This window comes from uncultured Lacinutrix sp., from assembly GCF_947500325.1.
In the GTDB taxonomy this organism is placed as follows: Bacteria; Bacteroidota; Bacteroidia; order Flavobacteriales; family Flavobacteriaceae; genus Lacinutrix.
The window spans coordinates 1-57,671 of record NZ_CANMRQ010000007.1 but is presented as its reverse complement, the minus strand read 5'-3'; the positions used below and the strand labels follow the sequence as shown (position 1 = coordinate 57,671).

Sequence of the window (57,671 nt, the reverse complement as noted above, 5' to 3'; positions counted from 1 at the left end):
AGAAACATTTAGCAAAAGTAAACTTTAGATTTAGTTTTGCATAGCTTTTTAATAAATTACACTTATACTAAATATATGTAATAAACATCCAACGTTTTTTTTAATATAGAAATGGATCGAGTAGGTTATATAAAGTTCTTTTTTTTACTGCAGGTTAAGTTTTATAATTTGAATAATATCTTTTTCTCCAGCTTTTATTTCACTTAAATCAGTTACTCTTATTACTCCAGAAGACATTGTAAATATTACCAAGTTTGAAATACTGTATTCTCCAGTATGGTATTCTATACCATATTCTACAATATCCTCCCAAAAAATAGTTTTATCTTTTATAAGAAGTCCATTTTCTAAAACAGTTATTTCAGGTTTATATTTATGATAAAAAGCTTTTTTATATGAATAAAAGAAAACTATTAAAAAAAAAACACTAACTATTGTTACTGTAGAATCATAACTTAAATCAAATCCTTTATCATAATTAAACATTAGAAAAACTAAGTACATAGTAAATACAGCAATTGCTGTAAGGTAATCATCAAAATTATCTTTTTTAAAGATTAAACCAAGCGTCTCTTCTTTGTACTTGTACTGACTTCTTTTAAACTTTGATGAATCTGAATATTTGGGTTTATTATTGGATAAAAGCTTCTCAATTTCGTTTAAAGAATAAAGTGCTTCTTTTTTCTTTTTTATTCTCTCTTTAATTTTAGAAACCTCAACTTCATTCTTATTAAAATTTTCACAATTATCATTAAAATCAGCTATTTTATTAGTCAAACTACAATAAGTCCCTCTTTTTAAATCTATAGCTTTGTTTGTACAAATTTTACAGTATATTAAATGATAATCCCTATTCATTTTTTAATGAATTAAAAACTAACTACTCTTTTTTTTGCTTCTTCAAACTCGGTAATCATTTCCTCTACAATCTTAGTTACTGGCTTTACATCATGTATTAATCCTGCAATTTGCCCTATTTCTAATTCCCCATCTTCTAAATCACCTTCAAACATGCCTCGTTTTGCTCTAGCTCTACCTAATAACTCTTTAAGTTGTTCTGGTGTTGGTGCAGTTTTATACAACTCTTGTAATTCATTATAGAACTTATTTTTAACTAAACGTACAGGCGCTAATTCTTTAAGTGTTAATTGCGTATCACCTTCTTTAGCATCTACTACAACTTGTTTAAAATCATCATGAGCAGATGATTCTTCACTAGCAACAAAACGACTTCCTACTTGAACTCCATCTGCACCTAAAACCATACACGCAAGCATAGCCTTACCAGTTGCAATACCTCCAGCAGCAATTAATGGTATTTGTAATTGCTCTTTTACCATTGGTATTAGAGTAAGTGTTGTAGTTTCGTCTCTACCATTATGACCTCCAGCCTCAAAACCTTCAGCTACAATAGCATCTACTCCAGCATTTTGTGCTTTTAAAGCAAACTTCACACTACTTACAACATGTACAACTGTAATACCTTTATCCTGTAACCATTTGGTCCATGTTTTAGGGTTTCCTGCTGAAGTAAACACAATTTTAACGTCTTCTTCAACAATGATATCCATAATTTCTGTAATGTTAGGATATAACATTGGGACGTTTACACCAAAAGGTTTATTAGTTGCTTTTTTACATTTTTGAATGTGTTCTCTTAATACATCTGGATACATGCTTCCAGCTCCAATAAGACCCAAAATCCCTGAATTACTTGCAGCAGAAGCTAAACGCCAACCACTATTCCAAATCATTCCAGCTTGAATAATTGGGTATTCTATATTAAAAAGTTCTGTTATTTTGTTTTGCATATTTTCTATTTGTATGATGCATAGATAAGTCTAGCATGATATGAAAGATACTATATAATTTTATGAAATTACACCAGAGCCAACCAGTTCATCTTCCAAATACCAAGCAACAAATTGGCCTTCTGTAATTGCAGATTGCATGTTTTTAAACTCAACATATAATCCAGAATCCACTTTATATAATGTTGCTTTTTCTAAGGCTTGACGATAACGAATACGTGCTAATACTTCCAATGTTTCATCTGTATTTAATTTCAAATCTGGTCTTACCCAATGTAATTCATCATTAGAAACAAAAAGAGCTCTTTTATATAAACCAGGATGTGCTTTACCTTGACCTGTATAAATTACATTGTCTTTAACATCTGTATCAATCACAAAAAGAGGTTCTACTTTACCGCCAACCGATAAACCTTTTCGTTGTCCTTTAGTAAAATAATGAGCACCTTGGTGTTTACCTACTATCTCTCCATCTTCAATATTATATTCTGCTTTTTTAGACAAGTATTGTAATTCTTCGGTCTTATTATTAAAAGTTTTTACTGAAGAAGTTTCATAGTTAACATTAGATGCTGGTATTTCTACAATTACACCTTCTTTAGGTTTTAATTGCTGTTGTAGAAAATCTGGCAACCTCACTTTTCCTATAAAACATAAACCTTGAGAGTCTTTTTTATCTGCAGTAATTAAATCTGCTTTTGCTGCAATATCTCTAACTTCTGGTTTTTGGAGTTCTCCAATAGGAAATAATGCTTTAGATAATTGTTCTTGTGATAGTTGGCATAAAAAATAAGATTGATCCTTATTATTATCTTTTCCTGCTAAAAGCTGAAAGACTTCTTTTCCATCCTTTTCAATAGTTCCTTTTCTACAATAGTGACCAGTAGCAACATAATCTGCACCAAGATCTAATGCTATTTTCATAAAGACATCAAATTTAATTTCTCTATTACAAAGTACATCTGGATTTGGTGTCCTTCCTTTTTCGTATTCATTAAACATATAGTCTACTATACGTTCTTTATACTGCTCACTTAAATCTACAGTTTGAAATGGAATACCCAGTTTTTCTGCCACTAACATGGCATCATTACTGTCATCCAACCAAGGACACTCATCAGAAATTGTCACAGAATCATCGTGCCAATTCTTCATAAAAAGTCCTATAACTTCATAACCTTGCTCTTTAAGTAAATAAGCAGCAACGCTAGAATCTACACCTCCTGAAAGCCCAACTATTACTCTTTTTTTCATGTTATTTTTTATAGCCCACAAAGATACGAGAAATATATTTTTTTAAAGTTAAAAATCCATACACCATTTCAATCCGTATATTTTGTTGAACCTTTTAGTTAAAAAAATTAACAAAACATTAAATAATTTTGTTTAATCTTTTGTTAATTTCGTGAAACAAAAAGACGAACTTGTTTATATAATCAAAAAAAAATCAACAAACTAAAAAAGAAATCTATGAAAACATTAAAAAAATTATCTCTGTTAGTTCTAGTCGTATTTACATTTTCTGCATGCAGTAATGATGATGATGCATCTGGACCAATTCCAAATCCAACACCTACATTAAATATCGTTCAAACTGCTCAAGCTACTGCAGATTTAAGTCTTCTTGTTGACGCTGTAGTTCAAGCAGATTTAGCAACTACATTAAGTGGTACAGGACCATTTACTGTTTTAGCACCAACAAATGCTGCTTTTCAAGAATTATTAGATAGTAATACAGCATGGAATAGTATAGCAGATATTGATAATGCTACTTTAACTCAAATTTTATTAAATCATGTTATTTCTGGTACGGTAACGTCTTCAGATTTAACGACTGCTGGTTCTGGATACTCTAATACTATGGCAGATGCACCAGGAGGAAATAAAATGAGTATTTATTTTGATACTTCAAATGGGGTACAATTTAATGGTTTAGCCACAGTAAGCACTCCAGATGTAGCAGCAACTAATGGAATAGTACATATAGTTAATAAGGTAATCACTCTACCAACTATAGCTACTTTTGCTACAACAAACCCTAATTTATCTAATTTAGTAGCTACTTTACAATTAGCAGATACAGGAACTCCAACTGTACCATACATAGACACTGTATCTGATGCTACAGCTGGTCCATATACCGTATTTGCACCAACAAACGATGCCTTTGTTAGTTTATTAACAGAACTTAACTTAACAGCTTTAACAGATGTAGATGCTGCTACTGCCGATGCTATTTTATTATACCATATAGTAAATGCAAATGTGCAATCTACTGATTTACCAAATGGCCCTGTTACTACTCTAGGTGGAGATATTACAGCAGATAATACTGCTTTTACATTAACTGATGTAAATAATAGAGTTAGTGGTATTATTACTACTCTAGTAAATATTCAAGCGGTTAATGGTGTAGTGCATGCTATAGATAAAGTAATTTTACCATTACAAATGTAATTATCCCTTTTATATTATAACTAAAAGCGCCTCTATTACAGAGGCGTTTTTTATTTTTTCTTCTTATAAGGGTTCTTACTACGTCTAGTAAAATCTTTTTCTTTTTCTAATTTTCCATTTTTATAAAATTTCCAAATACCATGTCTTCTATCTTTTTGATAGACACCTTCCATTTTAATATTACCTTTAGTATCGTATATTTTTGCTGGGCCATGTAATTCACCTTGGTTATAATTAAACATGCTCATTAACTTATCTGTCTCAGAAAATGTTCTAGACTCACCATGTAATTTTCCAGATTTATATTTTGCTTTCTCAGCAATTTTCCCGCTTAAATAATATGTATTCTTCTCGCCGTCTAATTTTCCTTTATCATTATAAACCTCATCACTCATTATTACTTTAGACTTATTATGGTAATATATCCATTTACCAATATAAGTCTTACCTCTCATTTTGCCTTCACTAATTAGATTTTTAGTAGACGAATAAAACCTTACTTCTGCCAAATTACTATTAGACTTAAATGTTCTAGTTGCAGTTAATACAGACTTACCATCTATATTTTTATAAAATTTAAAAGTTCCTAATTCTTTTCCATGATTAAACTCTCCTTCATAACGCAACACTTTTGTGCCTTTAAAATTCTTTTTCCAAACGCCATGTCGTTTACCATTAGCATCCAACTGATTAATTTCTTGCGCAAAACTAAACGTTGAAATTAAAGCTAAAATGAAGATTATTAATTTATTCATATTTTTTATTTATAAGATAGATTTACTGCCGTAGCAGGAATGACAATAACGTATTATAGCCTATTCAAATTGTATAAAACAAAAAAGCTGCCAAACTTGAATTATCAAGTGGCAGCTTTAATTAAATAATATGTATTATTTCTTTTTACGCTGTTGTTCTTGCATTCTTTTTTGTTGTTCTGCCTGCTCCATCATCGCTTTCATTCTCTTTTGGAACTTATTTTCTTTCTTAGGTTTTGCTTTACTAGCTTCAATTCCTGCCAATATTTTCTCTTCATCTAAAATGAAATTTTTGATAGCTATTAAAATACCAATACTAATTAAGTTCGATATAAAATAATACAAACTCAATCCCGATGCATATTGATTAAAGAATACCATCATCATAATTGGTGCAAAATAAATCATGTATTTCATCATCTTCGCCATATCTGGCATACCTTCTTGCTGTGGAGCAGACATTTGTTGTTGTCCAGTTGTTAATTTCATGTAAAAGAAAATAGCAATAGCTGCTAATATTGGAAACAAGCTAATGTGATCTCCATATAAAGGAATACTAAATCCGTTTGGAAACTTATAAATAGAATCAAAAGAAGATAAATCATCTGCCCAAAGGAAACTTTTTTGTCTTAAAGCAAATGCTGTTGGGAAAAACATAAATAAAGCATAGAATACTGGCATTTGTATTAATGCTGGTAAACACCCAGCTAATGGACTAGCTCCAGCTTTATTTTGCAACGCCATAGTTTCTTGTTGCGCTTTCATTTTATTGTCTTTATGCTTTTCACGAATAGCATCTAATTCTGGCTTTAATATTTTCATCTTCATTTGCGACAAATATTGCTTGTATTGTACAAATGACATGGCTAATTTAATTAAGACTGTCATTACAATAATAGCAATACCATAAGGTAAAAATGAGCTTAAAAAACTAAATAATGGAATGAATAAAAATTTATTAATCCATCCAAAAATCCCCCAACCAAATGGAATACTTTCTTCTAAATTTTTATCGTAAGTTTTTAAAATTTTACTCTGTGTTGGTCCATAAAACAGCCCTAAATTTTCATTAATCTCATTACCATTTAAAGCTAAAGCTGTTTTTGCTGAGAATTGTTTTGTAAAAACAGTATCGATTTCTTCATCTTCAACTAGATCTTTAGACGCTATTGCTATTGATTTAAATGGCTTATCTGTCGTCATGATAGAACTAAAAAAGTGCTGTCTAAACGATAACCAATCCATATCTTTTTCTATCTCTTCATCTTCTCCTGCTTGTGCTAATTTGTCTATTTTACCACCATCATGCTGGTACGTTAAACGCGTATATCTATTCTCATAAGATATACTCTCATCATGACGATACGTTTTTTGTGTCCAATCTAAATTAACTTCTTGAGAACCATTTATAACATTACTTAAGCCTTGAGATTGAATAGTAAAATCAATCATATAGTCATTTGGCTTAATAATATATTTGTATTCTAAAAACTTAGATTCAGACACTTTTAGTTTCATTGACACTATAGTGTTTTCTCCATTCTTAGTTACAGTTGGTTGAAAAAATAAATCTTTTGTATTTTGAATACGACTATCTGTAGTCCCAAAGTTTATGTTAAAACTTGCATTTTTATCCTTAACCAAATAAATTGGTACAGAGTCGAAATCAACGAACTTAGCCAATTTTACTTCAGAAAGGTGACCGCCTTTATTAGAAAATTTTAATTCTAAAACACCATTTTCAACAGTTGTTTCTCCATCTGTTGTATAATAAGAAAAGGCACCTAATTTATTTTGAAGTGCAACTTGTTGTAATGAGTCTGACGCTGGTGTATTTGAAAAATCTTGCGGCGTTGTGACTTTAACATTTTCAGTTTTATTAGCTTCTTCTGCTTTAGCGGCCTCTATTTGTTCTTGTTTTGCTTTCTCTTCAGCAGCTATTTCTTCTGGTGTTGGTTTTTGTTGCCACATCATGAATAATAGAATTCCGAAAATAAGTACAAAACCTATAATTGAATTTAAATCAAATTTTTTTTCTTCCATTGTCTATCGCCCTACTTTTTAGTTGTAGAGGTATTTAGAGTTACTCAAAAAGTAATCCGTTATTTATTTTGTGCCATAGTGGCACCTTTTACATTTTTATTGTGTTTACTAGCTGCTTTTACAAAGGCCACAAAAAGTGGATGTGGATTTGCAACTGTACTCTTATATTCTGGGTGATATTGTACACCAACAAACCAAGGATGACTTGGTATTTCTACTATTTCTACTAGTTTAGTTTCAGGATTTAAACCTGTGGCTATCATACCCGCATTTTCAATTTGTGATTTATAATCACTATTAAATTCGTAACGGTGTCTATGTCTTTCTTCTATAGTCTTATTATTATAGACTCCTTTAACAATACTATCCTCTAACAATTCGCAATCCCAAGCACCTAAACGCATAGTACCGCCTTTATCTGTAATGGTTTTTTGAGCTTCCATTAAATCAATAACAGGGTTTTTAGTATCTGCATCCATTTCTGTTGAGTTTGCATCTTTTAAACCTAAAACATTACGAGAATATTCTATAACTGCCATTTGCATTCCTAAACATATTCCTAAAAAAGGAATATTATTTTCCCTTACGTATTTTACTGCATCAATCTTTCCTTCAATACCGCGTTCACCAAAACCTGGTGCTACTAATACACCATCTAAATGAGAGAGTTTTAATTTTATATTGTCTTCGTTAAGATATTCTGAGTGAATGGACTCAATATTTACTTTAACCTCGTTTTCGGCTCCTGCATGAATAAAAGCTTCTAAAATGGATTTATAAGAATCTTGAAGTTCTACATATTTACCAATAAGACCAATAGTTACTTCAGATTTAGGATTCTTATGCAATTTTAAAAAAGCATTCCAGCGTTCTAAATTAGGTGTATTACTTTCTAAAGCTAATTTCTTCAATACAATTTTATCTAAGCCTTCATCTAGCATTAAATTTGGTACATCGTAAATAGTAGAAGCATCAATTGATTGAATAACAGACTCTGGTGTTACATTACAAAAACGTGCCAATTTCTCTCTTAAATCTGTAGGCAATTCATGTTCTGTTCTACAAACTAATATATCTGCTTGCACTCCACTTTCCATTAATGTTTTTACACTATGTTGGGTTGGCTTTGTTTTTAATTCTCCAGCTGCAGATAAATAAGGAACTAATGTTAAGTGAATAACTAAAGCATTATTTTCTCCTAATTCCCATTTTAACTGTCTTACAGTTTCCACATAAGGTAAAGACTCTATATCACCAACTGTTCCACCAATTTCTGTAATAACAATATCGTACTCTCCAGAATTACCTAAAAGTTGAATACGATGTTTAATCTCATCTGTAATATGCGGAATCACTTGAACTGTTTTTCCTAAAAATTCACCACGACGTTCTTTTTCTATAACGCTTTGGTAAATTCTACCTGTAGTAACATTATTTGCTTGACTAGTAGGCACATTTAAGAACCGTTCGTAATGCCCTAAATCTAAGTCTGTTTCTGCACCATCGTCTGTAACATAACATTCGCCATGTTCATATGGATTTAAAGTACCAGGATCGACATTAATGTATGGATCTAGTTTTTGAATTGTGGTTCTGTAACCTTGAGCTTGAAGTAGTTTTGCTAAAGATGCAGCAATAATCCCTTTTCCAAGAGATGATGTTACGCCACCAGTAACAAAGATATATTTAGTTTTAGTTGCCATTGTACGTTGTTAAACGCGAGCAAATTTACAATTTTAAGTTGGAAAACTTAAAGATTGACAGTTTATTTTTAAAGGAAGTTATTAGTGTTTTTAAGAAGAGGTGATTACATATATATTTTGCTTTTATTTTTGAGTTAACTTTGTATAGAACTTAAAATATAAATGATGACAATTAAAACGCTCAGCTTATTAATTCTCTTTACTTTTTCAATAAATGCCTATAGCCAAATAATTAGTTCTAATGACAAATTTGGCAACTTACAGTTTATTGGTAATATCAATACTGAGAATAAAAGTAATTATGATTTGTCTGAATGTATTTCTACTTCTGCAATGATTATGGGAATTGAATCTAAAACCGAATCTAAAGAAGCTGCTATTGAATCATCATTCGTTAAAGGTGAATATTCCTATTCTTATTATGTTAATGATTATGAAGCTTCAGCCGGAGAAGTGCAATTTAAATTTGAATACACCATAAAAAAAGGTGCTATTGCATACAAATTATATGATTTTGAACATCTAAAATCAGATTCTGAATTTGAATCTATTGGAATTTTACCAAATGAGTGGAATGAAAAAGTTAAAGCTTCATTTACAAAAAAACAGTATGCTGAAATAATGACAGATTTGAGATTAAATGTAGCTAATGCAATTAGAATGATTAATAAATATTGTACTAAATAACTATATTAATCAATATTTAGAATTAACACTTATTTTATTTTTAATAGAAAAAACTACAATTTTTCTTCTATTTACTAATTTAGTTCCACTAACACGAGTAATTTTAATTACTAGCTATTAACAATAATTGAAGAAAAAATTATTACAGCTCACTATAAAATGGATATCAAAGAAATAGTTTTTAACAAAAAAAAGGAAAATACTTACTATTTCGACCTGGTAGATTTAAGGGATGTTCTTAAATTAAAACCTAAAGACCATAACCAATTTGACCACCACAGAGTTTCTTTCTATGTCATATTCTTAATCATAGATAAACAAGGAAAGCACAATATTAACTTTGTAGATTATTCATACAAAAAAGGTACTATTTTTACTTTAAGAAAAAATAATATTCATAAGTTTTATAAATCTAATGCTAATGGAAAACTTCTTGTCTTTACAGAAGATTTTATTATTAGACATTCAAACAAAACTCAAATCTTAAAATTATTTCAATTATTCAATGAGATGTTAGGATCTTCAAAATTACAACTTAATACTAACGATTATATTGAAATTGAAAGTCTGGTATACCAAATAGAAAAAGAACATCTAAGCTTAAATGATTGCCACTCAATTGAAATAATTAGAAGCTTGATACAACTTTTAATACTTAAGCTTTTTAGAATAAAATCTAATGAAAATGATAATTTCACTAACAAAAAATATTATTTAAAACTTATTTTATTTCAAGAGCTAGTAGAAAAAGATTGTTTTGAAAGTAAAAAAGTATCCCATTATGCCAATAAAATGGGAATTACTACCAAAACATTAAACAATATCACCCATAATGTAATTGGTAAAAACGCTAAGTCATTTATTGATGAAATTGTTATTCTTCAAATTAAAAGACTTTTAATTAACTCAGAACTCTCATTTACTGAGATTGCTTACAAAGCTGGTTTTGATGTATCGACTAACTTTTTTAAATATTTTAGAAAACAAACTGGGCTATCGCCTAAGGAATTTAAAGAAAATTACAAATAGCTTTACTTTCTTTTTTTTATCCTAAAAAGAAGTTTTTTTACCCTGATAATCTTAAGAGCCAAATTTACCTTTGTTTTATTAATTAATCTAATAAATCAATTAAAGTATGGGTAATAAAGAGGCAATAACTAAATTTTACGGTAAAGCATTAACAACAAATACAGAAACAAGGCCTACTCAGGTTTTATCTCCCATTTTAGCAGATGGATATGAATCATCGGGTTCTGTAGAATCTAAAGGAGCTGAACAATTAATGGGGCAACTAGAATTTTTCTGGAAGATCATTCCAGATTTAAAGTGGGAACCTCAAGAGATCATTAATGTAGGTGATTTATATGTTGTTAGAAGCATTGCCACCGGAACTCCAAATGGCGATTTTATGGGATTGCCTACAGATGGCAGCAAATCTTTTAAAATTATGACCATTGATATTCATACGATGAAAGATGGAAAGTTTGTAAATACTTTTCATGTTGAAGATTGGGTAACTGCAATGAAACAATTAAAAGGATAAATTATAATTATTAATTAAATAATAAAATAATCATGAATAAGTATTTAATAATATGCTTTGCATTTATACTATTTGCAAGTTGCAATAAAACCAATAGAGCTCAAGACAAAAGTAATAGAAACGCTATTGCTACATTTTACAATAAAGCATTAACTGTAAGTAATTCGACAAAGCCTACAGCAGCTTTAACACCTTTTTTAGCAGAAGGCTATAAATCTTCAAGCTCACTAGATTCAAAAGGCGCAAAAGAATTAATGGGACAATTAGAATTCTTTTGGAAGGTAATTCCAGATTTAAAATGGGAACCACAAGAAATATTTAATGAAGGTGATGTATATATTGTTAGAAGTATAGCATCCGGAACTCCAAATGGTAATTTTATGGGAGTTCCTACAGATGGGAGTAAATCTTTTAAAATCATGACTATAGACAGACACACCATGAAAGATGGTAAATTTGTTAGCACATATCATGTTGAAGATTGGGCAACTGCAATGAAACAATTAAAAAGGAATCAACCAAACAACAATATGGATAAAAAGTCTAAAGAGACAATGGACGTTGCAATGGCTTTTATGGATGCTATGGGCAAAGGAGAGATGGATAAAATGATGAGTTTAATGCATGATGATATGGTATGGCAAAATGCAGGAGATAAAAGTTTACCATGGATTGGTCCTTGGAAAGGTAAAGAAATAATCCTTGAAAAATTCATGCCCCTTTTTGGAGGAAATTTTAAAACTATTAAATGGGAACCGAATGATGCTGTATCTAATGGAGATACAGCTGCTTTCTTTGGCCAAATGGTTGGTCTATTAACGAAATCCAACAAACAAACGAAGGAATTTACTTATGCATTACGTGTAAAAGTTAAAGATGGGAAAGTTATACTTTGGAATTGGTTTGAAGATAGCTTTGAAGTTTCACGAGCCTATCACGGAAAATAATTATTATAAAGCTGCTCATTTTTCGAGCAGCTTTCTTTTTTCACTTATAGTTTGATTATTTTTGCATAAAAACTAATAAACTCTATTGGCTAGAAAAAAGAAATATAATGAAGTCAAGGAGTTGTTCGTAAAACATTAAAAACATATATCGTTCATTGTTTATTTTCTAATTATCTAGAAAACCCTATAACCTTTCTTCTAAAATGTTTTCTTTTACTAATTTAGTTCTAACACAAAATACCTAAACTTAAAAAAGCGAGTTGTATATAATATAAAATAACTTGAAAATGACATTAGACAAACTTCTAACACATTTTTATAGAGAAAATGGGATTCCTGAAGATGATGGTTTGGTAATGAGACTTTTAAAATGAAAGCTTTTGGTATAAGTCTAACATTGCTAAATCCTAAATTCAGAAAAAAAGTAATACACATTCATGATATTCAGCATATTTTAAACAACTGCGATACTTCATGGAAAGGAGAAGGATTTATATCTGGTTGGGAAATCGCTACCGGAATGTGGAAATATTTCCCTTTAGTTTTTTTAAGTTTATGGGCAATGGGTTATAGTTTATGGTTACATCCTAGAGCTGTTTTTAATGGTTATAAAAAAGGAATTAATAATATTGGAATTATTGACCTAAAAATTAATAAATCTGACTTTATGAAAATGGAACTTAATCAATTAAAAACTATTACTAAGAAAGAAAAGACAATTAAAATGGGTATTTGGCAATGGACCCAATTTTTATTTTGGAGTGTAATGAGTCAAATAGTACTTTTTATTCCTTTGTTTATTTTAATAATAGGAGTAACTCTTTTAAAATAAAGCATTTATCCTTAAACAAGACTCAGTAATCTTAATCTCTACTTAGGATTCTGTTTCTTAATATTTCTTATTAAGTTTTCTAGACCATTCAACTTTAATGTATAGACGGTTTCCAACATGTCACCTAATTTACCTTTAGGAAAGCCTTTATTATGATACCAAACTATATAATACTCGGGTAAATCTATTAAGTATCTATCTTTATATTTACCATACGGCATTTTAGTATGCGCCAATTGTATTAAAAATTTAGGGTCAGGCTGAAGCATCATTATTTTTGAGATTGAAACTCCTGCAAACGTTTTAACTCTTTACTCACAAAAGTAGACCATTTAGATTGGCCTTCTTTATTTATAGAATATTCACTTTCGTTATCATAACGTTGCTGCATGGCTTCTAATTCCTCATTAGTTTTTTTGTGTATGGAATTTAATACATCTGCAATAGTATTACTCACTTTTAACTTTGAAATTTTCTCTCTAAAATAACGTGTATTAAGCTCTGTTATATCAAAATGTAATTGTTCGTGTGCTAAAACATGATCATCTACTACATCTTTTTTACACCATGAATGCTCAGGATAAAAATGTGCCAAAACTGTAGTATTGAAACCAGTAATTCCTTTTGTAGAAGACTTTTTAATAGAGTAGCCAAAAGTTATTCCTGAAGCAGTTACTGCTACAGCATCTGTTTCTTTATTTGGTTTTCCTTTAAAATCTTGCCAAGTAAGTTTGTAGTTTTGATTCCAAGAAATTTCTGAAGTATCACTTTGGAAACATAAAACAGCAGCGAATATTAAAAATAATTTATACATATTAAATAGTTAAGGAACTATTTTTTAAAACGCAAAAACAAGCATATTATTGCTTTATTTCTTCAATTTTTAAGTCGTTATAACGCACTATATACACACTATCATTATAATAACCTCCGGACATTTTCTTTTTATAAGAAAACTTATTTTCAACATATGAAGTAAATGGTGTATCTATAACAGAGTTATATAAATTGCCAGATGTTACTAAACGTAAAACTACATCCATAGTTAAATCGAAACCTCTAATGGCATATGCATTAGGAGATGTTTTATGTTGTTTCTTATACATTTTAACAAAACTATTGTTTGAGTCTTCACTTACTATTTTTGAAATAGAAGGATATGTAAAATGTAAATTAGATAAGTGATAGTTAGACACTTCTTCATTTTCGAAGGCTTTGTTTTGGCTTGTAGTTGTTAAAACTATATCTGTTCCATCTATTAATAATGCATTTAACATACTAGATACACTAGACACAAAACTAGAATTATCGGTTTCAAGAAACACAACATTATTTCCTGGTTTTATAACATCAAGTAAATCTTGTTCTAGAATATAGTATTGATCTTTTTTTGTTTTTTTATCTAACCTTGAACTTACCATTGCTGCTTTAGGAAACTTTGTCTTGAGCATAGCACTTGTCACTTTTCTTTTCGAATCTGAAATAATAATAACCTGAGCTGTAGTATCTGCTACAAAGTAATCAACGATTTTCGTTTCCATAACCTTTGCGTCTGGTCTTGATTGAAATACATTATTACCTATGTTTACTTTTCTGGTAACTGGGGAAACCATAGGTACATTTTCACCTTCTAATGCAAATGCTACTGTGTTAAAGTTTTTTGGTAATAATGGACCAATAACAACATCTGTTGTTGTAAAATCTTTAGTTCTAATAATAGCATTAACTTCACTTTCTCGGTTTTGAGTATCGTATACATCTACTTTTAAGTTAACACCCATTTTTTTTAATGAATCGAAAGCCATTAAAACACCTGAGTAAAAATCTAAAGTTAAACCTAAAGTTCTATTATTTTTAATTTTTTGTTTAGTATCAACTACAGAGTCTATGTTAACTTTATTTAACGCGAAAGGTAACATGACAACTATATTTTTTGTTTCTCTATCTTTTATAGCTGTTGAAAGATTAATAACACTTGAAGTTGTTGTATCAACAACTGTTTCAACTCCACTTTCTGTTTCTATTGCTCCATACGGTACTTTTAATACCATACCTTCTTTTAAACCAGAAGTAGATAATCCAGGGTTTAATCGTTCTAAATCACTTTGCTCTAACCCTGTTTTAATTTTTAAACGAAAGAAACCTTCTTTTGGTAAAACAGTATAATAACTATACTGCTCATCTACTTGTTTTATTGAATTGTCTTCTAAATTTGGTACTGTAATAACTTGACCTGGTTGTAATACTTCTGCTAAACCAGGATTTAGTTCTTCAAGTTCCAATACAGTAATACCGTACTTGTATGCAATTCTCCATTTACCTTCTTTTGGCAATACTGTATATGTCGTTGTTGTAGATTTCTCTTCAACCTTTTTTATTTCAAAAACTGGAATTTGTAATCGATCTCCTTTTCTCAAATTATTAGAATATAAAAAAGTATTATATTTTTTTATTTCTGCTTCAGTAACACCATATTTTTTAGATAAACTATATAATGTTTCTTTTCTTTTTACTTTGTGCTTTTTATACCCAGTGAGTTCCTTAATTTCTGTCACTTTCTTTTTAGGAGGTTGTTTAACGCCACCTCTTACTGGTCTTACTCCACCAGTTTTCATTATAATTAGTACCGCATCTTGTTTAATGCCCTTTTTTGCATCAGGGTTTAATTTATGGATGTGTTCCTTTGTTACCTTATATTTTTCGGCAATAGTCTCAATAGTCTCTCCAGACTTTACTTTATGGGTTACATAATTTTGCGCCTTAGCTGCAGAACAACCAAAGAACATTACTAATGTGAATAGGTATATTATTTTTTTCATATAAGATTTAAGTTTTCATTTTTGCAAACACAAAAATAGACTCTCAATATTATTTATATTCTGCATACAATTACAGAACGACAAATTACTGTTTTTATTTAATATTCAATTACCGTTCCAAAAAAAGAAACAAACTTAACAAGCACGCCAATATTAGTATAGTTATTTGCAAAGAAAGTTTCGTCTTACTTAAAGTGAATTTTAATTGAAAGCTTCAATAATGTATGCTTTTTTTCCATCTTTTAGCAACACACTAAATGTATATACGCTAATTCTTATTAATGAGATTCCTTTTCCTAAGATTTTCTATTCCCATTCAATAGTTGCTGGTGGTTTACTACTAATATCGTAAACTACTCTATTAACTCCTTTTACTTTATTAATAATATCATTACTCGTTTTTTGTAAAAACTCGTATGGTAAGTTTACCCAATCTGCTGTCATCCCATCTGTACTTTCTACTGCACGAAGTGCAACACATTTTTCATAAGTACGCTCATCTCCCATTACACCAACACTATTTACTGGTAATAAAATAGCTCCAGCTTGCCAAACTTTATCATAAAGTCCTGCTTCTTTTAAGCCATTAATAAAAACAGCATCAACTTCTTGTAGAATACGTACTTTTTCGGCTGTAATATCACCTAGAATACGAATAGCTAAACCAGGTCCAGGAAAAGGATGACGTCCTAGTAACTGTTTATCCATACCCATTGATCCTCCAACACGACGAACTTCATCTTTAAATAAAGCTTTAAGAGGTTCAACGATTTTCAATTTCATAAAATCTGGTAATCCACCAACATTGTGATGACTTTTTATTGTTGCACTTGGGCCTCCAGTTGCACTAACACTTTCTATCACATCTGGATAAATTGTACCCTGTGCTAACCATTTTACATCTTGTATTTGATTGGCTTCATCATCGAAAACCTCAATAAAAACACGACCTATAGCTTTTCGCTTTTTTTCTGGATCGCTTTCATCTTTTAATGCATCAAGAAAACGTTTTGAGGCATCTACGCCTTTTACGTTTAATCCCATGCCTTTATATTGTTCTAAAACTTGAGAAAATTCATCTTTACGTAACAAACCGTTATTTACAAAAATACAGTATAGGTTTTCACCAATTGCTTTATGTAATAACATTGCTGCTACAGAAGAATCTACACCACCAGATAAGCCTAAAACAACTTTATCATTTCCTAATTGAGCTTTTAAACCATCTACCGTTTCTTCAACAAAACTATCTGGTGTCCAATCTGGGTTTACATTTGCTATGTTTACTAAAAAGTTCTCTAATAATTGTTTACCATCTGTCGAGTGGTAAACTTCTGGATGAAATTGTATAGCATAGGTTGTTTCTCCTTCAATTTTATAAGCTGCATTCTCTACATCATTTGTACTAGCTAAGAGCATAGCATTTGTAGGCAACTTTTTAATAGTATCACTATGACTCATCCATACTTGACTCCCAGTATTAATACCTTTTAAAAACACTTCATTGTCTTTAACAAAACTTAAGTTTGCTCTACCGTATTCACGTGTATTAGACTCAGCTACTTCTCCTCCAGAAAAATGTGCTAAATATTGTGCGCCGTAACACACCGCTAACATTGGTTTTTTTCCTCGTATCTCTGAAAGGTCTGGATGAAAAGCATCTTTAGACCTTACAGACATTGGGCTACCAGATAGCACAACGGCTTTATAATCGTTAACATTTTTTGGTGGATTGTTGAATGGATGTATCTCGGAATAGATGTTAAGTTCTCTAACTCTACGCGCAATAAGTTGTGTGTATTGCGATCCGAAATCTAAAATAAGTACTTTGTCGTGTTGCATGCGCAAAAATACTAATTGATTTTATAAATACTATTATTAAAAATAATGAATTTTTGTTTGTTTTATTAACATTGATTTTAATAAAATTCAACCTTTATTTTTTAATTAATTTTATGCTTTTCTCAACGTTTTTTGATGATAATTTTAGTAAATAAACACCACTATTTAAATTAGACAGATTCAAACTAAACTCGTTATTGTATAAAAATGAACTATTTATAGTTTTAACTAGCACCTCTTTACCTAAAATAGTATATAATCTTACACTAATATCTCCTAAGGTTTTTTCAACCTGAATAGTTGTAATAGATTTCACAGGATTAGGCACTATTTTAAAATCTGAAATAATTTGCTCTTCTATAGTTAAAGTATTACCAATAGCCCAAAGTGTTGCATTTAGTAACATCGTTCTAAAATTATTATTTCCAGAATAATCACTTCCATTATGTCCTAAAGCCGTGTAAAATGATCGTATATTATTTATTGTTACATCTGGAGTTATACTATTATTATCGTCATCATAAGTAACAGATTCTTTATACCACGTTATTGGTCTAGCTACATCGTAAGAATTTATAATTCCGTTTGGGCCTTCAGTTTCTTCAACCTCTAATAAAACAGTATTATCTATGCTTAGTTGCCCTCCATTATTTTGCCAATAATAATACTCTTCATTTTTATTCCAGACACTTCCAATTGGTCCTAAAAAATCTATAATAGGGTGACTTGCTTTAACCTCTATATTTGCATTATAATTATTATTTGTATGATTAGGGTTTGTTTGTACAATACCACCTACGAGTTCATTATAAAAATCCCAACTACCATCACGATAAGTATCTGTTGCTGCATGAATACCAATAAACCCTTTTCCATTAAGTATAAAATTTTCAAAAGCTGCTTTTTCTGAAGACGACAATAAATCTCCATCACTCCCCGTTTCGTCATTCCCAGAAGTATTTAAAAAGATTACAGCATCATACAATGCTAAATTACCTGTTGTAAAAACATTAGAATTTTGTGAATTATCAACAATAAAATTATTTGCAACCCCAAAGTCTTCGAACATAGAAATACCAGCATTTATAGCACCTGTATGCCTAAATTGATTAGTTTCATGATATATTAAAATCCTTTTTTGACTAAATGAAACTGAAGAAAAAATTAGCACTAAATAAAGTATTGCCCTAGACATATATTTTGGTTTTATATATATACGACAACAAATCTAACGCTAGACTATGATGGTTACATAGAAATAATTGTAAACGCTCCTTTTAAAGGTTTTAAATTTTTAATTAATTGTGGAATTAATTGAGTTCCAAACTCTAAATACAACTCACTAAAATTAGTATTGCGTTCTTGTAAACTTTGATTAGGAAATAATTGATTTTGAAGCTCAGTCATTCTCTCAACTTGATCTTTTAGTTTTCTTTTTTGAGCAGTTAACAAACGTTTTTCTAAATTTTCTAGTCCATTAATCTGCTTTTTTTCTTGAGCAGAAATAGCGCCAATAAAAGATTTATCTGTTTGTTTTGCTAATTTATATAGCTCTTCAAATTGTTTTTTAAGATGTAGTTTCTGTTTAGAAAAATCAATATCAATATTTGAAATCGCTCTTACTCTTCCATTTATAAAAGCATCTCGTTTTAAAAAGATTTCTTCATTAGAAATATTTAATTTATCTAATTTATCTGATTGTTGTTTTGTTTTAATTAATACAGAATTACGAAGTAATACGATAGGAAATGTAACATTATTAGCTTCAAAATTAGCTTTTAATTGAAACCAATATGCTAATTCTCCACCTCCACCAATATAACATAAGTTTGGCAAAATAGTTTCTTGATATAATGGCCTTAAAATAACATTAGGAGAAAAACACTCGGGCATTGTATTAACATGCTCTAATAATTCACTCTTATTCCAAACAATATCTGTATTCAATACCTTGTACAAATCATCCTCAAAAACAATACGTTCGCGAAGATTATTCTTTAAATAAAAGAAATTAATTTCTCTTGGATTTACTTGAATAGGATAATTTTTACCTTCAAGTTTTTCTATCTGCTTATTTGTATTTAAAACCGTTCTATATGAAATTTGCTCTGTTAATTCTTTTTCAATTTGTGGAATAAACAATCGCTTCAAACCTTTATCATTAGCTTCTACAACAACCAATCCATATTCTGCAAACAATGCATTTGCCAAATAACGAGTTGCATTGGCTAAATTATCATGCTTTAAATAGGCATTTTTAAATAGTTCTCTAAGTGTATTAGCGTTTTTACTAATTCCTAATTCTTTAGAAAAAGTTTCAAAAACGGCACTTAAACTTTCAGTGTTTAATTCTCCTACTGCACCAGAAACATCTTGATTCCAACGAATTTTCTTTCCTTTGAAATTAAAATAATTAATTTCTTCAAAATCATGATCTTCTGTTGCCATCCAATAGATTGGTACAAAATTATAATTTGAATACTCGCTTTTTAACTCATTTGCTAAATTGATAGTCGAAACAATTTTATGCAAAAAATATAGTGGTCCAGTAAACAAATTTAATTGATGACCTGTAGTTACAGTAAAAGTATTATTTTGATTTAAAATTTTAATATTATTGATAGTAGCTTCTGAGGCATCAGTATTTTTATACTGTTCTATTAAAACTTTAAAAAGCACGCTTCTTGTTTTAGAATCAAAAGATTTACTTTTTTCATCGATTTGATTCTTGAAATTTTCAAGTTTTGGAAAACGATTGTAAAATGGCTTTAGCGTCTTATTTTCAGCTAAATAATCACAAATAAGTTCTGAGAAATATCCGGTTTTCTGAAACGAAATACAGTCTGATGGCATAGTCAATAATAAAATCTAGTGTAAAGATAAGACACTTTATATCATACTCTATCTTAAAATTAACATAAAAAAGGATAAGCATCCTTCTTGTTTTTTGTAATTTAATACTCTAAATTCAATTGAAAATTTAATAATGAAAAAGAATCTCGTACTGTTAACTTTAGCTTGTCTCACCTTATTATTTAACACTTTACAAGCTCAGAATTTCACTGAATTTAAAGGAAAAATTGTTTCTGAAAGTAGTGGTAAATCTTTACCTCTAGCAGATATTGTTATTAAAAATACTAACATTAGTACAGTAAGTAATTCTGATGGAGAATTTGCTCTTAAAGTACCTAATACAGACCTAGACAAAAGTATTATAGTCACTTATTTAGGGTACAAAAAAACAGAAATCTTACTGTCTAAATTAAAAAAACAAAACGCAAAAATCAAACTTCCAGAAGCTGCTACTGTTTTAGCTCAAGTAGATGTAAATGCGCCTGCAGATGCTAAATCTTTGGTAAAAAAAGCTTTAAAACTTAAAGGTGAGAATTATCATAATAGCAAAACAATAATGACTGCATTTTATAGAGAAACCATTAGAAAGCGAAATAAAAATGCATCGCTCTCTGAAGCGGTTTTAAAAATCTATAAGCAACCATATGTCTCAAATAAAAAAGATGCTATTACATTAGTGAAGTCTAGAAAAAACACAAACTATTCTCGATTAGACACTATTGCTTTAAAATTACAAGGCGGTCCATTTAGTGCACTTTATACAGATGTAATGAAATATCCAAGGTTTATATTTACTGAAAATAATTTAAGCTCATATGAGTTTTCTTTTAAGCAGTCTACTCAAGTAAATAATAAATTAGTATATGTTGTAGATTTTAAACAAAAGCTAGGTATTAAAGAACCTATGTATTATGGGCAATTATACATAGATGCAGATACATATGCAGTAACTAATGCTGTTTATAATTTAAATGTATCAAACCGTGATTTAGCTAGCGAACTATTTGTAAGAAAGAAACCTGTTAATGCAAAAGTATTTCCAACAGAAGCTGCTTATCGTGTAAACTATAGAGTGAAAAATGGAAAATGGTATTATGGTTATAGTAATATTTTGCTTTCTTTTAAAGTAAAATGGTCTAATCGTTTATTTAATAGTCGCTATACTTTACAAAGTGAAATGGCTATTACCGATTGGGAACCAACTAATACTGAATTTGTAAATAGGCCAAAAAATCGTTTAAAGTACAATATCATTTTAACCGATGAAACTTCTGGTTTTGCTGACCCTAAATTTTGGGGAGAATACAACATTATTGAACCAGAAAAATCTATTGAATCTGCTATTAAAAAAATTAGCAAAAAATTAAAGAAGACTAAAGCATAACTGGTCTATAAAAATACTAATTACACTAATTATTTATGTTATTTATAAACTTCTCTTTTACATAAAAAAATTTAAAAAAGGTATTTATTATTTTACTAAAAGTAAAACTAAACTAGGTTTTATTATAGACGTTAATAATAATTATAATTTAAAACCTTAATATAAAATAAAACGTATATTTAAAAATTAAAAACAGTCTTTTTGGAAGTAAGTAGAGAACTCTTATTTTTTTTTAGTGCCATAGGCGCCTTTAACGGTATTGTTTTAAGTGTTTACTTCATTTTCTTTGCTAAACCCAAACACATTTCGAATATATTCTTGGGAATATTCTTAGGCATGCTAAGTATACGTATTGGCAAATCTGTGTTTTTTCATTTTAATCATGAATTATCGTTTCATTATTTGCAATTTGGTTTAACTGCCTGTTTTTTTGTTGGACCTTTTTTATATTTCTATGTCAATTCAATTACTCGAACCTCAAGCAATGCATATAATACTTGGAAGTATCATTTATTAATTTTAGTACCTATAGCATTAATTATTGGTTTCCTTTACCCATTTAACAACCATGTAGATTTATGGAGACCACACATTATAAAAACCATTTACATCCAATGGTTTCTTTATATATTGATGTCTTTCTACTTGATACGAGATCGTATCAAAAAAATATTTAATAAAAATGAAAAACTTTCAAGTATAGACATTTGGTTGTTTAGTATTTTAATTGGTAATATATTACTCGTATCATCTTATTATTTTACAAGTTTTGTAAACTATATTTCTGGCGCACTTACCTTTTCTTTTCTACTATATATTTTATTACTATTTGTGTTTTATAACAAAAAAAACAAATCTATTCTTTTTAATTCTTTAAATAAATACGCTAATAAAAAAATAGACACTAGTGAAGCTTCACAATTGATTCAAAGATTAAAAACAGTTATGAGCAAAGAGGACGCACTTTATAAAAACTCGAATATAAAATCCATAGATGTTGCTAAAAAAATTGGTATAACTACACATCAACTCTCACAATTACTAAATGATAATTTAGGTAAAAACTTCGCATTATATATAAACGAATATCGCATTGAAGCTGCTAAAAAAATGCTTAAAAACGATACTAATTTAACATTAGAAGCCATTGGCTATGAATGTGGTTTCAATTCAAAATCTACCTTCTTCACTACTTTTAAAAAGCTCACAGGAAAAACTCCTGCTCAATTTAAAAAACACCAATAAAGTATTATTTTATAAATCCGAACTTCTAATTTATAACTCAAAAACACTTTTGTTAGATATTGCTTGATATTGCTGAAAAATTAAAATCAGCATGCGATTATTTATTCTATTTTATTCAATAATTCTATTTACAGGATGTTCTAATACATCAAATATTGAAGATAAAACTTCCGAAAAGATTCTATTTATTGTATCCAATCAGCATACCTATGGAGATACAGACATGAACACTTCAAATCATTTTGGAGAAATTGTTTATGCTTATGACATCTTAGTTAATGGAGGCTATAAAGTAGACTTTGTTAGTCCAAATGGAGGAGCAATTCCCATTGGTTATTTAGCAACATCGAACAGTATACAAAAAAAATACCTCTACGATTTTAACTTTATGAAAAAACTCAAAAACACTTTAAAACCAGTGGATATTTTACCTTCAGCATATAAAGCTGTTTATTATGTTGGTGGTGGTGCAGCTATGTTTGGCGTTCCTGAAAACAAAAACATTCAAGACATCACAATGTCTATATATAACAACAACGGTATTGTCTCTGCTATTTGTCATGGAACTGCTGGAATTGTTAACCTTAAGGCTAAAAACGGCGACTATTTGTATAAAGGTCGAGATGTAAATGGTTTCCCTGATGTATTTGAGAATAAGGCAGCAAAATATTATGAAACCTTTCCTTTTTCAATTGAGCAACTAATTAAAGAACGAGGTGGCAATTTTTCGTATTCAAATGAAGGCTGGGATAACTATTACAAAGTAGACAAACGACTTATTACTGGACAAGATCCTACAGCAGCAGCATCGGTTGCAAAAAAGATTATTCAAACATTAAAACAATCATAAATTCAATCATGAAAAAAATATATACAGCATTTTTACTTTTAGTAATGACAATTTCTTTTTCTCAAGAAACCCAAAAAAGACAAATAACAACAGACCAAATTGATGCTGTTTTTTCTCAATGGAACACCAAAGATAAACCTGGAATAGCTGTGGGAATTCTTAACAACGGTAAAATAGTACACGCTAAAGGTTATGGGTTAGCCAATTTAGAACATCAGGTTCCAATAAATCAAGAAACCAAATTTTATATTGGAGACCTAGCTAAGGAATTTACAGTTTATGCGCTCTTGTTGTTAGAACAACGCGAACTACTTTCTCTTCAGGACGATATTCGAAAGCACATGCCTAAGTTAACATCTCTTCCACATTCAATAAGTATCCAGCAATTGATAAATCATACAAGCGGATTAAACAATGATCAAATTTCCAAAGCTCTTGCAGGATGGAAAACAGAAGATGTCTTTACAAAAGAACAAGCATATAAAATGATTTGGAGTCAATCGAAATTCATATCTAATAGAGATGCTATACAACTTCCTACAGATGCTGGGTTCATGATTCTAGAAGATCTTATTACCAATATTAGCAAAATGCCATATACCAATTTTGTAACCAAAGAAATATTTAAACCTCTAGGAATGACAAATTCAGTATTTGATACGCAAGGAACTGTAATCGCTAACAAAGCTCAAGGATACTTCGCACAAAAAGATAGTTTTACTAATTCAACAATAAACCATAGACAAACAATAGTATCAAATGTATACACTACTATAAGAGATATGTGCTTCTGGGCAAGAGAACTTGAATCCCCTAAAGTTGGTACTAAACGAATGATTGAAAAATTCGATGAGTTGTCTATTGTTAATAATAAAAAGGTAGACGAAACTAATACTGCTCTATATACAGGCGGCCATAGATTTTGGAATTTTAGAGGAGTAAAAAAGTTGTACCATGTTGAAGTTGCAGGTGGATATGCTAGCAAATTAATTCGCTATCCAGATTATTCCCTAGCAGTTATTGTTATGGGAAATGATGGCGCCTATAATGGATATGCAGCCACAGGAGCAAGTGCACTCTATATTGAAGACTTCTTAGACCAAATGAATGAGGAATCTACTAAAATTACCTCAAAAAAATTATCAAAAAAACAACTATCTGCATTTGAAGGAGATTACTGGGATATTGATAACTATACTAAAAGAAAAATTCATGTTGTTAACGATACCTTAAGATATTATAGAGGCCCAGGTAATGAAAGTTCACTTGTGCCTATTACTAATAAGTCCTTTAAAATGATTACAAGAGGAGATGTAATGGTAAACTTCGACTCTAACGCTGTACACAAAACCATGTTGGTAAAAGTTGGAGACAATACCTCTCATTTAATTTCTTATAACAAAAATGCTAACTGGAGTAAGGATCTTGAATCATTTACTGGAAATTATTATGCAGCTGCCTTAAATACTTCATATTCTCTGTCTATTGATCAAGATAAGCTTATACTTACCCATCCAAGATTTGAACCTGTACAATTAGACCCAACAATAACAGATTTATTCACAGGAAACAAAAGACATTTTTCGTCTTTAGCATTCAAAAGAAATACAAACGGTACTATACAAGGCTTTAAAATGTCTGCTCATGGGATTACTGACATATGGTTCCAAAAGCAAACTACCACAAATGAAAATTTAGTAAAAACCAAATAAGGTCGTTTAAAAAACATAATTAAAATACTTTAAAAACGATATAAATTATAATCTAAAAGAAATGAAAAAAATAATCCTAGTTATATTTTTAATATTTAGTTTATCAAATAGTAATGCTCAATCAGAAATCGAACAAATAAACAGTGTACTTTACGATTATATTGAAGGTACAGCTAATGGTGAACCTAATCGCTTAAAAAGAGCTTTTCATAAGGATTTTAACCTCTATTTTGTAAAAGAAGATTCTCTACAAGTATGGTCTGGAAAACAATATGTAGGCAATATAAAACCTGGTCGAAAAAGTAATCGTATTGGTAAAGTTTTATCTATTGATTTTGAAGGTGATGCAGCAATCGCAAAAATTGAAATATTAATGCCTAAAAGAAAACGTATTTATACAGACTATTTAATGTTATTGAAAGTTAATAAGAAATGGAAAATTATTCACAAATCATTTACATTTAAAAACTATCCTGAATAAAAAAACAAACTCAAAATTAAAGTTTTAATTTATTGAGATACTACCTCTCCATAAAGGTCAAAATCTGCTGCTTCTATTATTTTAACTGTTGTAAATTCACCAGTTTTTAAGTAGACCGTTTTAGCATCAATTAAAACTTCGTTATCAACATCTGGAGAATCGTATTCTGTACGTCCAACAAAATAATCACCTTCTTTTCTATCGATAACAACTTTAAACTCTTGACCTATTTTTTCTTGGTTTAATTCCCATGAAATTTGAGATTGGATTTCCATAATTTCGTTGGCTCGTTCTTGCTTTACTTCCTGTGGCACATCATCTTCTAAGTTAAAAGCATGTGTGTTTTCTTCATGAGAGTATGTAAAACAACCTAAACGTTCAAAACGCATTTCACGAACCCATTCTTTTAGAGTTTGATAATCTTCTTCTGTCTCACCAGGATAACCAACAATAAGAGTTGTACGAATAGTCATATCCGGTACTGCCTTTCTAAACTCCTTAAGTAGTTTTGTGGTCTTCTCTTTTGTAGTACCACGACGCATACTTTTTAAAATAGAATCACTAATATGTTGTAATGGTATATCTAAATAATTACAAACTTTAGGTTCACGATTCATAACATCTAACACATCCATTGGAAAACCTGTTGGAAATGCATAATGTAAACGAATCCAATCGATACCTTCTACTTTTACTAAGTTCTCTAGTAACTCTGCTAAATTTCTTTTTTTGTATAAATCTAACCCATAATAGGTTAAATCTTGAGCAATAAGGATTAACTCTTTTACTCCATTTGCAGCCAGTTTTTCGGCTTCAATTACTAAATCTTCTATTGGTGTACTTTTATGCTTACCTCTCATTAATGGGATAGCACAGAAACTACATGGTCTATCACAACCTTCGGCTATTTTTAAATAAGCATAGTTTTTAGGTGTCGTTGTTAAACGTTCTCCAATTAATTCATGCTTATAATCTGCTCCTAAAGCTTTTAATAACCCCGGTAATTCAGTAGTTCCAAAATATTGATCAACATTAGGGATTTCTTTTTCTAAGTCTGGCTTATACCTTTCAGAAAGACAACCAGTTACAAAAACCTTATCAACATCTCCATCTTCCTTTTTCTGCATGTATTCCAAAATGGTATTCACACTTTCCTCTTTGGCATTATTAATAAAGCCGCAAGTATTAATTACAACAATATTTCCTTCATCTTCATGTACAACATCTTTACCACTAGCTTTTAACTGCCCCATTAACACTTCGCTATCGTAAACATTTTTACTACAACCAAGAGTTATTACATTGATTTTGTTCTTTTTAAGTGATTTTGTACGCATATCCTAATTTTGGACTGCAAAGATACAATCTAAAACACAATTAGTTATAATTTACTGGTGCAATTCGTTCTTTTGATGCTTGCTCGTAATTATATGCCCAATTTAAAATATCTAGCTCTTTTAATGGAGGCGCTATAAAGGTTATACCTTTTGGCTCTCCTTTGTTTGTGTATCCCATTGGCACTGTCATTGCAGGATACTCTGCTACCGCAGCAAACGCAGCGTGATAGTTATTAATTGATAAAAACCATCCAATTTATTTGCTTTTATAGCTTCATCAAAAAACTGTCTTCCATTAGTTTTTAAAACATTTTTAATTGTCTCGAATTCTTTATCTGTGCTTTTATCTTCGTGAACTCCTTTAAATAACGCTTGTCCGTATGGCGCTCTAAGTAAAGAATCTTTACTATTATACTCCATAATATCTTTAACAGATCTCACTTCAATATTAGCATTGGTAAAACCAGATAGATAATGAGGTAAATCTTTTTTCATATCTAAATTTAATAACCGGATAAACTCTGGCAAGTCAACTTTAGGTTCTTCTAATTCAACTATAGTTGCTCCTTTAGATTTTAATACAGCGATGGCTCTTGTATATAAAGAATCTTCTAGTAACCTCTTATACACTCCAAAGCGCTTCTCTTTCAAATCTTCTTTATTAAAATTATTCAAATAATAACCTGTTGACCATCTCGTTTCAATAGATTTAGAATCTTTACTATCATAACCTAACATAGCATCTAAAACAATAGCATTATCTGTTACATTTTTTGTTATAGGGCCAGATGTATCTAATGTTGATGAGATAGGCACAATTCCTGTTCTACTTAACAAACCAATAGTTGGCTTTATGCCTACTACAGAGTTTTGACTAGCTGGCGACAAAATAGATCCTGCCGTTTCGCTACCTATGGCTGCTACACAAAAATTTGCAGCTACAGATACACCACTTCCAGAACTAGATCCACCTGTATCTATTATACGTCTTCCATATGGGTTTAATGTTTGCCCGCCAACTGCACTATAACCACTTGGACATTCACCACAAAAGAAATAAGCCCATTCACTTAAATTTGCTTTCCCTAAAATAATGGCTCCGTTTTCTTTTAATTTTTCTACTACAAAGGCATCATCTGTTTCATTATTTAATAATGCAACTGCACCAGCAGTTGTAGACATATTTTTTGCATTAATATTGTCTTTAAGTAATATTGGCATTCCAAAAATTGGGTGACGCTCACCTGGTGCTTTAGCTTCTACATCTGCAATTCGCGCTAGTTGTATTGCTCTAGGATTTATAGATATTACCGAATTTAAGCTAAAATCATTCTCTCTATCAAATCGCTTTATACGATATAAATAAAACTTTACTAACTCCTCATATGTGAGTTCTCCACTCCTAATATGCTTTTGAATAGTTGGTATATTTTGTTCTAAAACTAATGGTTTTATAGAATTATAAATAGCTTCGGAGAAATCTGCTAATTCATTATTAAAATCTTTCCAAAGCATCTCATTCTTTATAAACTTTGAATCTAAAACCTTAAATTCCCTAAAATCTTTAGTAGAAATTGCACTAGTATCAGATTTTAATTCTGTTTCAATATTAGTCTCTGTATTTTCTTTATCCTCTTTACAGTTTACAAAAAATAATAATGCTAATAATAGAAATAATATGGCTCTTTTCATTTTTATACATTTTAGCTAAAAATACAAAACATGATTTTAAATTAATGTTTTTAAACCTTTTATGTGTTCTTTAGTCTTAATAAAAAATCCCATTTCAAATGAAAATCAAAGTATTATTTATTATTGTAATTTCATTTATTAGTTGTGCTTCTAATGAGCCTATTACTCAAGATGAAGAATTTATTGAAAACGAATCACTTTACTTTCCTCCAATAGGAAGTAATATTTGGGAAACAACTAGTCCTGAATCACTTGGCTGGGATACATCTAATTTACAATCTCTTATAGATTTTGTTGAAGAAAAAAACTCAAAAAGCTTTATTATTTTACATAAAGGAAAAATTGTTACTGAAAACTACTTTAATGGCCACAACGAAAACTCATTATGGTATTGGGCAAGTGCTGGCAAGACGCTAACATCTACTATTGTTGGTATTGCTCAAGATCAAGATTTATTGAATATAAACGATAAGGTTTCAGATTATATAGGAACAAATTGGACTAGTGCTTCTATTGAAAAAGAAAATTTAGTCACCAATAAAAATTTATTATCAATGAATTCTGGTTTAGATGACTCATTAGGCGAATCGGTTGCTATGGAAGATTTACAATATCTTGCTGATGCAGATTCAAGATGGGCTTATCATAATGTATATGTAAAATTACAAGACGTAATTACTAGTGCTACTAATATGGATTGGAATGATTATTTTAATCTAGTGTTGAAAGACAAAATTGGACTATCTGGTTCATGGCAAAATGTAAATAATTTTAGTATTTACTTCAGTAATACAAGAAGCATGGCGCGTTTTGGGTTAATGATCTCGGCTAAAGGTAAATGGGAGACTACCGAAATTGTATCTGAGAGTTTTTTAAATGAAGCTACAAATACTTCTCAAAACATTAATGAATCTTATGGTTACCTCTGGTGGCTAAACGGAAAATCTAATTACCATTTACCACAAAGTCAAGTAGAATTTCAAGGTTCTTTAATACCAAATGCTCCTAGTGATATGTACTGTGCATTAGGTAAGAATGATCAAAAAATATACATTGTACCAAGTAAAGATCTTGTAATAATAAGAATGGGAAATGCTGCTGGTAATGAAAATTTTGCATTGTCTACTTTTGACAATGATCTCTGGGAAAAAATTAATTTATTAATTGATTAGTTACGATCTTCAAAAGGAACAATGCTACCTTTTTCTAAATAGTTTTTTAAATCGTTTAAAAGCATAGCCCAACAAAAAGAAGAGGTTTTAAATTCGTTATTACACGCTTTCCAATCTTTATGAGAAAATTCCAGAAGCGTTCCTTGTTCTACTTCTTTTAAATGAATACCAAAGGTTGTAGAATTCCAATCTTTATCAGATTTTGTCATTTTTAAATAGAACGATTCATTTTGCTTAACCTCAGAAACTTTCGAGAACCAATTGTAAGTATCTGTAAAATTCAAATTGTATTCTGACCCAAGTTCTGGTTTTCCTGACGATTTTAATGTCCACCAATTATTTAGATGCTCTGGTTGTGTAAAAGCGTTAAAAACGTTTTCTCTAGATGTTTTAATAACGAAGTTATGATGGATATTAAAAGCCATAAGGATTAAAACTATTTACGAATTGATAAAAATAAACTCCAAAAAATAAATAAAGTATAGTATAACTAAAGATAGTTAAAATTACATAAAAGTTATATTGTTTTTGTTTTAAGCTTCTATAACTATAATTTCCAATAAGTAAGAATATTAGAAAAACAATAATCTTAGGAAAAGCTATATACTTATTCAAATAATCAGGCATTAGTGGATTTTTTGAATCATGCCAAAACAATACTATAAAAGAAAAAAGATAATATACTATTTTAATAATAGCATACACTAAGTTAATTTGAGATAGTATTCTTAGTGTTTTTTCATTTTTCAATATATCCTTCTTATTTAAAAAAGCTATCTACAAACTCATATTTATTAAACACCTGTAAGTCTTCAATACCTTCTCCAACACCAATATATTTTACTGGTATTTGAAACTGATCACTAATTCCAATAACTACGCCTCCTTTTGCTGTACCATCTAATTTTGTAACAGCTAATGATGTTACTTCCGTTGCTGCAGTAAATTGTTTAGCTTGTTCAAAAGCATTTTGTCCAGTAGAACCATCTAAAACTAACAAAACATCATGAGGTGCATCTCCAACTACTTTTTGCATAACACGTTTTACTTTTGTTAACTCGTTCATTAAGTTAATCTTGTTATGTAAACGTCCAGCTGTATCAATAATGATAACATCGGCATCTTGAGATACTCCAGATTCTAAAGCATCAAATGCAACACTAGCTGGGTCACTACCCATTTCTTGTCTTACCATTGGCACATCTACTCTATCTGCCCATACTTGTAATTGATCTATTGCTGCAGCTCGAAAAGTATCTGCAGCTCCTAAAACAACTTTTAATCCTTGCTTTTTAAACTGGTATGCTAATTTACCTATAGTTGTTGTTTTACCTACTCCATTTACCCCAACTACCATTAATACATATGGTGTTTTTGTTCCATCTGCTTGCTTTGGTAATATAGGAATTGTGTATTCGGTGTCTTCTCCAGAATTAGTTTCACTTAATAATCCAGCAATTTCTTCACGAAGAATTCTATTCAATTCATCGGTTCCTAAATATTTATCTTTTGCTACGCGCTCTTCAATTCGTTCTATAACTTTTAACGTAGTATTTACTCCTACATCACTAGATACTAAAACCTCTTCAAGATTATCTAAAACATCATCATCAACTTTAGATTTTCCTGCAACTGCTTTACTTAATTTACCTAGAAAACTAGTACTAGTTTTTTCTAGACCTTTATCTAAGGTTTCTTTTTTTTCTGAAGAGAATATTTTTTTAAAAAAACTCATGTATTGTTGTTAATTGTATAGTGATACTACTAACAATAGTCGCGCCTTTTCTTAAAAACTGCAACTTTGTCATTATGCACGTAAAGAAACGTAATATTTTAAAATAAAAAAAGCCGCTTTCTAAATGAAAGCAGCTTATTATATTTTGTATTGGTAATGTCTTATTTTTTTAACCAATCGTTCACTAAATCTGGTGACATAATTGATTCAACAAACATATAAGCTCCTGTTTTTGGAGATTTCACCATTTTGATTGCTTTAGATAGTCTCTTAGATCCTGTTTGTAACGATGCTACTGATTTCTTTGCCATAACTTATACTTATTATGTATTATTTAATTTCTTTATGAACAGTCATTTTCTTCAAGATTGGATTAAATTTCTTAATCTCCATTCTATCTGGTGTGTTCTTTTTATTTTTAGTTGTAATATAACGTGACGTTCCTGGTTGTCCAGATCCTTTATGCTCAGTGCATTCTAATATTACTTGTACTCTATTACCTTTCTTTGCCATTTTCTTATTCTTTAAATGCGGTGGCTATTATTTTAAAAATCCTTTAGATCTTGCATCTTTTAATGCTGCAGCGATACCAATCTTGTTGATTGTTTTTAAAGCTGATGTAGATACTTTTAAAGTTACCCACTTATCTTCTTCAGGAATGAAAAAACGTTTTTTAATTAAGTTCGCGTTGAATTTACGTTTCGTTTTATTCATTGCGTGCGATACGTTGTTTCCAACCATTGCTTTCTTTCCTGTAAGTTCACAAACTCTTGACATTACTTATAACTTTAAATGTGTTATTAAAATTCGAGGTGCAAATATATGAAATGTTTTAGTATTGACAATCTGTTTTTTATCAATTTTTAAAAATTTCTTTCTGAAACAATTCTAACGCCTTGTTTATTGCTTTATTTATAACTCTTATTCGATTAGTTCCGAGTGAGAATTCTTGAGAAAAAACATTTTCTTTTGAAGCTATAGCTATATAAACAGTTCCTACTTCTGCATCTGCATCTCCTTTAGTTGGTCCGGCATTACCTGTAGTTGCAATTGCATAATCACTTTTATACAATGCTCTACAGTTTTTAGCCATTGCTTCTGCAACTTCTGCGCTTACAACTGAATGTTCTTTTATTATGGCTTGAGAAACACCTAAAACATCAATTTTAGTTTCTGTTGCATAGGTAACTAATCCTCCTTTAAAATATGATGATGCGCCAGCATTAGCTGTAAATGTTTCTGCTAGTTTCCCTCCAGTACAACTTTCTGCTACCGATAGTGTTTTATTAAGATTTACTAATTGTTTTCCAATTAGCACTTCCAGATCTCCATCATTTTCAAAGCCTACAAACACATCTTTTATTAATGGTAAAACGATTTGTATTTGTTTTTCCATTTCTGTTTTAACTATTTTTTCATCAAAACCTTTAGCTGATAATCTTAATCTTACCTTTCCTAAATTTGGTAAATAGGCAAGTTTTATAAACTCTGGTAAATTATCTTCCCATTCCTCTATTCTGGAAGCGAGCATACTTTCTCCTATACCATATGTAAGTAATGTTTTATGTAAAATAAATGGTCGTTTGTATTTTGCTTTTATCTTTGGTAAGACCTCATATTCCATTAGTAGTTTCATTTCGTGAGGCACTCCAGGCATAGATATAAAAACTTTTTCGTTCTTTTCTAACCACATACCTGGTGCACTACCAACTGTATTCATTAATACTTCTGCTTTAGAAGGTATTAAGGCTTGGTCTAAGTTAACCTGTTGCATTGGTTGTTTTACATAGTCTCGCCATAACCTTTCGATATTTTTGGTAACTGAAAGGTCTCTTACTAGAGTATCGTTAAAATATTTGGAAATAGTATGTTTTGTAATATCGTCTTTTGTTGGCCCTAAACCACCAGTTATAATTACAATATCTGCATTGTTTTCGGCTTCAGTTAAAGCCTTTAAAATATGTGCTTCATCATCTTGTATTGATGTAATTTGATATACAGAAACACCAATGCTATTTAAAATTTTTCCTATAAAAGCAGAATTAGTATCTACTATTTGCCCAATGAGAATTTCATCTCCAATGGTAATAATTTCTGCTTGCATTGAATATTACAGATTAAAGTCTGATTTTATTTCTGCAGTTGCTTTTTCTACTGCATCTAAAACCTCTGCTAATTGAGTGGCAACATCTTCTCCTGCTTTTTCAAACTTCCCCCAATCTTGCACTTCTATTAATTTGTCTAAAACGCCCAATTCGAATACATCTATTGTTGGTTTCATTTTATGAGCAGTTTGATACGTTTTTAAAAAATCGCCTTCAGAATGTGCAGCTTTTAAAACTAAAGCATCTGCAGGCACTTCTTCTAAAAATGTTTCTGCTAAAGCCATAATAAAATCTTCATCATTATCGGCTAATTCTCTTAATCTGTGTAGTTTGTAGTGTTGTTCCATTTATTTTACTGTAATAGAAAATAGTTCTCTATCTTCTATGTATCCTTTTAGTTTATCGTTAGCAACTACCTTGCCAACTCCAGCTGGTGTTCCGGTAAATATAACATCTCCAATCTTTAAAGTAAAATATTTTGACACATATTCGATGATCTCATCAATTTTCCAAAGCATGTGACTTGTATTACCTTGCTGTACTAATTCATCATTTTTTTTTAATGAAAAATTAATATTATTTACATTTTCAAATTCACTCTTATCCAACCAATTACCTACAACGGCTGCTCCATCAAAGGCCTTAGCCTTTTCCCATGGTAATCCTTTTGCTTTTAATTGCGCTTGTAAATCGCGAGCTGTAAAATCGATTCCAAGTCCTATTTCTTTATAATATTTATGAGCAAACTTTTTATCTATATATTTTCCAACACGATTTATTTTCACTAAAACTTCTACTTCGTGGTGCACATCATTTGAAAATTCTGGTATAAAAAATGGTTGTTTTTTTAGTAGAATAGCAGTATCCGGTTTTAAAAATACAACAGGATCTGTTGGTTTTTCATTTTCAAGCTCTTTAATATGCTCTGTGTAGTTTCTTCCTATGCAAATTAATTTCATTAACTATTAAAATTTATTATTAAATGCTCTCAACTTTATAGCCGTTAATACTTTTTTAGTGTAAAGCGGAAAATCGGCATTTAAAAGCCATCCAAAATAACCGGGTTCATCATTTAAAACATCTGTCACTTTTTTTCCTTTGTGTTTTCCAAAAGAAAAACATTCCTCTCCTTCTTTATTATAATTAATAAAACCTGCAAAATCGGCAAACTTTTTTCGAGCACTAAACTCTGCTAGAAATTTCATATCGTTTTCTAAATCGTCATAACGATCTAATTGCGATTTTAATACCTCGTAAGTTGCCAAAGTATCTGCTTCTGCTGTATGTGCATTCTCTAAACTTTTATCACAATAAAACTTATAAGCTGCACCTAATGTACGTTGTTCCATTTTATGAAAAATAGTTTGTACATCTATAGCTACGTTATTTTTCATATCAAAATCCATATCTGCTCTCAACATTTCTTCTGCCAATAATGGAATATCGAAACGATTAGAATTAAAACCTGCCAAATCGCAATCTTTAATCATAGCATTTATTTCTTTTGACAACTCTTTAAATGTTGGTTCATTAGCAACACGCTCATCTGTTACTCCATGAATTGCAGAGACTTCTGCTGGTATTGGCATCTCTGGATTTACTAACCAAGTTTTGCTTTCTTTATTCCCATTTGGAAATACTTTTAAAATTGAAATTTCTACTACTCTGTCTTTAGAAACATTAATTCCTGTTGTTTCTAAATCGAAAAAGCAAATTGGTTTTTTAAGATTTAACTGCATAAATTATGGTATGGTTTATGCAAATATAAATGTATTAAGTTACTTTTACTTCGTAATAATTCTGAAATATGAAACAAATAATAGTCTTGTTTTTTGTCTTTTTAATTACTTTAAATGGACTCGCACAAACTGAACATAAATATGTTAAGCTATCTGAAGAAAAGAAAGGAAAGCGCTTAACATTATATGCTACTAATACTGATTCTATTTCATACGATTTGTTCTTGAAAGTAGAAACTAAAGATTATAGACGCAGTAGCAATAGACCAATAATTAGAACCATTGCTGCTAATAACAAAATAAAACTACTAACACTAATACAATTAACTGGTACCAAAGGTAAATACAAGTCTATTTTTGTAGTCAATGAAGTGGCATATGCCCTTGAGGTAAATAAAGACCATGAAGGATTAGATTTTAAATTAGATCGTGCCATAAAAGATAAAAAAGTGACACTTTTCACAAAAGATGATTGTATTATTTGCCCAGATACTAAACGTATTTTAGAAACTAATAACATTGCTTATACTGAGTATAATATTGATAAAGACAGTACTAATTACCTTAGAATTATTAAAGAGTTTCAAGCAGATAAAAAGAATAGGTTCGAAAACCGTATTCCGCTTTTAAAGGTAAATAATCAAGTTTTCAACAATATTAAGAGCACTGAAGATTTTATAGGTGCTTTACGCGAGGCTTTTAATTAGATTTAAAAAAATGAAAAAGGCATTAATATTATTAACACTGTTTCTGTTTTCTAAAATAAATTCACAAACTTTAGAAAACAATAATACTATAATAACTATTGATATAGTAACTACACATAATGACTCAAATTATGCAATACCTTATGCAATTAGCAAAATATCATCAGACACAAAAAATATTGGCACACTATTGAGTGATTACGATGGTCTTAGCCGTTTAAATATTTGCTCAAAAAAAATATTAAATAATAAAATTAAACTTCAAGTTTTTGGGATAGACTGTAAACCTTTTGAAAGAGAATACAAAATTATTAAAGACACAACTATTAATATTAAATTAAAATGCAGAGAAACTAATCTTAAATCAAGGAAAGATATAGATAGCTTTATTTATAAAAATGGAATAAGAAAAGTTTGTGGTACCATAAATTTAATAGACGAGGAAATAGAGAATGCAAATTATATACATTGCGATGGTCGAATAAAAAAATATAATAATATTCCAGCAAACGAAATACATGAATGGGATAAAATATAACATAATAAATACCTATTCTCATAAGCTAATTATAAAATAACTAAAAAAGACCACCTAATTAATTAAGATGGTCTTTTACAATAAAAAATACAACGCTTTTATTCGGCTCCCCTAATGGTATAAGAACCTAGTGAAGTATAAATAGCTTGCTCGTTCTTTAACGATTCAGATTCGCTATATGTATTAGCTGCTTTTGCATAAAAATCATGGCCCTTTTCTAATTTCCATAATAAAGTAAATTCTATAGCTGCATTACTTGGTAATAATTTACCATTAGCATCTTGAATAGTTACTTGCAAATCACCTTCATAATAACCAGGAAGCGCACCTTCAATTTCAAGAAACTGAGAACTATTATGTATAGTTATAGGCTTCTCAGTAAGAAAACAATTGTCTTTAGTCGCTATATTGATTGTAGATCCAACTGGTACATTTCTACACTGAGCATTTAAAACAAATTTCTCCTTTGTTCCATCTTGATTATATATTTTAAGACTGGTTACCTTAGCTATCTGAGGATTAACATTATGCCATACAGATGCTCCATTATGAGTCAACCAAGTTGCAGAATTCCAGTTACCATCTGAAACTCCTAACGGAGAATTAAGAGTAAAATATTGATCGTTAATTGCTCCAATTACACAAACATGGGCTGCAGATTTTGGAGAAAAATTAAAAGCCTCAGAAGCACCTCTATCGCCACGATCTAATAATGCCGGTTCATTATCAGTCGACAATATTTCTCCTTCTTGGCTCCCATCTTTTGCTGTAAGACATTGATTCCAACTACTAGGTGGTTGGTTAAAACCGCCATCTGCGTAAAACATTTGTGCTTTAGGCGCTAATTCACCTCTAAATTCTAAGTTTTGAACTCTAACATAAACGTAGTTCTTTCCTACTGATGGCGTTTTCCAAAACTCGTTATTCCATTCATTAATTAATTGAGCTGGCTCTAACTCTGTATCCTGATTACAAACAATATCTATACTTTGACTATATGAACCTGGACTAGGAATTTGCCCTCTATCAGATTTATTATTTCTAGAAAACGATCCTCTCCATTGCTTCATAGCATTTGTAGCATATTTATTAGCTTGAGCTCTATCTAAACTTAACCCTTGCACCATACTCTTACTTAAAATAGAAGGATCCATTTTAATAACAGACCAATATGTATCTGCGTATACTGCAGCAAAAACATTTGCAACATCTTGATAAGTTATTTTAGGATTCATTCTTTTATATACATCACGCATAGCTTCAGTATCATAATCCTCATCATCGTAAGCTTCAATTACAGCTTTCCATAAATCTTTAATTGTTCTGATTTCCGTTTTTGTTTTTTTATAAATAGCATCACTATTTTCTTGTCCTTTTTTTAGTTTTTCTAATGTTTCCATCTCTTTAATTCTTTATTTTCTTACTCTATTTAAAATAGGCTTTTCAGATTCTACCTTTGTAATAGTAAATAGACAATCGATTGTATTACTGATGATTACAATACAAATATTTAACAATTATATCATTTTCACTAGAGTAAAATGGCTGATTAAAAAAAAGGAGTAGAATTACCTAGTCCTTTAGTCACTTTCTGCAGATAATAGAATTATTGTATTAAGTTTTTACAAAAAGTAATTCTACACTTGTAGAATACATATATATATTCTACGTTTGTAGAATACAAATTTATTTTAATATGAAAAAATACTTATCATTAATTATTATTATTGGACTAATTTCCTGTGAAAAAGAAAGCAAAAGCACTACAACTAAAATTATTAAAAACGAAAAAGCTCTCAAATTAGATACACTTTATAGTGAGCTATATCAAAAAAGTTCTTTTAATGGAAATATACTTGTAGCTGAAAAAGGAAATATCATTTTTGAAAAAAGTTATGGACTAAGGAATGAAGACACGAAAGAAAAACTAAACAAGAATAGCATATTCGAATTAGCTTCGGTTTCAAAGCAATTTACAGCTATGGGTATTGTTCTACTACAAAAAGAAGGAAAACTATCTTATGATGATGAAATAAATAAATATGTTCCAGAATTAAAAGACTACTCAGGAATTACAATAAAAAACTTACTTAACCATACTGGTGGACTGCCAGATTACATGAAACTTGCTAAATTAAATTGGAATAAATTAAATATCGCTACAAATGATGATATCCTTAAAGTATTTGAAAAAGTAAAGCCAAAAATTCTTTTTGAGCCCAATGATAAATGGGATTACAGTAATACTGGATACATGGTATTAGCAACTATAATAGAACGTGTTAGCAATAAGTCTTTTGAAAATTATTTAAAAGAAAAAATTTTTAAGCCATTACAGATGACTAATACCTTTGTTTATAGAAGAAGGTTTCAACCAAAAAAAATCAAAAATTACGCTCAAGGTTATATTTATTCTGATAGCCTGAAAAGAAAAATATTACCAGATGAACTAGGAAAAGATTTTTACGTTGTCTATTTAGATGGCATACTTGGTGATGGTATGGTAAATTCTAATCTACAAGATTTATTAAAATGGGACAGAGCGCTTTACGGTAATAACTTAATTAATGATGAAGATAGAAAAGTAATTTTTTCATCCTACAAAACAAAAAATAATACGGAAACTGATTATGGTTTTGGTTGGATGATTGATAGTACAAAAACTTATGGAAAAATAGTTTCTCATTCAGGTGGTTGGGCTGGATATATTTCTTATATGGAAAGAGATTTAGATAATGATAAGACTATAATAATTCTTCAAAACAATTCGACTTCTAACACTAAGATACCAATAAAAAATACTCGCAGAATTTTATACAGTCAAAATGTTGAAAAACCAATTGTATTAGACACTAAAATATTAAAATTGTATGCAGGAAAATATCTAAATGAAAAGAAAAAAGAAAAAGAAATAATATTTCTTAATGATAAACTTTACGTACCTATGAGTCCCGATTTTAAATTAGAACTTATACCTGTCTCAAAAAATAAATTTATTGTTGATGGATTTTCTCCAGAAGTTACCTACACTTTTATATTAAATAAAAAAGGAGAAGTTGATAAATACATAATACAACAAGAGTCTCAAAAAATTAATAAAGAAGCAAAACGAATTCAATAAGTGGTTATTACAAAGAGTAGATTCAATAAAAAAGCACAGTTTTAAAACTGTGCTTTTTTATTAATTATAATATAGTCTTAAATAAGATAATTAAATCTCGCGATTAGAATCCCAAGCTTCTAAATAATCTTTTACTGCTTTTACAAACTGTCCGCCAAGTGCTCCATTTACAACACGATGATCGTAAGAATGTGACATAAACATTTTGTAACGAATACCAATAAAATCGCCATCTGGAGTTTCTATAACTGCTGGTACTTTTCGTATAGCTCCTAAAGCTAAAATACCTACTTGCGGTTGATTAATTATTGGTGTGCCCATAATACTACCAAATGTACCAACATTTGTAACAGTATATGTTCCGCCTTGAATATCGTCTGGTTTTAACTTATTATCTCTTGCACGTCCAGCTAAATCATTTACAGCTTTAGTCATCCCTACAAGGTTTAACTGATCTGCATTTTTAATAACTGGTACAATTAAGTTTCCATCTGGTAAAGCTGCAGCCATACCAAGATTTATATTTTTCTTTTTAATGATAGTATCACCTTGAAGAGAGATATTCATCATAGGATAATCTCGTAACGCTTTAGCAACAGCTTCCATAAAAATTGGAGTAAAGGTTAAATTCTCTCCTTCACGTTTCATGAAATCACTTTTAACTTTCTTTCTCCAGTTCCAAATATTGGTAACATCTGCTTCTATAAAACTTTGAACATGTGCACTTGTTTGTACACTTTCTACCATATGATGCGCAATTAATTTGCCCATTCTAGTCATTTCTATAATCTCATCGTCACCACTTGCAACAACAGGAGCAGCTTCTTTCTTAGGTGTTGCTTTTGCTGGAGTTGAAATAGTTTTAGCAACTGGAGCCGCAGCTTGTACTGGTTGAGATCCTCTAGTCTTTAAATAGCTTTGCATATCTGCCTTAGTAACACGTCCATCTTTTCCAGTACCAGGAACAGTATCTAACTCAGCCTGAGCAATACCTTCAGCTTTTGCCATATTTTTAACTAATGGAGAATAAAAACGATCGCCATTAGAACTAATTGGAGCAGTAATTTCTTTTGCAGCAACAACAGTTTGTGCTACCTCAGCAACAGCTGGTGTTTCTACTGCAACAGTTTCTTCTTTTGGAGCTTCGGTAGCTGTATTGCCTTCTCCTTCTGTTTCTATAACTGCAATTGTTTGTCCTACTTGAACAACATCATCAACATTAAATAGCATTTCAACTAAAACACCATCAACTTCACTAGGTACTTCGCTATCTACTTTGTCTGTAGCAATTTCCAAAACTGCTTCATCTGCTTCAATAGTCTCTCCAACTTCTTTTAACCAAGATGTAATCGTTGCTTCTGCAACGCTTTCTCCCATTTTCGGTAATTTTAGTTCAAATCTTGCCATATTGATAAAAATAGTGTCTTTTTATATTTTGAGATTGCAAAATTAATAAAAAATAGCCTATTTATTTAACTATTCAATATAATTTTGAAATCGTAATTTTTAATAAAATGATTTTTAAAAGGTTACCACTTCGCCTCTACTTTTAGACGAATTGCTTCCGATGATAAAATTAGCGTTTTTTGGAAGGATTTTAAATGATAAATTTTTATTTTTTTCTGAAGTTGAAATAATATTAATTATTGTTTCAAAAGAAAGATAATTAGCATCTAAAATCACTTCAGTATTTTTCTTTATATCCTTATACTCTAAAAGTACTTCTATAGGTTTTTGTAATTGCTGTTCTAACTTTAAATAATTCTTATTTGAAATTAACACATAGCTTTCAATAGTTTTTTTCTCTTCTAACGAGTTACTTTTTAAAAACTTTGCACTTTTAATTCCTAAGTAAACTAAAAGATCAAATATTATATTTCTAGAAAAATGCTTTTTATAAAAAATTTGCATAGCACCATAAAAGCGTTTGGCATACACTTTATCTTTTAAAGTACTTTCTCCTTTATAATGAATAATAGTGCTATTACCATAATAGTAGTTTTTAACATCAGATTGTTCTATTTTGTATGACAAATCAATATCTTCTCCATACATAAAATAGTCTTCATCAAAGCCATTAACTTCATTATATTTATTACGTTTTAAATACATAAAAGCACCAACAAAAACCGATACATAACCTGATGCCTTTTCGGTTAAATGATTAGCATAATATTCTTTAGAAAACCCTAAAGCTTTTTTAATTGCTATAAATGGTGTTGGAACATTACGCTTACTTTCTGGTAAATATGTACCTCTACCATCAATTAATCTACATCCAAAAATGCCGTGATCTTTTATTATTGTAGATAAATAATGAAGATTATTAAAAATAGATTCAGGAATAACAGTATCTGGATTTAATATACATAAATACTGTCCTTTTGCCTGAGTTACTCCAATATTATTTCCTTTTGAAAATCCTAAATTCTTTTTATTTTCTATAAGCTTAATGTTCGGAAATTTCTCTTTAACCATTTCACAACTATCATCTTGTGAATTGTTGTCTATTACAATAATTTCTGCATCCAAACCTTTAACTGCAGCTTCAACGCTTTGCAAACACAACTCTAAAAAATTGCGCACATTATAATTGAGTATGATAACTGAAAGTTGCAAATGCAATTATTGTTTTAATGAGGTTTCAAAAGGAATGCGATTTAAGATACTACGCCCTAAGGTAATTTCATCTGCGTATTCTAACTCATCTCCAACGGCAATTCCACGAGCAATAGTAGACGTTTCAACATCTAAGCCTTGTAATTGTTTAAAAATATAAAAGTTTGTTGTGTCTCCTTCCATTGTTGGGCTTAATGCAAAAATAAGTTCTTTAACATTTCCTGCTTTCACCTTATTTACTAAACTAGTAATATTTAAATCATGTGGACCTATACCTTCAATTGGGTTTATTTTTCCACCAAGCACATGATATAACCCTTTATGTGACGCTGTATTCTCTATAGCCATTACATCACGAATATCTTCAACAACGCAAATAACATCAACTTTTCTTAACGGATTAGAACATATTTCGCATAATTCTACATCACTAATATTGTGGCAAGATTTACAAAATTTCAAATCCTCTCTCATACTAGTAATTGCTTGAGATAAATTACTTGTATGCTCTTTTGGTTGTTTCAATAAATGCAAAGCTAAACGTAAAGCTGTTCGCTTACCTATACCTGGTAATTGCGAAATTTCATTTACTGCATTTTCTAGAAGTTTTGAAGAGAATTCCATAGCTGCGAATTTAATATTTATTATCAACTTGTTTATCCTTCTTTTAAAGTAATTCGTATTTTGGACATCACAAAACGATTAACATGACAGCAACACAAATAATTTTACTTATTGCAGCTTATTTTGGAGTCCTAATTCTTATTTCTTATTTCACTGGAAAAGAAGATACCAATGCCGCTTTTTTTAAAGCAAATAAATCTGCGCCATGGTATTTAGTAGCCTTTGGTATGATTGGAGCCTCTCTATCTGGTGTAACTTTTATTTCTGTTCCTGGTGCTGTTGAAACAAAACAGTTTGGGTATTTTCAAGTTGTACTTGGCTATTTTATAGGATATTTAATAATTGCCTACGTCTTATTGCCATTATATTATCGCTTAAATCTAACTTCGATTTACACCTATTTAAGAGATCGTTTTGGAACTATTAGCTATAAAACGGGCTCTGTCGCTTTTCTTATCTCTAGAACTGTTGGTGCTGCTTTTCGTTTATTTTTAGTTGCTAAAGTTTTACAACTATTAGTTTTTGATCAATTTAACATTCCATTTCCTATAACTGTAATAATTACTATTGCTTTAATCTGGCTATATACTTTTAAAGGTGGTATTAAAACAATAATTTTTACAGACACTTTACAAACGCTATTCATGCTTATTTCGGTTATAGTAACTATTTCATTTTTAGCATCTGCTTTAGATTTAAATAGTATTTCTGAAATATATGCTAATGTTAAGACTAGTGATTTAAGTAAAGTTTTCTTTTTTGGAGATGGTAACAATCCTCAATACTTCTGGAAAAGCTTTTTAGCTGGTATTTTTATTACCATTACAATGACAGGTTTAGATCAAGATATGATGCAAAAAAACTTAACCTGCCGAAATATCAAAGAAGCTCAAAAGAATATGATTTCGTTTGCTGTTGTACTTGTTTTTGTAAACATTTTATTCTTAGCATTAGGATTAATGCTTACACAATATGCTACTCAAAATGGTATTACAGCTAAGAAAGATGACTTATTCCCAGCGATAGCAATGTTACCGCAAATTGGAATAGCAACTTCTGCCTTTTTTCTTTTAGGTCTAATTGCAGCAGCTTATTCTAGTGCAGATTCTGCTTTAACTTCTTTAACAACATCTTTTTGTATTGACATTATAGAGTTAGACAAAAAACCTCAAGAAGAACAAAAGAAATTACGTAAACGTGTACATGTTTTATTCAGTTTTATTTTAGTAATTGTTATTGTTTTGTTTGATACTATTTTTACAGACGTCTCAGTAATATGGGAACTATTTAAAGCTGCCGGATATACTTATGGTCCATTACTAGGTTTATTTGCCTTTGGTATTTTAACTAAAAAACACATTAAAGACAGATATGTTTGGATTATTGCACTTGTTGCGCCATTATTATCATATCTAATGAATATGTATTCTGAAACTTTGTTTAACGGCTATAAATTTGGATTTGAAATATTAATAGTTAATGGTTTAATAACATTTCTAGGGTTATTATTTATCTCAAAGAAGAATACTATTAGTACTGATTCGTAGATAGCAAAACTAAGGTACATGCTATTTCATAATCTATTTTATTTTCATTTAAAAGGTTATAAAATTCAGGATTTTCTGTTCCTGGATTAAAAATAACACGTTTAGGTTTTAAGGAAATAATATAATTATAATATGATTTCTGCCTTGTAGGATTTAAATACAGAGTTACAGTATCTATATTTTTATATGGTTTTAATTCTGTATCTATTATAACACCATATTCTTCACCTTTACGCATTCCAAAAGCAACAGTATCATGTTTATAATTTACTAACTTCCTAATAGCCATATTAGAGTATCGCTCTGGTTTTATTGATGCTCCAATTACTAATGTTTTCTTATTTAAACTCATCTATTTTTTTTACAAATGTTAAAAACGTGTTAACGATTGTTAAATATAGTAACACAATATAAAATTAAGCGTCTTTAATATAACACAATGCTTAAAACCAATTAAAATCAATCAATCAATCAAAAATCAACCTAATGAAAAAATTAATGATTATTTGCTTGTTAATGTTTTCCTTCTCATTACAAGCACAAACTTCTGTAACAAAAGCACCAGCCTTTAAATCTGGAATTATTACAGGAACTATTTTAGACGGCACACTTAATGAACCCTTACCATATGTGAATATAGTGGTAAGAAATTTAAAAAACGAAATTATTACTGGTAGCATTACTAAAGATAATGGTACTTTTTATATGAATGATATTCCTGAAGGCAAAAGCAAAGTAAGCATAGAGTATTTAGGCTATAAAACTGTTAGCAGAGAAATTACAATTGATAAAGAAAATAATAGAATTGACTTTGGTAATGTAAAAATATTTGAATCTGCAACAAGTTTAGGAGAAGTAGAAATTACTGCTGAAGTCACTACTATTAAACAAAAAGTAGATAGAAAAGTTATTACTGTTGGTAAAGATTTAACAACGACTGGTCCCACAGCTAGTGATATCATGAACAACTTACCAAGTGTAAGTGTAGATCAACAAACTGGTAATATTAGCTTAAGAGGTAATCAAAACGTAAGAGTAATGGTAGACGGAAAGCTATCTAACATTCCTGCTGCTCAATTATTAAAACAAATCCCTTCTACGTCTATAAAAAGTATTGAATTAATTACAAATCCTTCGGCTAAATATAACCCTGAAGGTATGAGTGGTATAATAAATATCATCTTGAAAAAGAACGCTAAAATTGGATTTAATGGTAGTATAAACCTAGGTTTGAATTACGATATTAATGCAAAGTTCAATTCTTCAATAGACTTAAATTACAGAAACGGTAAATTTAATATTTACGGTAACTATGGTAATAATATTGCAAGAAATGCTAATAGAGGAAACATTTTTAGAGTAGACGATAATTCTGAACAGTTATTTAGTGGCTTATCTAACACTAAAAACCACTTATTTAAAGTTGGTATAGATTATTATCTAAACGATAAGAATACTATTTCTTTCTTTACTAATCAAAACACATTTGATTCTAAATCTAATAATGATACTGATGTATTATTTTATGATGCTAGTGAGTTTAATCAATCACAAACTTTTTTTAACGAGAATGACAATAATTCTGGACAATACAATTTTAATTATAAATTAGATTTTGCTAAAGATGGGCATAATATTGAATTAGAAGTCGACTATAATGACTTTGCTCAAGATGAAGACGCAAACTTTTTTAGCTCTGGCGCCGGAATTTTAAGTCCTACTCGTGAAGATATAGTTAATACAGAAAGAAACAGGACAACAGTTAATTTAGATTATGTTAATCCATTAAACGATGAGACAAAATTAGAATTAGGATTACAAGCTAGATTATTTGATACTAATATTGATTTCTCTTCTACTGGGTTAAGCTTTAATGAAGCTGGTATGATAAGACAAATACCAACTACAAATTTTGATTATGAAAGAAATATTTTTTCTGCTTATGCCACTTATGGTAAAAAATTAGAAAAATTCACTTATCAATTAGGCTTACGTGCAGAAACTGTAACTGTCGAAGCAAATGCTTTAGAAACTGAAGTAGCTACAAATGTTACAACGCCGCAACCATTTGAAAATGATTACTTTCAAGTATATCCTTCATTATTTTTAACCTATAATCCTTCAGAGAAAAATTCATACCAATTTAGTTATAGTAGAAGAATAGATAGACCAGGTATTGGACAAGTAAATCCAATTAGAGAGTGGAGCACGCCTTTAATTTCTCAATTTGGTAATCCAAACTTATTACCTCAATTCACAAACTCTGCAGAAGTTAATTATACACGTCAATTAAAAAGTGGAAGTATTACTGCCGGTGTTTTTTATAGAATTATTGAAGACGAAATTAATACAGCCGTATTTGTAGATCAAACCGATTTAAGCCGTTTAATTCTTACAAATGATAATTTCGATAATACATCTGCATATGGTATAGAATTATCAAGTAATTACAGGCCAACAAAATGGTGGAGTATTAATGCTAGTTTCGATTTATTTTCGCAAACGCAAACTGGTATTACAGAACGTATAGATGTACCATTAGAAGATGCTACAGTTAATGATATTATAAGAAGTGAAGTAGAAGTAGATAACGTAGCATGGAATTTTAGAGCCTTTAATAATTTCAAAGTAAACAAGACATTATCATTTTCATTATTTGCAATGTATCGTGCTAAAAATAAAGGCATTCAGTTTGAAACCAACCCAATGTATTTTGTAAATGTTGGGGCTAGAAAAAGTTTCGCTAAAGGAAAAGGATCTTTAAGTTTAAATTATAGTGACGTTTTCAATACAATGCAATTTGGATTTGAAGGACAAAACCCATTTAGACAAACTGGAGCTTTTAGATGGGAAAATCAAAATATTTTCTTAGGCTTGAATTATAGATTTGGAGGTGGAAAATATCGTGCAAAATCAAGAAAATCTAGAGATAATGATGAAAAATCTGGAGGCGGATTTATATAAAAATTACAACAGTACTAATTAGTGTTAATAACCTACGTAATAGTTGATGGTTAGTGTTAATGTTAGGTTATTAAACAAGAAAACCCAGAACTTTATAAGTTTTGGGTTTTTGCTTTTATATAACCACAACTAACAAATGTTATTGAATGTTAACATATTTTTATGTCAACGTTAAATTATGTTAAATACTGAAAATCAGTGTAATAAAAACAGTTTTCTTTCGTCTTATAAGAAACACAACATAAGTATACGAATACATTAATTTGAATTAGTCTTCCATTAAAACGTTCGTAAACACGTTAAGTTTATATGATTAATAGCAAGAAAGCCTGAAACTAAAGTTTCAGGCTTTCTATTTTATAAAAGGATACTCAATGTATTATTTCCTATTACTAAAATAATTAGAAACTAGCTTAGCAACTGCGGCTGTGGAAAGTCCTAATAGTAAAAGCATCGTACTATATTTATTTTGAAGAATAGACTCAGTAAAAAGATTAGTCATTGCTAAAATCGATAAACAAGAACCTATTGCCCATAAAGAAACAAAAATCAATACTGTTTTTTTTGAAACATTAGTAAGGAAATTATTTTTTATCATTGATATATGTATTAAAAATTAATGAAATTAAGTATAACTATTTTTAATCATAATTCCAAGAAACACAATCAATCTCTTGAGATAAATTATTACCATTTAATAATAACACTTCCCCAAGTAAAACCACTACCAAAAGCAGCTAAGACAACATTATCTCCTTCTTTTATTTTTCCTTCTTCCCAGGCCTCAGTTAAAGCAATAGGTATAGATGCAGCAGTTGTATTTCCATAACGCATTATGTTATTATAGACTTGATCATTACTTAATCCAAACTTCTTCTGTATAAATTGAGAGATACGTAAATTGGCTTGATGCGGAATTAGCATATCTATATCTTCCTTTTGCAAATTATTAGCTGTTAAACCTTCAATAATAGCTTCGCTAAATCTAACTACAGCGTGTTTAAATACAAATTGCCCATTCATGTGAGGATAGTAAGACACATCTTCAGGATCATTTTCTTCCATAATAGCATCAACCCAACGACCAGTACTTGGGCCTTCTAAAGCCAGTTCTCCAGCATGCTTACCTTCACTATGTAAATGCGTAGATAAAATACCTTTGCTATTATCCTCTTCCCTTGTCATTACTGCTGCTCCTGCTCCATCGCCAAAAATAACAGTAACACCGCGACCGCGTGTAGAGCGTTCTAAACCACCAGAATGGTTTTCACTTCCAATAACCAAAATGTTTTTATACATTCCAGTTTTTATAAATTGATCTGCAACAGACACTGCATAGATAAAACCAGAACATTGGTTACGTATATCTAAAGCACCAACAGTTGGCATGTCTAACATATCTTGAACACGAACGCCACCACCAGGAAAATACATATCTGGGCTTAAAGTTGCAAAAATGATAAAATCAATTTCATCTTTAGTTACTCCAGCACGTTCCATTGCTATTTTTGCTGCTTTCACTCCCATTGATGATGTAGTATCATCACTAGTTTCTGTATCAATCCAACGACGTTCTTTAATACCAGTACGTTCTTGAATCCACTCATCATTAGTATCCATCCACTGCTTCAAATCGTCATTTGTCACTACATTTTCTGGCACATACTTGCCAAGTCCTATTATTTTCGAATTGTACATATAAATAATTTAGTCATGCAATTTAATGCTTTCAACTATAAAGAATAAATGAATCCTTTTCAATAATTATGCACGCATAATACTTCGATTATCACAAATCTTTAACATTCTTTTAATATTAGTAATAGTATCAATTAATTAGATTTACTAAAACCACTTCAAATACAATCAAAAAATGAAAAAAATAATCTTTTTAATTACATTGTTTTTGAGCACTCTAACATATGCTCAAGAAAATGTAACCTATCAAAAACCAACAAAGGAAATTCTAGAATTAGCTGAAGCACCTTTAGCTCCTAATATTAGAATGGATGATCAAGGAGAAAACATTGTTTTTCTTTATAGAAGTAACTTTAAAAGCATAGAAACGCTTTCTGAAAAAGAAATGCGATTAGGAGGTTTAAGAATAAACCCAAAAACAAATATAAACAGTAGACAAACCTATTTTAATGATATAAAAGTTCGTTTAGGAAGAAATAGTAACGAAACTACTATAAATGGATTACCAAATAATGGGCGTTATGCAAACTTCTCTTGGTCTCCAAATCAAAAAATGATGGCCTTTACAAATACTGTAAATAATGGTGTAGAACTTTGGATACTTGATATTGCTTTAAAATCTGCAAAAAAAATAACACAAGCCAATCTTAATGCAAATACCGGAAGACCATTTTCATGGTTTAAAGACAGTAAGTCATTATTGATTAAAACGTTATTAAAAAACAAAAAAGCGCTTATAGATACCAAAACTGCTGTTCCAACTGGTCCAACAATTTCTATTAGTGAAGTAGGAAAAAAAGCTCAAAACAGAACTTATCAAGATCTATTAAAAAACAAAACTGATGAGCATAATTTTGAACAATTAGTTTTGTCTGAATTGCAAAAAGTAGATTTAAACGGTAAAACAAGTTTGTGGATGAAAAGTGATATGTATAGAAGTATTTCTTTTTCACCAGACGGAAATTATATCATGGTAACAACTATAGAAAAACCTTTTTCTTATTTAGTACCTTATTTTAGATTCCCTTCTAAAACGAATATTTATAATACTAAAGCAAACTTAATTACAACTGCTTTAGAAGTGCCTTTAATTGAAGATTTACCTAAAGGTTTTATGGCTGTAAGACAAGGAAAAAGAAATCTTACTTGGAGAGATGATAAACCAGCAACCTTGGTTTGGGCTGAAGCTTTAGATGCTGGAGACCCTGAAAAAGAAGTCGATTTTAGGGATCAAGTATTTGAGTTAAAAGCACCTTTTGTAGGCAATGGCAAACCCTTAATAAAAACTATTGGGCGTTTTTACGATGTAGAATGGGGAAATGATAATACTGCTATTGCTCATGATTATTGGTGGAATACAAGAAATACAAAATCTTATGTCTTTAATCCATCTAATAATGCCTCTAAACCTATAATGATTTATGATAGAAACTATCAAGATCGTTATAGCGATCCCGGTGCTTTTGTTACAAAGCGTAATCAATTTGGGCGCTATACATTAGATCTAGTTGGAGATAATGCTTATTTAAGAGGAGATGGTTATAGTGAAAAAGGAAAATTTCCTTTTATAGATGAGATGAATTTAAAAACAAAAAAGACTGAACGTTTATATCAATCTAAATTAACAGATAAGATTGAAGATATTTCTTCTGCTATCGATATGAATAAAGGAGAAATACTGGTTAGAATTGAATCTAAAAACGAGTATCCAAATTACTACATAAGGAATATAAAAAAGAAAATAGCACCAATACCATTAACTCAATTTAAAAACCCTTTTAACAGTATTCAAAATGTACATAAAGAAGTTATAAAATACAAACGTGATGATGGATTAGAACTATCTGGAACTTTGTATTTACCAACTAACTACCAAGAAGGAAAAAAATATCCAATGATAATGTGGGCTTATCCAGAAGAATTTAAAGACAAAGGCAGTGCTGGACAAAATACTAAAAGCTCAAATGAATTCACCTATCCATGGTATGGTTCTCCAATTTATTGGGTAACTAAAGGTTATGTTGTATTAGATGATGCTTCTTTCCCTATAGTTGGTGAAGGAGAAGAAGAACCAAATGATACATTTATTAAGCAATTGGTTTCTAATGCAAAAGCTGCTATTGATGCTGTAGATAATTTAGGCTATATAAATAGAGAAAAAGTAGCTGTTGGTGGGCATTCTTATGGTGCGTTCATGACTGCTAATTTATTATCGCATTCTAATTTATTTGCTGCCGGAATTGCAAGAAGTGGAGCCTATAATAGAACATTAACACCTTTCGGGTTTCAAAGTGAAGAACGTAATTACTGGGAAGCTCCAGAGATATACTATAACATGTCACCATTTATGCACGCAGACACCATGAAAACCCCTTTATTATTAATTCATGGAGAAGCAGATAATAACTCTGGTACATATCCACTACAAAGTGAACGTTATTTTAATGCGCTTAAAGGTCTTGGTGCTCCAGTACGCTTAGTGATGCTACCCAAAGAGAGTCATGGATACAGAGCTAAAGAATCTGTATTACACATGCTGTGGGAACAAGACCAATGGCTAGAAAAGCACTTAAAGAATGACGCATCAACTATAAATAAAAAAGAGTCTATTAAAAAATAAAAAACAATAGTTTTAAGTTAAAAAAGTCATTCTTAGGTAAGAATGACTTTTTTTATGCCAAGTTGTCAAAAAAGTAGAAATGGTATTTTTTTTGACTTATGCATGTCAGAAAATAAACAAACCTTTTTCGTTTAACCGGAAAAGAACAAATAAAACTATTTCAATTATGGCAAAAGGAAATATTAATGTTTCAGTAGAAAACATTTTCCCATTAATTAAAAAATTCTTGTACAGTGATCACGAAATCTTTTTACGTGAGTTAATTAGTAACGGTACAGATGCAACTTTAAAACTTAAGCATTTAACAAGTATTGGTGAAAGTAAATCTGAATACGGAAATCCAGTTATTGAAGTTAAAATTGATAAAGAAGGCAAAAAACTTCATATTATAGATCAAGGTTTAGGGATGACTGCTGAAGAAGTTGAAAAATACATCAACCAAGTAGCGTTCTCTGGAGCTGAAGAATTTTTAGATCAGTATAAAGATTCAGCTAAAGACTCTGGAATTATTGGACATTTTGGTCTTGGTTTCTATTCTGCATTTATGGTAGCAGAAAAAGTAGAGATTATTACTAAATCTCATAAAGAAGGAACAGAAGCTGCACACTGGACTTGTGATGGTTCTCCAGAATTTACTTTAGAAGCTCATGATAAAACAGACAGAGGAACAGAAATAATTCTTCATATTGCTGAAGACTCAACTGAGTTTTTAGAAGAATCTCGTATTGGTAGCTTATTATCTAAGTATAACAAGTTTATGCCTATTCCAATTAAATTTGGAACCAAAGAGGTTAACGATCCAGACCATACTCCAGAAACAACAAAGGATGCTGAAGGTAAAGAAACAACTGAGCCGCAAAAGAAAATTACTGTAGATAACATTATCAATAATCCTAATCCAGCTTGGACAAAACAACCAACAGAATTAGAAGATGAAAACTATAAAAGTTTTTACAGAGAGTTATATCCTGCTCAATTTGAAGAGCCTTTATTTAATATACATTTAAATGTAGATTATCCATTTAACTTAACAGGAATCTTATATTTCCCTAAGATGACTCAAGATATGAGCATGCAAAAGGATAAGATCCAATTATACCAAAACCAAGTATTTGTAACAGATAATGTTGAAGGTATTGTACCAGAATTTTTAACAATGCTTCGTGGTGTTATCGATTCTCCAGACATTCCATTAAACGTATCGCGTTCTTATTTACAAGCCGATGGTGCTGTAAAAAAGATCTCTTCTTACATTACACGTAAGGTTGCAGATAAATTAAAATCGTTATTTAATAATAGCCGTGAAGATTTTGAAGCTAAATGGAACGATATTAAAATTGTTATCGAATATGGTATGTTGTCTGAAGATAAATTCTTCGAAAAAGCAGATGCCTTTGCATTATACCCAACTGTAGATAATAAATACTATACATACGAAGAATTAGAAAACGCTATTAAAGCAAACCAGACTGACAAAGATGGTAAAATGGTGATTTTGTATGCTAGTAATATAGACGAGCAACATACTTACATTGAAGCTGCTAAAGCTAAAGGTTATGAGGTATTGTTATTAGACTCGCCTATTATTTCTCATTTAATGCAGAAATTAGAAAGCACAAAAGAAAATATTACGTTTACTCGTGTAGATGGAGATGCTATCGATAAATTAATAAACAAAGACGATAAGGCTATTTCTAAATTAGATGAAGACCAAACTAAAGTATTAGATGAGTTATTAAAAGAAGTTATTCCTTCAGAAAAATTCACAGTACAATTAGAACCTCAAGAAAGTGATGCAACACCATTTATGATTACGCAGCCAGAATTTATGCGTCGTATGAAAGAGATGCAAGCAACAGGCGGCGGCGGTATGAATATGTTTGGTAATATGCCAGAGATGTACAACCTAATTGTTAATACAAACTCTGAATTAGTTGGCGAGATTTTAAGTACAAAAACTAAGAAAAAGCAAGAGCGCTTAATTAACCAAAGTTTAGACTTAGCACGTTTATCTCAAGGTCTTTTAAAAGGAAAAGAATTGAGTGATTTTATTAAGCGTAGCTACGAAATGATAAAATAACGTATATTATAAACGTTATAACAACTAAACCACTTTGTTTGTACAAGGTGGTTTTTTTATTACATAAACTAAACTATTATTTTGTAACAAACGCAATAGAAAAGCTACCTATCTTTTATCATGAAAAGACTACAAAACATAATTTTAGGACTGTCTGCAATATTAGCTATTATTATAATTATAGATTTTAGCTTTACAGGACAAACCATAGAAGAATTAACTATAGATACCAAAGCAAAGCTTGAACGTTATTATAATGCAGGTGGTAATTCGCATACTTCGCATAGGGTTATAACAGAAAACTATAATTTTTTAGTAACAGAAGCATTTCAAGACGCTGTAGAAGATAATACTGCTTTACAACTCGCCATTTCTCCAATATTTAATGAAGTAAATAGTGCTAAAATTACAAAAACGCAACAAAAAGAAACGTACTCTCTTCGTATCTATTCAGGATTAATTTTCCCATTGTTACTACTTATTGCTTTGGTCCTCTTTTTTAAATTCCCAGATAGATTAACGATTATAACCTTTATACTAGTTATACTTAACATCGCTAATTTTACATATCTCTGTTTTTAAATGTAAAGTATAGACCAATTTAATCTAGATACTTCCAAAAAAGAAGTGTTTTTTTTATGCTTTTATTCTAATAACAGAGCATTTTACAGCTCAAAAACACGTAGTTCTACGCATTTAATTTGTAAGAAAAACAAGTAGTTTCGCTTAAGCGCTTATATAAAACGGTTTAATATCAAGCGTACTATATCCTCAATTCAAAAAAACATAAAACATGGCAACACCAAAAACAACAACTACCAATATTATTTCCCCATCGGTTGGACAATCGCTAACCTCTGTTATATCTGGCACTAATGGCCTTTCGGTATCTTCAACTAAGCCTTTTACAAATCAACCTGGATATCTTCTTCTTAATGATACCAAAGACAATTTCGCTTTAATCTCCTATGCTAATATCAAAAATGACACGTTCAATGTATTAGCACAAATGGCAGGAAAAGGCACTACTATTTTAAAAGGAAATATGACTGTTAATGTCGCAGCACAAGGAAAAACTTTAAAAGGGTCTAGCGCAAGCTTTACAACAACTTCTTTTACTATAGAAAAAGGGCCTACCTTTATAGGTACAGGATACATATGCATTTTGGGAGCTGGAGGAAATGGTATTTTTAGTTACGATAAAACGACAAGTACCTTACCTACCGCAACCCAACAAGGTGTTTTTAAAGATTGTGTATTAGTTGAGGCTTTTGGTGTTACTCCTGGTCAAGATCCATTTACAATTACTGTGCCTGCAGAAACCATCGTGATTGAATCGTCTGTGCCTACAGAAGGCGCAACAATTACAAGCGAAACTATAACTGTAAAAGCCAATACTTCATTTACGTTAAAAGCAGTCTCTACAACTGTAGGTTTTGCTAAAGCCACAGCAAGTAAACCTGGTTATTTACTAATGCCAATGTCTAACGGTTCTATAGAAGTTGTAAGCTATACTGGTTTAACAAGTACTGCTTTCACAGGAGCTACTTGCAAAAAAGCTGGAACATTTACTATTGGTACAGCTGTAAAATCGACTGCTAATAGTCCTATTACATTTAGCTTTACTAATAATACTACAAGTACAGACGAGATATATGTAGCAATCGCAGGAGAACGTTATGATGCTTCTGGGAATTTAACTAATGGCTACCTAACGCAACCCACAGCTGGCCAAGCATTAACATATACAGAGATCACTACAGAAAAAAAAGTACCTACATTTAAACTATTTAAAGCAAATTCTGCTCTTAGCTCAAAGACAAATTTAATTATACCAAATTCACCATTTGGTCGCTTTACTGCTTGCCGTATTATTTTTAGTATTGGCACGCCACCAGTAATAGATATTTTAAGTGGCGCACCCGCTTTTCCAGCTTGCTCTAATGCAAATGATCCAAATGATAAAACGATATACGATTTTGTAGAATTCACTCAAAGAAACGCACCTAATGATGGTGTTTTATTTATAAACACAACCCAAGTTGATCAAGTTGGTATTCCTTTTAAAATGCAAACTGTTCCAGCAGACGCAATTAATACAGATGGTGTAGGAATCACGACTTCTTATGCTACTCTTAAAACAGATTACGCGACATATATTAATACACAAATTCCTACAGCTACTAGTACTAAAGCCAATACTGCATTCAATGCTTTGGCCATGAACACAAGAATACTTAATCCTGCCGATGCTATTACAAATCCACCTGGAGGCACGACATTACCAGCTCTAGATAGCTTTTTTGATACTGCATTAACCACCTTTTTTAATAAGTATACTACAGGTAAAAAAACATTTATTCTTAAACGCAATGGATTTTATTTTAGTGGTAAAACCATTATAGGTTATGCTCCTGCTCCTTATGCTTATAACGGTACATGTACAGGAACTTCTATTATAATACCATCTACCACAAAAACGTGTTTGCAAGCGGGAATGCAAGTTACAGGCACAGGTATAACAGCTGCAACAACAATTAGTAAAGTAAAAGTAGACAGCACTGGCACAACCGTTACACTAAATCCTGCGACTACTGCACAAGGTAATCCTGCAGATTATACATTTGCAGTACCAGACAACTATACAGTATTACAATTAACACAAATTACCTCAGCTACAAATACTACACCTGTTTCTGGAGGACAAGTGTACCAAATATATGCGCCGTATTTTGGAGCTGGTAATTACCCAACAGGGTTTCCAATTAAAAGTACTACCTCAACAACAAAACCAAGTGCTCCACCATGGATTGCACAAGCCTCTGCTGGTAGAATGGTATTTGGAAATTTAGGCGCCTTTGCCGATGGCACTTTTCAAGCCTATGCAAAACAATTTACTGGAACAGACGCGAGTGCTCAAATCTTACTAGATATAGAAAACACCATTGTATCTGCTTTTAACCGCGGTATTGCTAATGCAGTTGCCGCAGGTAGCGATGTCTCTGCTGCATGGGATGACAATACAACCTTTTACCCAGTAGCAAATACTGGAAGTAATTGGTCTAATTTTTATGCAGGATTTTTGCACAATGCCGGTGTAAGTATTACTGCTCCTGGCTCTTCTATTGGCTTGGCTTACGGCTTTGCTTACGATGATCAAGGTAATAACGACCCAACGCTTGCTAGTATTTACCCAAGTAAAGTTAATATTACGCTACACAAACGGTAAAACACATATTGTTAAAAAAATACTTGAATAGTATTAAATAATTAAAATCTATTAAATTTATAATATATACAAGAGATATAATAGCAATTGCTATTATATAATTGTTGTATGCAATAGTCCATTTCGATAGGACAATTTTTTCGGAGGAGTGCGCTGGAATGATGGAGTTATCATTCTGAT

General features: G+C 30.4%; 52 protein-coding genes (1 of these 52 running past the window's edge). 21 read left to right on the top strand and 31 right to left on the bottom strand.

Features of this window, described 5'->3' with window-relative positions; genetic code table 11:
* From Q0997_RS10465 to mnmA, 4 genes are all read right to left on the bottom strand, one after another.
* Nucleotides 1–8: the start of an MATE family efflux transporter gene (locus tag Q0997_RS10465; protein ID WP_299888494.1), read on the bottom strand. Its footprint begins 1,375 nt before the window's first position; only the first 8 of its 1,383 coding nucleotides appear in the window; its start codon is at nt 6–8; the stop codon falls past the left edge of the window.
* A gap of 136 nt (nt 9–144) precedes the next feature.
* Nucleotides 145–858 carry a hypothetical protein gene (locus Q0997_RS10460; RefSeq protein WP_299888493.1) on the bottom strand — a complete coding sequence of 238 codons (714 nt, stop codon included), beginning with the start codon at nt 856–858 and terminating at the stop codon, nt 145–147.
* Nucleotides 859–869: 11 nt separating this feature from the next.
* A complete protein-coding gene (locus Q0997_RS10455; RefSeq protein ID WP_299888491.1) occupies nt 870–1,811 on the bottom strand; it encodes a nitronate monooxygenase in 942 nt (313 codons plus the stop codon).
* A 60-nt stretch (nt 1,812–1,871) separates the two neighbouring features.
* Entirely contained in the window at nt 1,872–3,077 is a 1,206-nt protein-coding gene (gene mnmA, locus Q0997_RS10450; RefSeq protein WP_299888860.1) for a tRNA 2-thiouridine(34) synthase MnmA, read from the bottom strand.
* Between the two features lie 204 nt (nt 3,078–3,281).
* On the opposite strand from mnmA, the gene Q0997_RS10445 reads away from it, so the two are divergent.
* Entirely contained in the window at nt 3,282–4,268 is a 987-nt protein-coding gene (locus tag Q0997_RS10445) for a fasciclin domain-containing protein (protein WP_299888490.1), read from the top strand.
* A gap of 50 nt (nt 4,269–4,318) precedes the next feature.
* Here the strand turns inward: Q0997_RS10445 and Q0997_RS10440 are convergent, their stop codons facing one another.
* The 3 genes from Q0997_RS10440 to Q0997_RS10430 form a co-directional block, all read right to left on the bottom strand.
* A complete protein-coding gene (locus Q0997_RS10440) occupies nt 4,319–5,023 on the bottom strand; it encodes a toxin-antitoxin system YwqK family antitoxin (RefSeq protein ID WP_299888489.1) in 705 nt (234 codons plus the stop codon).
* Between the two features lie 135 nt (nt 5,024–5,158).
* Nucleotides 5,159–7,066, bottom strand: a complete 1,908-nt coding sequence (yidC, locus tag Q0997_RS10435; protein WP_299888488.1) for a membrane protein insertase YidC — start codon at nt 7,064–7,066, stop codon at nt 5,159–5,161.
* A 59-nt stretch (nt 7,067–7,125) separates the two neighbouring features.
* Nucleotides 7,126–8,769 (bottom strand): CTP synthase, encoded by a 1,644-nt coding sequence (locus Q0997_RS10430; protein ID WP_299888480.1) that lies wholly within the window; start codon nt 8,767–8,769, stop codon nt 7,126–7,128.
* Nucleotides 8,770–8,931: 162 nt separating this feature from the next.
* Between Q0997_RS10430 and Q0997_RS10425 the strand changes: the two genes are divergently transcribed.
* The 5 genes from Q0997_RS10425 to Q0997_RS10405 all read left to right on the top strand — a co-directional run bounded on the left by Q0997_RS10425 (nt 8,932) and on the right by Q0997_RS10405 (nt 12,778).
* Nucleotides 8,932–9,456 carry a hypothetical protein gene (locus Q0997_RS10425; RefSeq protein ID WP_299888477.1) on the top strand — a complete coding sequence of 175 codons (525 nt, stop codon included), beginning with the start codon at nt 8,932–8,934 and terminating at the stop codon, nt 9,454–9,456.
* A 159-nt stretch (nt 9,457–9,615) separates the two neighbouring features.
* Nucleotides 9,616–10,485 carry a helix-turn-helix domain-containing protein gene (locus Q0997_RS10420; protein ID WP_299888474.1) on the top strand — a complete coding sequence of 290 codons (870 nt, stop codon included), beginning with the start codon at nt 9,616–9,618 and terminating at the stop codon, nt 10,483–10,485.
* A 106-nt stretch (nt 10,486–10,591) separates the two neighbouring features.
* Nucleotides 10,592–10,999 (top strand): ester cyclase, encoded by a 408-nt coding sequence (locus Q0997_RS10415; RefSeq protein ID WP_299888471.1) that lies wholly within the window; start codon nt 10,592–10,594, stop codon nt 10,997–10,999.
* A 32-nt stretch (nt 11,000–11,031) separates the two neighbouring features.
* Nucleotides 11,032–11,946, top strand: coding sequence for a nuclear transport factor 2 family protein (locus tag Q0997_RS10410; protein ID WP_299888468.1), 915 nt, complete (start codon nt 11,032–11,034; stop codon nt 11,944–11,946).
* Nucleotides 11,947–12,316: 370 nt separating this feature from the next.
* Complete coding sequence (locus tag Q0997_RS10405) at nt 12,317–12,778, top strand: hypothetical protein (protein WP_299888465.1); 462 nt, start codon at nt 12,317–12,319, stop codon at nt 12,776–12,778.
* 38 nt (nt 12,779–12,816) lie between these two features.
* Here Q0997_RS10405 and Q0997_RS10400 read toward each other — a convergent pair whose 3' ends face one another.
* The 6 genes from Q0997_RS10400 to bshC all read right to left on the bottom strand — a co-directional run bounded on the left by Q0997_RS10400 (nt 12,817) and on the right by bshC (nt 20,292).
* Complete coding sequence (locus Q0997_RS10400; protein ID WP_299888857.1) at nt 12,817–13,047, bottom strand: DUF3820 family protein; 231 nt, start codon at nt 13,045–13,047, stop codon at nt 12,817–12,819.
* A 2-nt stretch (nt 13,048–13,049) separates the two neighbouring features.
* Nucleotides 13,050–13,592 (bottom strand): hypothetical protein, encoded by a 543-nt coding sequence (locus Q0997_RS10395; RefSeq protein WP_299888462.1) that lies wholly within the window; start codon nt 13,590–13,592, stop codon nt 13,050–13,052.
* 46 nt (nt 13,593–13,638) lie between these two features.
* Nucleotides 13,639–15,597 (bottom strand): LysM peptidoglycan-binding domain-containing protein, encoded by a 1,959-nt coding sequence (locus Q0997_RS10390; protein WP_299888459.1) that lies wholly within the window; start codon nt 15,595–15,597, stop codon nt 13,639–13,641.
* Nucleotides 15,598–15,903: 306 nt separating this feature from the next.
* Nucleotides 15,904–17,439: a glutamine-hydrolyzing GMP synthase gene (gene guaA, locus Q0997_RS10385; protein WP_299888456.1), complete on the bottom strand. Its 1,536-nt coding sequence runs from the start codon at nt 17,437–17,439 to the stop codon at nt 15,904–15,906.
* Between the two features lie 94 nt (nt 17,440–17,533).
* Nucleotides 17,534–18,634, bottom strand: a complete 1,101-nt coding sequence (locus Q0997_RS10380) for a ThuA domain-containing protein (protein WP_299888453.1) — start codon at nt 18,632–18,634, stop codon at nt 17,534–17,536.
* Nucleotides 18,635–18,687: 53 nt separating this feature from the next.
* Nucleotides 18,688–20,292, bottom strand: a complete 1,605-nt coding sequence (gene bshC / locus Q0997_RS10375) for a bacillithiol biosynthesis cysteine-adding enzyme BshC (protein WP_299888450.1) — start codon at nt 20,290–20,292, stop codon at nt 18,688–18,690.
* A gap of 133 nt (nt 20,293–20,425) precedes the next feature.
* Between bshC and Q0997_RS10370 the strand changes: the two genes are divergently transcribed.
* From Q0997_RS10370 to Q0997_RS10350, 5 genes are all read left to right on the top strand, one after another.
* Nucleotides 20,426–21,676 (top strand): carboxypeptidase-like regulatory domain-containing protein, encoded by a 1,251-nt coding sequence (locus Q0997_RS10370; RefSeq protein ID WP_299888447.1) that lies wholly within the window; start codon nt 20,426–20,428, stop codon nt 21,674–21,676.
* A gap of 201 nt (nt 21,677–21,877) precedes the next feature.
* Nucleotides 21,878–22,921: an AraC family transcriptional regulator gene (locus Q0997_RS10365; protein WP_299888444.1), complete on the top strand. Its 1,044-nt coding sequence runs from the start codon at nt 21,878–21,880 to the stop codon at nt 22,919–22,921.
* A gap of 91 nt (nt 22,922–23,012) precedes the next feature.
* Nucleotides 23,013–23,771, top strand: coding sequence for a type 1 glutamine amidotransferase domain-containing protein (locus Q0997_RS10360; RefSeq protein ID WP_299888441.1), 759 nt, complete (start codon nt 23,013–23,015; stop codon nt 23,769–23,771).
* Nucleotides 23,772–23,779: 8 nt separating this feature from the next.
* Nucleotides 23,780–25,483: a serine hydrolase gene (locus Q0997_RS10355; RefSeq protein WP_299888438.1), complete on the top strand. Its 1,704-nt coding sequence runs from the start codon at nt 23,780–23,782 to the stop codon at nt 25,481–25,483.
* Nucleotides 25,484–25,544: 61 nt separating this feature from the next.
* A complete protein-coding gene (locus Q0997_RS10350) occupies nt 25,545–25,964 on the top strand; it encodes a nuclear transport factor 2 family protein (RefSeq protein ID WP_299888435.1) in 420 nt (139 codons plus the stop codon).
* A 29-nt stretch (nt 25,965–25,993) separates the two neighbouring features.
* Here the strand turns inward: Q0997_RS10350 and rimO are convergent, their stop codons facing one another.
* From rimO to Q0997_RS10340, 3 genes are read right to left on the bottom strand one after another with little or no spacing between them, the layout of a single operon-like run.
* Entirely contained in the window at nt 25,994–27,301 is a 1,308-nt protein-coding gene (rimO, locus tag Q0997_RS10345) for a 30S ribosomal protein S12 methylthiotransferase RimO (RefSeq protein ID WP_299888432.1), read from the bottom strand.
* 40 nt (nt 27,302–27,341) lie between these two features.
* Nucleotides 27,342–27,479 (bottom strand): hypothetical protein, encoded by a 138-nt coding sequence (locus Q0997_RS20485; RefSeq protein WP_367180214.1) that lies wholly within the window; start codon nt 27,477–27,479, stop codon nt 27,342–27,344.
* A 26-nt stretch (nt 27,480–27,505) separates the two neighbouring features.
* Nucleotides 27,506–28,993, bottom strand: coding sequence for an amidase family protein (locus Q0997_RS10340; protein ID WP_367180213.1), 1,488 nt, complete (start codon nt 28,991–28,993; stop codon nt 27,506–27,508).
* A gap of 98 nt (nt 28,994–29,091) precedes the next feature.
* Between Q0997_RS10340 and Q0997_RS10335 the strand changes: the two genes are divergently transcribed.
* Nucleotides 29,092–30,165, top strand: coding sequence for a serine hydrolase (locus Q0997_RS10335; RefSeq protein ID WP_299888429.1), 1,074 nt, complete (start codon nt 29,092–29,094; stop codon nt 30,163–30,165).
* Here the strand turns inward: Q0997_RS10335 and Q0997_RS10330 are convergent.
* From Q0997_RS10330 to Q0997_RS10290, 9 genes are all read right to left on the bottom strand, one after another.
* Nucleotides 30,162–30,590: an SRPBCC domain-containing protein gene (locus Q0997_RS10330; RefSeq protein ID WP_299888427.1), complete on the bottom strand. Its 429-nt coding sequence runs from the start codon at nt 30,588–30,590 to the stop codon at nt 30,162–30,164. The genes Q0997_RS10335 and Q0997_RS10330 overlap by 4 nt on opposite strands.
* A 335-nt stretch (nt 30,591–30,925) precedes the next feature.
* The gene (gene ftsY, locus Q0997_RS10325; RefSeq protein WP_299888424.1) at nt 30,926–31,900 is read right to left on the bottom strand and encodes a signal recognition particle-docking protein FtsY; all 975 of its coding nucleotides are present in this window, start codon (nt 31,898–31,900) and stop codon (nt 30,926–30,928) included.
* Between the two features lie 161 nt (nt 31,901–32,061).
* Nucleotides 32,062–32,211 (bottom strand): DUF4295 domain-containing protein, encoded by a 150-nt coding sequence (locus tag Q0997_RS10320; protein ID WP_299888421.1) that lies wholly within the window; start codon nt 32,209–32,211, stop codon nt 32,062–32,064.
* 19 nt (nt 32,212–32,230) lie between these two features.
* On the bottom strand, nt 32,231–32,413 hold the full coding sequence (rpmG, locus tag Q0997_RS10315) for a 50S ribosomal protein L33 (protein WP_299888418.1): 183 nt from the start codon (nt 32,411–32,413) through the stop codon (nt 32,231–32,233).
* Nucleotides 32,414–32,440: 27 nt separating this feature from the next.
* On the bottom strand, nt 32,441–32,677 hold the full coding sequence (rpmB, locus tag Q0997_RS10310; protein ID WP_299888415.1) for a 50S ribosomal protein L28: 237 nt from the start codon (nt 32,675–32,677) through the stop codon (nt 32,441–32,443).
* A gap of 79 nt (nt 32,678–32,756) precedes the next feature.
* Nucleotides 32,757–34,004, bottom strand: a complete 1,248-nt coding sequence (locus tag Q0997_RS10305) for a CinA family nicotinamide mononucleotide deamidase-related protein (RefSeq protein ID WP_299888412.1) — start codon at nt 34,002–34,004, stop codon at nt 32,757–32,759.
* A 6-nt stretch (nt 34,005–34,010) separates the two neighbouring features.
* Nucleotides 34,011–34,352: an Hpt domain-containing protein gene (locus Q0997_RS10300; protein WP_299888409.1), complete on the bottom strand. Its 342-nt coding sequence runs from the start codon at nt 34,350–34,352 to the stop codon at nt 34,011–34,013.
* Complete coding sequence (locus tag Q0997_RS10295; protein ID WP_299888406.1) at nt 34,353–34,964, bottom strand: fumarylacetoacetate hydrolase family protein; 612 nt, start codon at nt 34,962–34,964, stop codon at nt 34,353–34,355.
* A gap of 6 nt (nt 34,965–34,970) precedes the next feature.
* A complete protein-coding gene (locus Q0997_RS10290; RefSeq protein ID WP_299888404.1) occupies nt 34,971–35,744 on the bottom strand; it encodes a 3'-5' exonuclease in 774 nt (257 codons plus the stop codon).
* Between the two features lie 68 nt (nt 35,745–35,812).
* On the opposite strand from Q0997_RS10290, the gene Q0997_RS10285 reads away from it, so the two are divergent.
* Nucleotides 35,813–36,451 (top strand): glutaredoxin domain-containing protein, encoded by a 639-nt coding sequence (locus Q0997_RS10285; RefSeq protein ID WP_299888401.1) that lies wholly within the window; start codon nt 35,813–35,815, stop codon nt 36,449–36,451.
* A gap of 10 nt (nt 36,452–36,461) precedes the next feature.
* A complete protein-coding gene (locus Q0997_RS10280; RefSeq protein ID WP_299888398.1) occupies nt 36,462–36,989 on the top strand; it encodes a hypothetical protein in 528 nt (175 codons plus the stop codon).
* Nucleotides 36,990–37,087: 98 nt separating this feature from the next.
* Here the strand turns inward: Q0997_RS10280 and Q0997_RS10275 are convergent, their stop codons facing one another.
* Nucleotides 37,088–38,389, bottom strand: coding sequence for a hypothetical protein (locus Q0997_RS10275; RefSeq protein ID WP_299888396.1), 1,302 nt, complete (start codon nt 38,387–38,389; stop codon nt 37,088–37,090).
* A 296-nt stretch (nt 38,390–38,685) separates the two neighbouring features.
* Between Q0997_RS10275 and Q0997_RS10270 the strand changes: the two genes are divergently transcribed.
* A complete protein-coding gene (locus Q0997_RS10270; RefSeq protein ID WP_299888393.1) occupies nt 38,686–40,110 on the top strand; it encodes a serine hydrolase in 1,425 nt (474 codons plus the stop codon).
* A 90-nt stretch (nt 40,111–40,200) separates the two neighbouring features.
* On the opposite strand, the gene Q0997_RS10265 is transcribed toward Q0997_RS10270, so the two are convergent.
* The 3 genes from Q0997_RS10265 to recR form a co-directional block, all read right to left on the bottom strand.
* Nucleotides 40,201–41,517 carry a dihydrolipoamide acetyltransferase family protein gene (locus tag Q0997_RS10265; protein ID WP_299888388.1) on the bottom strand — a complete coding sequence of 439 codons (1,317 nt, stop codon included), beginning with the start codon at nt 41,515–41,517 and terminating at the stop codon, nt 40,201–40,203.
* Nucleotides 41,518–41,631: 114 nt separating this feature from the next.
* The gene (locus tag Q0997_RS10260; protein ID WP_299888386.1) at nt 41,632–42,729 is read right to left on the bottom strand and encodes a glycosyltransferase family 2 protein; all 1,098 of its coding nucleotides are present in this window, start codon (nt 42,727–42,729) and stop codon (nt 41,632–41,634) included.
* 6 nt (nt 42,730–42,735) lie between these two features.
* Complete coding sequence (recR, locus tag Q0997_RS10255) at nt 42,736–43,353, bottom strand: recombination mediator RecR (protein ID WP_299888383.1); 618 nt, start codon at nt 43,351–43,353, stop codon at nt 42,736–42,738.
* Nucleotides 43,354–43,436: 83 nt separating this feature from the next.
* Between recR and Q0997_RS10250 the strand changes: the two genes are divergently transcribed.
* Entirely contained in the window at nt 43,437–44,900 is a 1,464-nt protein-coding gene (locus tag Q0997_RS10250) for a sodium:solute symporter (RefSeq protein WP_299888381.1), read from the top strand.
* On the opposite strand, the gene Q0997_RS10245 is transcribed toward Q0997_RS10250, so the two are convergent.
* Entirely contained in the window at nt 44,884–45,252 is a 369-nt protein-coding gene (locus Q0997_RS10245) for a CoA-binding protein (protein ID WP_299888378.1), read from the bottom strand. The two genes, Q0997_RS10250 and Q0997_RS10245, sit on opposite strands and share 17 nt — an antisense overlap.
* Before the next feature lie 134 nt (nt 45,253–45,386).
* Between Q0997_RS10245 and Q0997_RS10240 the strand changes: the two genes are divergently transcribed.
* Entirely contained in the window at nt 45,387–47,864 is a 2,478-nt protein-coding gene (locus Q0997_RS10240; protein WP_299888375.1) for a TonB-dependent receptor, read from the top strand.
* Nucleotides 47,865–48,551: 687 nt separating this feature from the next.
* Here the strand turns inward: Q0997_RS10240 and Q0997_RS10235 are convergent.
* Nucleotides 48,552–49,562, bottom strand: a complete 1,011-nt coding sequence (locus Q0997_RS10235) for a 3-oxoacyl-ACP synthase III family protein (RefSeq protein WP_299888373.1) — start codon at nt 49,560–49,562, stop codon at nt 48,552–48,554.
* Between the two features lie 175 nt (nt 49,563–49,737).
* Here Q0997_RS10235 and Q0997_RS10230 point away from each other — a divergent pair, with 175 nt between their 5' ends.
* The 4 genes from Q0997_RS10230 (at nt 49,738) to Q0997_RS10215 (ending at nt 57,491) form a co-directional block, all read left to right on the top strand.
* Complete coding sequence (locus Q0997_RS10230; RefSeq protein ID WP_299888370.1) at nt 49,738–52,182, top strand: prolyl oligopeptidase family serine peptidase; 2,445 nt, start codon at nt 49,738–49,740, stop codon at nt 52,180–52,182.
* 166 nt (nt 52,183–52,348) lie between these two features.
* A complete protein-coding gene (gene htpG / locus Q0997_RS10225) occupies nt 52,349–54,262 on the top strand; it encodes a molecular chaperone HtpG (protein ID WP_299888367.1) in 1,914 nt (637 codons plus the stop codon).
* Nucleotides 54,263–54,382: 120 nt separating this feature from the next.
* Complete coding sequence (locus Q0997_RS10220; RefSeq protein ID WP_299888364.1) at nt 54,383–54,844, top strand: hypothetical protein; 462 nt, start codon at nt 54,383–54,385, stop codon at nt 54,842–54,844.
* A 211-nt stretch (nt 54,845–55,055) separates the two neighbouring features.
* Entirely contained in the window at nt 55,056–57,491 is a 2,436-nt protein-coding gene (locus Q0997_RS10215) for a beta-1,3-glucanase family protein (protein WP_299888361.1), read from the top strand.
* The last annotated feature ends 180 nt before the right edge of the window (nt 57,492–57,671 follow it).

Coding starts and splice junctions, on each gene's coding strand:
- Q0997_RS10295 (WP_299888406.1), bottom strand. CDS start 34,964: ATGAAATTAATTTGCATAGGAAGAAACTACACAGAGCATATTAAAGAG.
- Q0997_RS10370 (WP_299888447.1), top strand. CDS start 20,426: ATGAAAAAGAATCTCGTACTGTTAACTTTAGCTTGTCTCACCTTATTA.
- Q0997_RS10240 (WP_299888375.1), top strand. CDS start 45,387: ATGAAAAAATTAATGATTATTTGCTTGTTAATGTTTTCCTTCTCATTA.
- Q0997_RS10350 (WP_299888435.1), top strand. CDS start 25,545: ATGAAAAAAATAATCCTAGTTATATTTTTAATATTTAGTTTATCAAAT.
- Q0997_RS10235 (WP_299888373.1), bottom strand. CDS start 49,562: ATGTACAATTCGAAAATAATAGGACTTGGCAAGTATGTGCCAGAAAAT.
- rpmG (WP_299888418.1), bottom strand. CDS start 32,413: ATGGCAAAGAAAGGTAATAGAGTACAAGTAATATTAGAATGCACTGAG.
- Q0997_RS10380 (WP_299888453.1), bottom strand. CDS start 18,634: ATGTCTAGGGCAATACTTTATTTAGTGCTAATTTTTTCTTCAGTTTCA.
- Q0997_RS10230 (WP_299888370.1), top strand. CDS start 49,738: ATGAAAAAAATAATCTTTTTAATTACATTGTTTTTGAGCACTCTAACA.
- Q0997_RS10320 (WP_299888421.1), bottom strand. CDS start 32,211: ATGGCAAAGAAATCAGTAGCATCGTTACAAACAGGATCTAAGAGACTA.
- Q0997_RS10250 (WP_299888381.1), top strand. CDS start 43,437: ATGACAGCAACACAAATAATTTTACTTATTGCAGCTTATTTTGGAGTC.
- htpG (WP_299888367.1), top strand. CDS start 52,349: ATGGCAAAAGGAAATATTAATGTTTCAGTAGAAAACATTTTCCCATTA.
- Q0997_RS10215 (WP_299888361.1), top strand. CDS start 55,056: ATGGCAACACCAAAAACAACAACTACCAATATTATTTCCCCATCGGTT.
- Q0997_RS10410 (WP_299888468.1), top strand. CDS start 11,032: ATGAATAAGTATTTAATAATATGCTTTGCATTTATACTATTTGCAAGT.
- Q0997_RS10265 (WP_299888388.1), bottom strand. CDS start 41,517: ATGGCAAGATTTGAACTAAAATTACCGAAAATGGGAGAAAGCGTTGCA.
- Q0997_RS10340 (WP_367180213.1), bottom strand. CDS start 28,993: ATGAAAAGAGCCATATTATTTCTATTATTAGCATTATTATTTTTTGTA.
- Q0997_RS10220 (WP_299888364.1), top strand. CDS start 54,383: ATGAAAAGACTACAAAACATAATTTTAGGACTGTCTGCAATATTAGCT.
- ftsY (WP_299888424.1), bottom strand. CDS start 31,900: ATGAGTTTTTTTAAAAAAATATTCTCTTCAGAAAAAAAAGAAACCTTA.
- rpmB (WP_299888415.1), bottom strand. CDS start 32,677: ATGTCAAGAGTTTGTGAACTTACAGGAAAGAAAGCAATGGTTGGAAAC.
- Q0997_RS10460 (WP_299888493.1), bottom strand. CDS start 858: ATGAATAGGGATTATCATTTAATATACTGTAAAATTTGTACAAACAAA.
- Q0997_RS10355 (WP_299888438.1), top strand. CDS start 23,780: ATGAAAAAAATATATACAGCATTTTTACTTTTAGTAATGACAATTTCT.
- Q0997_RS10420 (WP_299888474.1), top strand. CDS start 9,616: ATGGATATCAAAGAAATAGTTTTTAACAAAAAAAAGGAAAATACTTAC.
- yidC (WP_299888488.1), bottom strand. CDS start 7,066: ATGGAAGAAAAAAAATTTGATTTAAATTCAATTATAGGTTTTGTACTT.
- Q0997_RS10440 (WP_299888489.1), bottom strand. CDS start 5,023: ATGAATAAATTAATAATCTTCATTTTAGCTTTAATTTCAACGTTTAGT.
- guaA (WP_299888456.1), bottom strand. CDS start 17,439: ATGCAACACGACAAAGTACTTATTTTAGATTTCGGATCGCAATACACA.
- Q0997_RS20485 (WP_367180214.1), bottom strand. CDS start 27,479: ATGGGATACACAAACAAAGGAGAGCCAAAAGGTATAACCTTTATAGCG.
- rimO (WP_299888432.1), bottom strand. CDS start 27,301: ATGCGTACAAAATCACTTAAAAAGAACAAAATCAATGTAATAACTCTT.
- Q0997_RS10285 (WP_299888401.1), top strand. CDS start 35,813: ATGAAACAAATAATAGTCTTGTTTTTTGTCTTTTTAATTACTTTAAAT.
- Q0997_RS10455 (WP_299888491.1), bottom strand. CDS start 1,811: ATGCAAAACAAAATAACAGAACTTTTTAATATAGAATACCCAATTATT.
- bshC (WP_299888450.1), bottom strand. CDS start 20,292: ATGCCATCAGACTGTATTTCGTTTCAGAAAACCGGATATTTCTCAGAA.
- Q0997_RS10305 (WP_299888412.1), bottom strand. CDS start 34,004: ATGCAAGCAGAAATTATTACCATTGGAGATGAAATTCTCATTGGGCAA.
- Q0997_RS10245 (WP_299888378.1), bottom strand. CDS start 45,252: ATGAGTTTAAATAAGAAAACATTAGTAATTGGAGCATCAATAAAACCA.
- Q0997_RS10360 (WP_299888441.1), top strand. CDS start 23,013: ATGCGATTATTTATTCTATTTTATTCAATAATTCTATTTACAGGATGT.
- recR (WP_299888383.1), bottom strand. CDS start 43,353: ATGGAATTCTCTTCAAAACTTCTAGAAAATGCAGTAAATGAAATTTCG.
- Q0997_RS10330 (WP_299888427.1), bottom strand. CDS start 30,590: ATGGCTTTTAATATCCATCATAACTTCGTTATTAAAACATCTAGAGAA.
- Q0997_RS10270 (WP_299888393.1), top strand. CDS start 38,686: ATGAAAAAATACTTATCATTAATTATTATTATTGGACTAATTTCCTGT.
- Q0997_RS10400 (WP_299888857.1), bottom strand. CDS start 13,047: ATGCTTCAGCCTGACCCTAAATTTTTAATACAATTGGCGCATACTAAA.
- Q0997_RS10405 (WP_299888465.1), top strand. CDS start 12,317: ATGAAAGCTTTTGGTATAAGTCTAACATTGCTAAATCCTAAATTCAGA.
- Q0997_RS10445 (WP_299888490.1), top strand. CDS start 3,282: ATGAAAACATTAAAAAAATTATCTCTGTTAGTTCTAGTCGTATTTACA.
- Q0997_RS10280 (WP_299888398.1), top strand. CDS start 36,462: ATGAAAAAGGCATTAATATTATTAACACTGTTTCTGTTTTCTAAAATA.
- Q0997_RS10395 (WP_299888462.1), bottom strand. CDS start 13,592: ATGTATAAATTATTTTTAATATTCGCTGCTGTTTTATGTTTCCAAAGT.
- Q0997_RS10430 (WP_299888480.1), bottom strand. CDS start 8,769: ATGGCAACTAAAACTAAATATATCTTTGTTACTGGTGGCGTAACATCA.
- Q0997_RS10415 (WP_299888471.1), top strand. CDS start 10,592: ATGGGTAATAAAGAGGCAATAACTAAATTTTACGGTAAAGCATTAACA.
- Q0997_RS10390 (WP_299888459.1), bottom strand. CDS start 15,597: ATGAAAAAAATAATATACCTATTCACATTAGTAATGTTCTTTGGTTGT.
- Q0997_RS10425 (WP_299888477.1), top strand. CDS start 8,932: ATGATGACAATTAAAACGCTCAGCTTATTAATTCTCTTTACTTTTTCA.
- Q0997_RS10335 (WP_299888429.1), top strand. CDS start 29,092: ATGAAAATCAAAGTATTATTTATTATTGTAATTTCATTTATTAGTTGT.
- Q0997_RS10290 (WP_299888404.1), bottom strand. CDS start 35,744: ATGCAGTTAAATCTTAAAAAACCAATTTGCTTTTTCGATTTAGAAACA.
- Q0997_RS10300 (WP_299888409.1), bottom strand. CDS start 34,352: ATGGAACAACACTACAAACTACACAGATTAAGAGAATTAGCCGATAAT.
- Q0997_RS10275 (WP_299888396.1), bottom strand. CDS start 38,389: ATGGAAACATTAGAAAAACTAAAAAAAGGACAAGAAAATAGTGATGCT.